Genomic DNA, 57671 nt, shown 5'->3' with positions numbered 1-57671 from the left:
GGAGAATGAGATGAATGCGACTTGGGTGGCGTGGGGATTTCTGCTGGCGGCGGCGGTGAACAATTGCATTGGGAGTTTACTGCTGAAACGTTCGCGCTTGGAAGCCCCCGATCCCGGCTTAATTTCCTTGCTGTTCTCGCCCTGGTTCATCGGGGCGGTACTCGTGTATGGAATTAACTTGGTGCTGTTTGCGAAAGCGCTGGAGAAATTGCCGGTTTCAGCGGCATATCCCGTGTTTGCCGGCATCGGATTTGGCTTGATTGCCATGGGCGGAAGCTGGTTTTTTGGAGAGCGTCTGGGGGTGACTCAATGGGTGGGATTAGGAACGATTCTAGCCGGCATGATTATTATGTCACGAGCGTGACTCCGCATATCATAAAATTGCTGCGCCCGCACCAGTGGACGAAAAATCTATTCTGTCTGGCGGGGGTGATTTTTGGTGGGCGGCTATTCCAACCGGCTGCCACTGTCACAGCCTTCGCGGTGGTGGCAATTTTTTCCGCTGCTGCCTCAGCCATGTATATTTTCAACGACATTCAGGATATAGAGCGAGATCGCCAGCACCCAAAAAAGCGGTTTCGCCCCCTCGCCAGTGGAAAAGTCAGCGTCAGCGCTGCAGGTTCTATCGCCCTCTTTCTCGCCCTAGTCGCTTTGACTGGGGCTTATTATTTTGGGATGGCAACACTGGCGTGTCTCGCCCTCTATGTTGCCGTCAATTTCGCCTACTCGCTGAAGCTGAAACACTTGCCCCTGCTGGATGTCAGCTGCATTGCTGTTGGGTTTGTGCTGCGACTGCTAGCCGGTGTTTACGCGCTGGGCGACACACCGACGGCGTGGATTGCGCTTTGCACTTCTTTCCTGGCGCTATTTTTGGGGTTTGCTAAAAGGAGGTGCGAACTGTTCGATTTGGGGGATAAAGAAAACAGCCAAAGGCCGGTTTTGTCCCACTACACTGTACCCTATTTGGATTCTTTGGTGAACAGCACCGCCACTATGACGGTGATGTGCTATGCGCTGTTTACCGCCACTTCTGGGAAGAATCCCTCTCTGGTTGTGACGGTGCCGGTTGTGCACTACGCCATCATGCACTACAAACATCTGGTGATGGTGCGAGCCGGTGCTGAGGAACCGGATCGGATTCTGCTGCAAGACAGTCGCATCAAATTGAGCATTGTCATCTGGCTGATCAGCTACTTAGTGATTTTCTACGGAAATCTCCATTTCTTCCGCTAGGAAAGTAGGGTGCGTTAGCGAAGCGTAACGCACCCCATAACCTCGGTTCACCTGCTTATAAGCTGTTAAGCTTTTAATCGGCATGTGGTCGAAAGGAGGCAGAGCCTCCAAACGGGCGTTCCCAGGCGGAGCCTGGGAACGAGGGGATTCACCGGCTTAACGAATCTCAACGCGGTACACCCCTGTCAGCGGTACAGCGGAATGGCTTGCCGGCTTGTAAATCCAGGCTTTGAGATTGTGAGTTCCCTTTGGCATAATTTCCGCCTTCAAGTCAATCTTCCAGCCAGCGTTGCTGTAAGCGCTGCTTTGAAGCGCTTGCGCAACATCTGGGCGGGGTAAGTGAATTGTCGTAACGCCGACCGGCTTGTTATCCTTTCCATAGGTTAGCAAAACAAAATTCGTCTGTCCTTTGACTGATTTCCGAGTCGCCCATCCAGACAGCGAAATGGTGTCGCCTTTTCTAAAAGGCTTATCCTTCTTTGTGTTTCGGGTGTCCAGAAATCCCTTTAAGTCCGCAGTCGGCTTGGGGAGGAACTTGAGCGCACTCAGCCGAGATGAAATTTGTTCTAGTGAGATAGGTGGGGGCTGGACGCTGGCCAGATTGTAGGAGACAAAGCTTATCTGGATATTGGATTTAAAGAGAAAAGGATTTCTTGTCGAAAAGCTAAAGCTTTTCACCGGACTAGGTAATTCTCCTTGAAACAGCGAGAAGGCTTCAAGAGCGTCTTGAGGCAGGTGACTGATGAGGACGCCGTTTTCTGAATTCCCTGGAAGAAGTCTGGCAATCCAGCTAACATTATTCATGTCAGTGACCTCCACCGTAACCGGCGGCACTCGGAAGAGGGTTTTATAGAGTTTGCCAAACGTGGAATACTCGAACTTAATTGCGGCGCGAACTATCGAGCCCTCGCTCTTTTCCAAAGGCTGGGGCGTGTTCCAAGGAATTGAGATTGTTTTGCTTCCGGGAAGGGCGGAACAGATACTGGACTTGCGCCTTGACAGGATCGTCAGATTGGACAGACCTGGCATATTGATAAACTCAGGCAGTTTCGGGGAGACTTCATAGTTGCACAAAATGTAGAAAAATGTTTCAGGCTCGTCAAAGAAAGGGTGCCGGCCATCAATCGAGGTGAAGTTATAAAAGATGTAGTCTCTCGGCGCGGAGGACAGACTCTTATAGTTGGCGCTGTCCAGAAAGCGCGTGTAAGCTGAGTAAGACTGGAAAACAGGTCTGGGTTTCCAATTCAGTTGATTGGCCTCTGCTAGCAAGACTTCCCAGGGAACAATGTCTATTGCTTTGTTTCCCACCAGACGGATCGCCTTTTCGGGCAGCTTGATTTGAGCTAAATCTGCGGCACTAATTTCATTCAAACTGGACTGAAACGCCTTGAGATTGAGGAGGGATGACAGCTGCGCCCCCACTCTCGCCGGCGTTAACGCCTGAACGTAAGGGATGAATACCCCCAGATTCACAGTCAGGTAGGCGAGAGCCAGGATTAGGACGTAACCGTGCGCCAAATTTGAGAGCTTTTGAAAGCGCACTGTTTTAAGTTTTTCCCAACACAGCCAAACGATGATGGGGGTGAAGCGGATAAAACTAGCAGCGTGAAGCCCGCTGCGGACAAACCCATGTTTAAAGGCTAGCGCCAAAACAAACCCAAGAACCAGAGCCCAGCCCAGATTTCCTTCTCTGGCTATTAAGATGAGAAGGATTGATACCAAAATTAATTCAGAAACCGCCAATCCAAGCTCCCAGCTAGATCCTACTATACTCATGGCGCTGGAATACCCCTCTGAAATTTCCAGACAGCCTCTTATATAAGCTGCCAGTGAGGGCGAGGAATACAAAACTGTTACGCTCAGGAACAAACAGTAGGAGACATAAAATCCTCCCTTCCAGCCTAGCCGGCGCACTGCTGAGACTAATCCCGGCGCTCTCTTCTTAGCTTTTTTTGCTACATCCGCGATAAAGGGAAGAAGGATTCGTTTCTGCACCAGCCAAGTGACTGCCCCAATCATGCCGGCAAAAAACAGACACAGGAGTACCTCTTTCAGGCTTATTTTGGGGTTGGGGTTTAAAAATATGAAGGCAACAGAGATGGCTGCCAGTAAGGCATCGGTGACAGCCAAAAAGCTAATCAGCCTGTCGGATTTGGATTTGAGAGCGCTGTAGCAATTAGCCCCTAACAGCAAAATCAGCGAGCCAAGGGTGTAAATTCCGATAGTAAACTTGGTCAGCAAACAAAAGCCGGCAATGCCTCCCAGTCCCACAGCCGCCCATCTGACTGACTTTCGCTCCCACAGGCTGTCGAAAGACAGGACAATTAAAAAGGTGTAGATCAGTTCGTATTCAAAAATTGAGATTCCCAGCAGAAAGGGTACGGTCAGGCTGAGCGCTACTAACACCTTTTGTAATGGCTGTTTCAGCTTCCTTAGCTTCGCAACAGCCAGCCCGCAAAATATTAAGTGGACGGCCACATGAAACCCGACTACCGAAAAAAAGTGCTGCTTTAAGGCCAGTCCAAAAACAGCCAGGTATCCAAAAGGCCCGCAAGTGAATATAATGTCTTTGCCAAAGATAAGTTTTTCGGCGGCAGCGCGACCGATCGCATAAGTCCAAGAGGGGTCTAAACCTTTGGCCATTCCCACCGGCATTTGCAAGAAGGCCAGGAAAAAGTACGCGGCTGGAATCCCCCACGCCATAAAGGGCATCCAGCCTTTCATTCTTGATGTCACACTCATGTCAGTAAGTAGAAAGACAGCGTTTAAATAGCCATAAAAAAGACTACCACACTGCCGGCGTGTTTTATCCTAGACTGAGGGGTGCCAACCGGCACGCCCGGCGGCTGCCAGGACAATCGCTTGCAGCAAAATCTTGTGTTCCTGGACTTGAATGCGGGCGTGCAGGGTTTCTGGCGTGTCCTCGGGCAGCACCGGCACCGCTGCCTGTATAATAATCGGGCCACAGTCCACTTCCGCACGGGCGATGTGAACCGTACATCCTGTTATTTTCACCCCAGCTTTCAGCGCATCCTCAACACCATTCGCGCCCGGAAAACTCGGTAACAAGCTGGGGTGGATGTTGAGAATTCGGTCCGGGAAAGCGTCAAGGAGAACGTCGGTGATGATTCGCATCCAGCCGGCCATAATTACCCACTCCACATTATACTCCCGCAGGGTCTTGACAATTTCGCCATCTAAATCTTTGCGGCGCTTGTAGTCGCGGTGGTTGAGCAGCACAGCCGGCACGCCCCAGCTGTCGGCGCGTGCGGCGACTTTCGCAGCGGGGTTGTTGTAAATCACCACTTGTATTTTGGCGTTCAGCTGCCGGTCTGCAATCGCCTGGGCGATCGCTTCAAAGTTGGTGCCGCTACCGGAAGCCATCACTCCCAGTTTCAGCGGGGAGCCGGCGGGGGGATATTCCGCCATCAGGTTAGGGGGAATGGCGGGAGAGATGAAGCTGGGAGTGGGTTCAGCCGGTGCGCGATCGGAAGTCATGGGCAGAGGAATGAAATCTGCGGTTGATGCAATGCGTGCATCTTAGCAGGAAAATGCGCCGGCGATCTTAAAATAAAATAAAGCCGTAGTAGTAGGGTGGGTAAGCGTTGCGTAACCCACCCTACTGAGCTACTGACCTGTAGGCTTTGGCATAGCTAATCGCGCACATGGCCCCATACTTGACGTGATGGCCGAAAGCAACTCCCGTGACTAAGTAGTCGGGGTTAAACATGTTTTTCCTGTGCCCGCGAGAGCGAACTCCGTCATCTATAATTAAAGACATGACAATATCTTCTGCTGTCCGGTCGCCATAACTGATATTTTCTCCTGCCGCCCGCTGCCACTGACCGTAACGATTCATGCGGGAAAAAGGATCGCTGCCATCACTGCCACTGTGGCCGGTTAGACCTTTTGGCCCTTGGTCTTTTACGTGATCTTTCGCGGCTAGCGACAGACCTCTCGACACTTTGAGGGGCGGTAAAGAACGAGCCGACCGCAAAAAGAGGATTGCCTCCTCAACTGCCCTCACCCCTTCATTCGTGAGGACGGGTATTTCTCCTGGAACTTGCAGCATTTTCCCATTATAATACCCGATTCTGCTTTCCAAGGTGTCCGCACAGGCGGCTGGATTTGTCCGCGCAAGATTCATCTGCGCGATAACTTTTTTCTCTAGCTGCGAGAGGTAATCTTTCATAGAATTTTTCTCCGGGTTTAAAAGTGATAAACCCCGTTGGTTGGCGGGAGAGACTCGTGTGCCGGTTCAGGACAGGATAAATCCCGTCTCTACAAGAGATTTGCAATCCCTGTGCCGGTGCCTGTAGCTATCATATCATAGAATTTCAGTTGGCGTCATTTTATATGAGAAAGGCGGGGGCGTGACTGTGGGAGCGGGTTTTGGGGGCGAGGGCGGATTTGTTTCAGTCCTTCGCTGTGGGGCAAAGTTTCGGGTGAGTCTCGCCCCTACAGCATTCCGGCAGGGGCGGGCGCTTGTCAATATCTCGGAGGAACCGGGGTGAGGGGGCGGGTTTATTACAATCCTTCGCTGTGCGCCAAAGAGTTCGGGTTCGCCCCGCCCCCACAGCATCTTTATATAGCGTTTCTCAGATTAGTGAGGTACCCAGAAACCCGGTTTCTTAAAGAAACCGGGTTTCTGGACCCTACTAAACGCGATATCTATCCGCGGATTTTATTTGTATGGCTTTAATATTTATTCTTCAGGTATAAAAAAAAGGATACAGGCGGATTTGCTCTAACTGCCCACTCGGGGAGAGGCGCGGGGCGGGAAAGGCAATCCGTCTTTGCGGATTTCAAGGTGGGAGCGGGGAAAGATAAAGGCGACTGCTGCGCAGGCGGTGCGGAGTGTGCCGGTTGAGCTTGTCTCAGTCTCACAGACAGTTCATCCCCCAGATCCCCGCACGGCAGACACAAGAGCCCCACTTTGGGAATATTCCCACCGGCATATCCCGCAGCGCTCCGCCTGGAACGCACCCGACTTTCACAAAGTAAACACCCGGATTTAAGATGCGCTTCCCAGAAACTGACCGGCTTGGTATGATGGGGGGCATTGCTGATTAGGGGTAAAACATCAAGTCCTTGCAAATAAGATGAATTTAACTGCCCTGATTTTCCGAATTTACAGCCAATTACGGTTTTTTGGCCGCAATATGGCTGCATCCCTGGGGAAACGCCGGTCGCATCTGCCCGAAGCCGGAGCCGCTTCCCCGACCCCCGATTATCATACAAACCGGAAAAAAGGCAAAATCCTGGCATTCGGTCTTTCTCTGCTCTTCGGACTAGCCGTGACTCAGATTTACGCCGCTTTTCCACCGGCAGGACTAGCCCAACAGACAGAGCCGGCCTCTCAACTCGCCAGTGTTGGCCACACGCGGGAGTTCCGGGGCGTGTGGGTGGCAACCGTGGCCAACATAGACTGGCCCTCTAAGCGGGGAGTGCCGGTGGCGCAGCAAAAAGCCGAGCTGATCCGCATCCTCGACCAGATGCAAGCCCTGAACCTGAACGCACTGGTGTTGCAAGTGCGTCCGGCTGGAGACGCCTTCTATAACTCGCAACTGGAACCCTGGAGTGCGTGGCTGACCGGCACCCAAGGCAAGCCGCCAGAACCCTTCTACGATCCGCTGCAATTTGCCATCGAAGAAAGCCACAAGCGCAACATCGAATTGCACGCTTGGTTCAACCCCTACCGCGCCCAAGCAAAACAGCAATTCCGTCTCGCCGGCAATCACATGGCGGAGCAATATCCAGAATACGCCTACGAATACGGCGATTTGCTGTGGATGGACCCCGGTGCCAAAGTCGTTCAGGACAAAACCTATGAAGTCATTATGGATGTGGTGCGCCGCTATGATGTTGACGGCATCCACCTCGATGACTACTTCTATCCCTACCCCGAAGCCGGCATCGAATTCCCCGACTCCAGAACCTATTCCGCTTATCGGGCTGCCGGTGGCTCCCTCTCCCGAGGCGACTGGCGGCGCGATAACGTCAACAGGTTGATGAAGCGCCTCTCAGACGGCATTCGAGCGGCCAAACCTTACGTCAAATTTGGGATCAGTCCCTTTGGCATATACCGCCCCGGACAGCCGGCAGGAATTGTGGGACTCGACCAGTACAATGAACTTTATGCCGACGCCAAAAAATGGCTGGTAGAAGGTTGGGTTGACTATATGGCTCCTCAACTCTACTGGCGCATCGATCCGCCCCAGCAAAGCTACCCCGCACTGCTGAATTGGTGGACGCAAAATAACCCCCAAGGCCGGCACATATACGCCGGCAACTACCTGAGCCAACTCAACGGGGAAAGCTGGCCGATTTCCGAATTCAAGAGACAGGTTGAGATTTCTCGCCGCAAAGCAGACGATTTCTCTTTGGGAAATATCTTTTTCAGCATGAAGGTTTTCAAAGAAAATCGCCTTGGCGTTAATGATGCCTTCAAAGCCTCAATTTATCCCCGACCGGCACTCCCACCGGCGATGCCTTGGCTAGACGCCCAACCCCCCGCTCCCCCCACAGGCGTCACCGCCAGTGCCGGTACGATCGCTTGGGACCCGGCAGTTTCTGACGACATTCGCTCCTGGACTGTTTACAAGCGCACCGGCAACAGCTGGGCACTCCTGGGAATTGTCCCCGCCGACACTGCCGGTGCCAGAGTTGGGCCAGGAACCTACGCCGTCTCCGCCGTGGATCGCATCGCTAATGAAAGTCAGGGAGTTGTTGTCTCCGTGCAGTAAATAGGTCAGCAAAACTCCGCTCGTAAAACTCAGAAACCCGGTTTCTTCAAGAAACCGGGTTTCTTGATTTCGCCCTCAGTACAGGCGTGAGGGCGTTTCCTGCTTAAATCCTTGACATACAGTTAGTGATGTGCTATATAAAAAAATAATGTCCATTCCCTAGCAGTGTTAGGGAACGGTAAGGAGGGTCAGATGCGATTTATCGCGTCTCTACAAGACAGGCGCGATTTATTGCGTCTCTACCAACAGGAAAGTAAAATCTATGAAATTGAATTTTCTTATCGACGCAGAGTTTCGGCTGCTTAAAGCAGTGGCTCCCTCTTTGACTCCTAAAAGCTTCCTCGACGCGCTGCGCGAGTATTTCGATCCGAATTTATCGGATGCTGAAAACAAGGAACGAATCATGGGAGCTATCCGGAAAGGAATATTTGGGGAGCGACTTGCAGAAGCTGCTGACCCCAATGTTCAAGCCGATCCAACGATTGAAGCTCAATTGCTATCCCAACAGCCAGCCAATGAGAGCAGTTCCGGGACAACCAATACCACCGGGCAAACCGATATCACCCAGGAACGCGAGCGGGGCGGGCATTAAGATGCCAGTTTTTCCGGGAAGTTACAGCATTATTATCGCATAAGGAGAGAGAACATGACCACTGAAAATTTGTGGATACAATTAGGCATTACTCTCACTAAAGAGGGGTTGAGATGGGCATTAAACAAAGCAGTTGACTGGGCCATAGAGGAGTTGCGCAAGGGGTATTGACCTGGCGGTATTGAAAAACACCGGCATCCCGACGGGTGTGTTCGCCTTCTGTAGGGGTGGGTTCACCCTCGTTCCCAGGCTCCGCCTGGGAACGCTGTCCAGGAGGCTCTGCCTCCTTTGGGCAGATAAGAAGATTAAAAGCCTAAAAGCTTATCATAACCGCTTGCCTCTAAAGCTGCATTCCGGCAAGCTTCTGTCAGTTTCTCTGCTCTCCAAATTGCCGCACCTAATGAACTATCACCTCAAATTCCAGATTGCCGAGTTTCACCTTACTCCCCACTTCAAGTGTAACAGGTGCGGAGGGCTGTTTGGCGGCTTGGCAGATGAGAAACTCCCCATTGACAAAAGTGCCGTTGGTGCTGCACAAATCCACCACTTGCAGTTTCCCTTCAACCCACTGGAATTCAGCATGCCGGCGAGATACAGAAGGCGGAGTGCCCAGTTCGCATCCTGTCAGGTCAATATCAACTTTTACTGCCGGCGGATCGTGACGCCCGACAGCCATTTGCAGCCGGTTGAGGGGAAAACATCGCCCCGATGCCGGTCCGTTGAGCAACCGCAATTGGGCGGTATCGGGGGTGAGAAATACATCGGGATGGGGGGCGGTGCCAAAATCACTGCTCATATTTTATCTCGCTGGTATTCGGTATGGGGCATGGGGCATGGGGCATGGGGCATTTTCTCTCGTTCCCAGGGTATATTTGCTTTGAAACCCGCGCAGGCGGGTTTCGTCTGTGTAGCCGCGATTTCCAATCGCCGGCTGCTTTTCTGGGAACGATAATATGCTTCACTTCACATCACGCATCCCCTCCTAATTTCCGCGAATCCCTCAGCATTTTGGTAACGCCGTCGGGGTTCAATTGGCCAGTCTTTTTAAGCTCGTCAAGCTGCAGCTTCGCTTGACCGGCAATCTGCATCTCCCCCGCTCTCAGCGCTGCTGCCTGCATATTTTCCAGCAATTCCCCCGTGCGTTTGGGATCGTCGGTGCCAGTCAGATCGTCATTGCAAACATTTATATCCCAGCACAGCCGGTCGCGGTTGACTTCTGGGTTAATCTTTTGCGACTCCCCATAGCCATTGGTTTGATAAATCCCCGCTGTTGCCGCCACCGGCTTTGCTAGAATATCCGCCTCTAACTGCACGGAAATCACATCCCGATTGCCGGTTGACTCCCCTATTTGCCCTGGGGGGATGCTGACTTCAACTAGCAAGTCTGTTGGGGTATCGGCGCGAATCGCCCCCAGGCTCAATTCGTTTGGGGCGCTCTCCTCTAAGGGCATGTATTCCGGACGAAACCGGCAAAATCCCTCCACCCTCACACCGGCACTGGGAGCAAGCAATATTTTCCCTCCCACGGTGACAAACGCTTGGCAAGACGCCAGTTTCTTCCCCAGCTCCGGTTCTAGCGCTTCTGGGGTGTTCGCGTACACAAACCCCCCCTTGCCGCTATCGCTCAATTTTACCAGAAAATCCCTGTTAAAATTGGCGGCATTCCCCAAACCCACCGCACACACCATAATCCCCTCACTGCTGAATTGCTCTACTTTCTCAATCAGCAGCTTCCTGTCATTTTCATCCAGCACACTTCCTTTGAGATTGGTGGCGTGCCCGTCGGTTATCAAAATCCCCGCGCGGGCGACTCCTCGTTCCGCCGGCAAAGCTTCTTTCATCCATTCTAGCGCTAAATCCGTGCGGGTGCAACCGGCGGCTCGCAATTGGGAGAGGGCTGTTTTTGCTCTCTTTGCAGCGCCTTCCCCACCGGCAAGATTCTCCAGCAGCGGGCTCACCTTGGTGGCAAAACCCGCCAGGGATAACTTATCTTCCCGGCGCAGTTGGGAGACAACTGCTTGACAAGCTTCTTTGGCGCGTTCCAATTTTTCCCCCGCCATCGATATGCTGGTATCGAGGGCTACCGCCACGCGCACCGGCAGCCCACTCGCCCCTCCTGTCTGGGGGCGGATGCGCACTCGCAGGACGTGTTTTGTCTGGTGTCCGAGCAGTTTTGCCGGTCTGTCCCACTCTAATTCTAACTCAAACACGCTTTACCTCCAAATTTCCTTCTTTTATCCCCACTTCCAGGGCTTTTCCTGTCAGGGAAGCCGGTTCGGGAAACTCGTGGAAAATCCAGCGATTCAGCGGGCGCTCGACTAGAGTTTCCAGCAGGGTTTTTATCCGCCGCCCCCCCAGCAGCAAGTTGTTCCCTTTTGCCATCTCCTCACTGAGGGCTTCCAGAATTGAGGGCTGGAATTTCAGCGTTAGCTGGTACTTCTCCTCAGCCACCTCCGCCAGTTTGCCCAGGAATTTGCGGCCAATGTCCCTCACGAACTGCGGGCGCAAGATGTCAAACACTACTATACTATCACCCAACCGGCTCAAAAGTTCGGCTCGCCCTATCCAGTTGGTGAAATACCACTTGACTTCTGTCTCGAAGTGATCTCTGACTTTCTCGTAATCGAACTCGCCGGCATCGCTTTGCTCCACTTGCGCCACGATCCCGCGCCGGATTGTTACGCCAGTGTGCGGATCGGTTAAGTCGGAGGCTCCAATATTGCTGGTGAAAATAATTGCCGTCTGGTTGAAGTAGGCGGTTTGCCCTTTGCTATCCGTCAGCCGCCCATCCTCCAGAATTTGCAAAAATTTATCTAGAACTCGGGGATGAGCCTTCTCAATTTCATCAAAAAGCAGTATACTGTAAGGGTGTTGCAAAACCCGATTGGTCAGCTGCCCCCCTTCTTGATAGCCCACATATCCCGGTGCTGCCCCTGTCAGTTTCTCGGCGGCTTGCTCTTGTTTATACTCGCTCATGTCAAAGCGGGCAAAGGCTCGCTCGTCTCCGAATACCAGTTTGGTGACGGCTTTGGCGAGTTCGGTTTTGCCAACGCCTGTGGGACCGACAAAGAAGAAAATTCCTTTCGGTTTGCCGGCGCTGCTGCCGGTGAGGCTCAGTCCTATTCTAGCACTGGTGAGCATCGCTGTCACCGCTGCCACCGCGCGGGGTTGCCCAATCACGGCGCGAGAGAGTTCTGCTTGCGAGCGGGAGATTTTTTCGCGGTTCATTTGCTCCCAAGGAGCTTGCCGCCGGCCAAATTTAAATAAGTCCACCAGCTTCCAGACTTCTTTGAGTCGCAGGGGAATCTTTTGCTGCAAAGAGGTGTGGCGCAGCGCCTCCAAATCCCACGCTCGAAAGCCTTCCGTGAGGTCGGCAAATTCCTCTGCTAATAATTCTAGTTCAGAAGGGGTTTCCGGGGAAGGGCGCTGGGAATTAATTTGCTCGCCCTGATAAAACCCACCCGCCCCGCCAACCGGACAAATGAAGCGCAGGGCGAACTGCCGGCGCTCCTCCCGTTCGGGATGCGACACTTGCACCAGTCCGACAAAAGGGTTATTCTGGTAAAGCCACTCTGGCAGATGTTTTAAATCGCTGAGCAGGATAACTAAAGTGTTGCGATATCCTTTCAACTTGCCATCGCTGATAGTAGAAGCTTCCAGGGTGCATTTTTTCAGCAGCAGCAAAGGGTGGCCATTGCTTCCGCGCAGGACGCTTTCCGATACCAGCATATCTCCCAAGTCTAGCACACCGGCCACTGGGATTGCCGGTTGGGAGAGCGCACCGAGGAAGTGGCAAAATTTTTCTTCTAAATCGGAAGTGGTTTTCAGGTAATCGCGGCGCAGCGCCAGCTTGTCAAACTGCAGTCTCATTTCGCGGTTCGGGAAGTCGTACTCCCCCTCTACCGCATCGTAGCGGAAAATTACCTGGAATTGCCTGTCGGCGAAATAGGTTTTCAGGAACTCGCGGGTGTTCAGATAGTTTTCCCGCCACAGCAGCAAATCGTGGATATTGCCATAGAGGATAGCGTGCTGCCGGCGCAGGAGCAATTTCTCGAATTCCTGAATCCAGCGGGAGGATGCCGGTGGGTTCATCAAATACCTCCTTTATCTTGTGTTGGGTTTGTTGCCGGTGACAGACGAACGTGGGGTGCGTTCCGCCTCAATCCATTATCGCACAGGGGGGCACTTAGAGCTACCGGGCGATTGAAACTCATATCATGTCCGGTAGCACCGTTATTGTTGGCGAGGTAGGGGCGGGTTTATTCATATTCTGCTCTGTGCCATAAATATCTTGGCAGAACCCTCCCCTACAAGGCTATGTATGCTGCTGTCAACCCCCCGTAGGGGCGGGTTCGCCCGAAATCCCGATCTCACAGGGAAAAATATGACTAAACCCGCCCCGGCACTACCCGAAAACCCCGCCGGCAATCCTGGGGGGTGTTCGCACGCGGAACGCACCGCGCAGAAAATAGAATGCGTTCCGCGTCATCAATTCTCGCAGACAAATGGGAGGCAGAAAATAGGGGCGTTCCGCCTTATCAATTCCCCCGCAAAAATGGGGGGTATTCCCACGCGGACCCCTACAGCGAACCCACCTCCCACAACCGCACCGTACCATCCTCACTCGCCGACATCAGAATTTTGCCATCTGGGGAGAAGGCGACGCCGCACACCAAATTCCCATGTCCAGAAAGCTGTCGCAGTTTACTCCCTGTTGCCACATCCCACAGTCGCACGGTATTATCCCTACTCCCCGACGCCAAAATTTTGCCATCTGGGGAGAAGGCGACGCTCCACACCCAATTCCTATGTCCAGACAGTGTTTGCAGTTGTTCCCCAAAAATAACATTCGACAAAAATTGCCACACTGAATTCCTAGAAGCAACTTTATTCCCAGAAGCCACATCCCACAGTCGCACGGTTTTATCCAAACTCCCCGATGCCAGAATTTTACCATCTGGGGAGAAGGCGACGCTGCACACCGAATTCCCATGTCCAAAAATCTGTCGCAGTTCACTCCCTGTTGCCACATCCCACAGTCGCACGGTATTATCCTCACTCCCCGACGCCAGAATTTTGCCATCTGGGGAGAAGGCGACGCTATTCACTGAATTCTCATATCCAGAAAGCTGTCGCAGTTGACTCCCTGTTGCCACATCCCACAGTCGCACGGTTTTATCCCAACTCCCCGACATCAGAATTTTGCCATCTGGGGAGAAGGCAACGCTGAACACCGAATCCTCATGTCCAGAAAGCAGTCGCAGTTGACTCCCTGTTGCCACATCCCACAGTCGCACGGTTTTATCCCAACTCCCCGACGCCAGAATTTTGCCATCTGGGGAGAAGGCGACGCTGTACACCTCATTCTCATGTCCAGAAAGCTGTCGCAGTTCACTCCCTGTTGCCACATCCCACAGTCGCACGGTTTTATCATTACTCCCCGACGCCAGAATTTTGCCATCTGGGGAGAAGGCGACGCTGTACACCTCATTCTCATGTCCAGAAAGCTGTCGCAGTTCACTCCCTGTTGCCACATCCCACAGTCGCACGGTTTTATCATTACTCCCCGACGCCAGAATTTTGCCATCTGGGGAGGAGGCGACGCTGTACACCAAATCCCCCTGTCCAGAAAGCAGTCGCAGTTCGCTCCCTGTTGCCACATCCCACAGTCGCACGGTTTTATCCCAACTCCCCGACGCCAGAATTTTGCCATCTGGGGAGAAGGCAACGCTGTACACCGAATTCTCATGTCCAGAAAGCTGTCGCAGTTCACTCCCTGTTGCCACATCCCACAGTCGCACGGTATTATCCGAGTTCCCTGACATCAGAATTTTGCCATCTGGGGTGAAGGCAACGCTGAGCACCAAATCCCCATGTCCAGAAAGCTGCCGCAGTTCACTCCCTGTTGCCACATCCCACAATCGCACGGTTTTATCCGAGCTCCCCGACGCCAGAATTTTGCCATCTGGGGTGAAGGCGACGCTGATCACCAAATCCCCATGTCCAGAAAGCTGTCGCAGTTCACTCCCTGTTGCCACATCCCACAGTCGCACGGTTTTATCCCAGCTCCCCGACGCCAGAATTTTGCCATCTGGGGAGAAGGCAACGCTCCACACCCAATTCTCATGTCCAGAAAGCTGTCGCAGTTCACTCCCTGAAGCGACATGCCACAGTCGCACGGTTTTATCCCCACTCCCCGACGCCAGAATTTTGCCATCTGGGGAAAAGGCGACGCTGCTCACCGAATCCCCATGTCCAGAAAGCTGTCGCAGGAATTGCCCGCTGCGCAAATCCCACAAATAGATATCTCGCGCCCCACCCAATGCTAGCAGAGTGCCATCAGGACTCAAAGCGCCGCAATTCGCTGGACAATCTATTTCCCACAGCGCCTCACCACTGTTCATATTAAACAGTGCCGCGCCGCCACCGGCACACACCAGCACCAACTCCTGATTCAGGGGAATCACATTTCTAATCCATCCCCGTCCCAGTCGCCGCACCATTCCCTCCAGCGCCAGTTGTGGCAATATAAAATAGCCACGCAGACTTTCCACTGGTTGCGTCTTGGGCGATGGCGGTGATGATAGTGCACTCAGGACTTGCTGTGCTGTCCAGCGGGCTTTATAATCTTTTATCAAACCCCCTCGCACAATTTCGTCAAAAGGTGCCGGCACTTTCGACCAGTCTATCAATAGTTCACAGTCTAGCACAGCTTTTATCAACTCTTCTTCCGTCTCCCCAGAAAAGGGTAACTGACCGGTGAGCATTTCCACAATCATCACTGTCAAAGACCACAAATCCCAGCTGGGTGTAATGACTCTTTGATAAGCTTCAGGAGGAGCGTACTGGACTGTCGCTCTCACATTAGTGGTGCGAGTGCCACTTTTGGCACCGACACGACGCACTAAGCCAAAATCTGACAGTTTCCACTGTTTCCCCACTCTCAGCACGTTGGCTAATTTCAAGTCCCGATGCACTAATTTATCCGGTTGACTGTGGAGATATACTAAGGCAGATGCTAAACCTCGCACTATGTCCCGGACTTCATCAGCCGAAAAAACGCCCTGACCTCGACGCTTCTCTAGGGTTTCTTCTGCGAGTTCCATCACCAAGAACAAATAAGGATCTTCCTCGATATGGCACTCGCCAGGGGCAAAGCAGCGCAACAGATGAGGGTGATTTAGATTAACGGCGGCGATGAGTTCCTGGAGCTGGGCTTCGCGGTTTTTCTCCTCCTCATCCGCTGGAATCAGCTTGAGGGCCACTTGGCGCATAAAGCGATTGCCCACCACTTCATCGGCTTGGAAAACTGCCCCATATCCCCCTACCCCCAGCAACTCTTTCAGGTAATATTGGCCATTGACTGTTTGGTCTTTAAACATTTTCCAGAATAGCTTAGAATTCATACTCTATCTCCTATTTAAGTTCATAGCCGGCTTCCCATGTGACTTGCTCCCTATTGTGCTAGAATACACTGTAGGCGTCACTCTGTCAATCGCCTTGTAGGAAGTAGGGTGCGTTCCGTGTCATCCATTCTCGCACAGGGGTGGACTCGCGCGCGGAACGCACCGCTACCGAGTGGGGGTGTGTTCCGCCTTATCAATTAAAGCACAGGGATTCCCCCTCACCCCCTCCCCGCCCGCACAAGGGGAGAGGGGGAGAAAGAGAAAATAGAACGTCACGCAATCTCCCCAGAATCAAGCCGGCGAATCGCCACAACAGCCGGCTTCGGCGGGTCATTCGCCCCCTTACCGGGCCAATTGGAACCCACCGGCACCTTGCGACTTTGCACGAACTCCTTCCCATCCGCACTCAGCATCGCAAACTCCCGCATGTCCGCCGCCATATCCTTGCGAATTCCCATCGCCTCCCCCGGATGCTGCACCGACAGGAATAGCGTCTTCTGATCGCTGGTAAAAAACGGCCCCGTCGTCTCGCACTCCATTGGCGCACAACCGAAAAGATAAGCATTACCGGCATTTTCCCCCGATGTGGGAATATACCAGATAGAATTGTTGCCAAACGCACCCATCAGCTTCGACAGCTTCACCGGCTTTCCCTCAGCATCAACCCGACTCTCAACCGCTTTGTTATGACCACCGGTGCCCATATCCGTCACCATCCAAAGATTCCCGCTGCGGTCAATCAGCAAATTGTCCGGGTTAGCAAAACCAAGACCCCCAGCTGCTGGTTCCCCGCCCGTCGCCAGTATCTTCCAGCGGAAGCTCATAGCTGCGGGGTCATTTTCCACTTCCTGCAAGCGCACAATCCAGCCATACGGGTAAGGCGTCTCCCCATGTGGCCCTTTGAAAATCCGCTTGTCGGGTCCCCCTTCTTTCCCAGAAAGACCGGCAGTAAAGCTAATAAATAAAGAACCGTCAGGCGCAATTTCGGTGTCTTCCGGACGCGCAGTGCTAGTAGCGCCTGCAGCATTAGCGGCGTAGTGAGCGTCTATCAGAATCGCGCCTTGTTTCTCTTGTGGGGTGCCGGTGTACAAGTCGCCCAGCGTCTTGTACTTCTGCTTAAATTGCTTGATTTGCTCATCTTTCTTAGCTTCGAGATAGGACAGGGGAGCCCCCTGTTCTGCTTTATAGGGCAAGGGAATCATTTGCCCTATAATGTTGCTGGGGCTGTCGGGATTCACCGGCGTGTCGGCTTTCAGCGGAATCCAGGTGCCGGTGCCGTCCGACTTAAATTTTGCAGCATATAGCATGCCATTTGTCAACAGGTTGGAATTGGCTTTATCTTGCGGGTCGCCCACCGATTCGCTGCTGACAAACTTGTAGACGTGCCCGCCCATGCGATCGCACCCGGAATAAAATGCCAGGGGTTTGCCGGCTTCTACGCGCACCCCCACAGCTTCGTGCCGGTAGCGCCCCAACCAAGTGTGTTTGGTGCCGTAATCATCGGAGTTGGCTGGGTCGAGTTCCACAATCCAGCCGTACTTGTTGCCGGCGAGTCCGAACACATTCCCTTGCCCATCAATGCTGGTACTGCTGAAGGTTAATTCCCCCGGATCTGCAGCCGTGCCGTCAGCATACACCGGCTCCGCCACCTGCGCCTGGAAATTTTCCTCCCCACTCAGCACCGTACCCCAAGGAGTAGTGCCACCGGCACAGTTAGCCAAAGTGCCAATAATGCGATCGCCCAGTCCGTCGATATAGCCCTGTCCCTGGGTTTTCTGAAAAATGGCCACAGCCGGGCCGGTAGCTTTCAGATACTTGCCATCTTCCAGCCCAGAGATGCCGGTAATCCGCCGGTCCGCCGGGGAATTTGTCCGCTCCCAAGAGCCATCCGCCTTGCGGCGCAGGGAAATCACCCCCAGCCCCTGATCTGTCAGAGCTTCTTTGCAAATCTCCAGGATTTTAGCCTTAATCGGGTCTTTATCCGGAAGGGCGAAGGCATTCAGCCCTTTTTTGCCGCCGGCTTTTTTCACCGCATCGTCCACCTCCTCAAAAGGCAGGGATTTGCCAATCACCTGCTGGAAAGTTTGCCGCCAAGGGATATCGCTGATATACTCAAAATTGACCGTCAAGTAGCCCTCATCCGGGCCGGTTTCCACAAAAGAGAGGTAGTCGTTGTTGTAGCCAAAGCGAGAATTCCCAACCTTATCCCCCCAGGCGGCTATCACCTGATAGGCAAAGCCTTCTGGAAGTACCAAATCGTCCGCGACTTCATAGGTTTTGTAGGCTTCCAGCTGCTGTGCCGGTGAGATCCCATCCGTTGTCACCGGCATTGGGCCCTTAATAGGACGAAAGCCGAATTTCTGGGCGGCGGGCGAAGGCGCTTGTGTCGGGGTGTTTGGCCCACAGGACTGTAGGGAAGTCAAGGCGACTGCGCCGGCACTACCGCCCAGGAACAGCAAGAAATCTCTGCGCTTGAGAGTCATGTTGATTGTGGATTTTAGATTTTAGAGTTTGGATTGGGGGATTGCCCGGAAAAGATAAACCTCTCAGGACTCGTATTCTATTATTATTCATTCGGGTTTCTTTGCCAGTCTTCTCTTGCCACTCTTCTAGGGAGACGCACTTGCCTTCGGGAGCCTCCCATTTTTGTAATCCCCCGCACCCCCAACCCCTCTCTCACTTTGGGGAAAGGGGAGAATTCTTGATTCTTTCGCCCCTCTCCCGACCTGGGAGAGAGGGGAATGGGGGGTGAGGGTGACAGTCTTTGCAAAAACGGGATGCTCCCCTTGCCTTCCGCCAAAAAACACCACTAATTTTTCCCCCCCTCAGGTTAAGAAAAATTTAAGATTTTCTCATTTTTAGGTTAGCTCAAATCCCGCTTTGCCAGGAATTAATTTCTCCCCCCTCTCTCCCCCTCTTTCTTGGCGTCCCTTCACGGGGGCGGTTCAAAAAACTAACCCCGCTGTCCAGTAACAATATAAGCCACACGCTGACCGATATTAGTAGCGTGGTCAGCCATACGCTCCAAGTGGCGGATCACCAGCGCCAGCAACAGGATAGGCTCCACCACCCCCTTGACATCCCGCTGGTGGGCCAAAGTTTGGTACAGGCTGTCGTAGGCGCGATCGACGGTAGAATCCTGATCTTTCAACCTGCGCCCCGCCTCCGCATCCAAATTGGCCAGAGCCAGAAGGCTCATCCCCAGCATCGCTTGGGCGTCTTGGGACATCACCTCAACTTCAGGCATGCAGGGGTGGACTGGGTATGGGAACAGTTTAATGGCAATCTCTGCCAGGTCTTTAGCGTAGTCGCCGATGCGCTCGATGTCGCGCACCAGCTGCATAAAAGCGCCCAAGAGTCGGGAGTCTTGCGCCGCCGGCGCTCGCAGCGTCATCAGCAGCACGCAGTCGGACTCGATTTGCCGGTAAAATTGATCGATCTGCTTGTCCAGCGAGGGAATGGCCTGAGCCGCAGCTAAGTCCCGCTGGAACAGCGCCTGGTGGCTGAGGCGAAAGGAGTTTTCCACCAAAGCGCCCATGCGCAAAACATCCCGCTCTAAGCGCTTAATCTGGCGCTCGAAATTAGTTCGCTCACTATTTGGATTGGAAGACGCAGGATTCACCCCAGTTGTTTAAAATAGTAACGACGGTAACATTAGCTAGCACAGGGCTGCCAGTCTCAAGAGTGCTTTTCACTACATTTCACGCCCGAGTTCTGGCGTCGGGGCCAAATCGGACCGGCGGCTGGCACCGGCGATCGGGAAGATGGCTCAATCCTGTCCCTTTGAAAAGCAAACTTTTTATCATAACTTATTTTGAAGGAAAAATTTCAGGGTTGCCGTTAACGATACATAATTTAACATATTAAACCGGCGTGCGAGGGAAGCCAGACGTCCTGGTGAGTGCGACCCTCAGAAACCCGGTTTCTTTGAGAAACCGGGTTTCTTGATACTAGGCAATCCGGGAAATGGGAGCGAATAAATGGATTTGCAGCCACGCACCGCCAGTTTGGGGGTGGTTGCGGGCGGTGACGGTTCCGCCGTGGGCGAGGACGATCTGCTGGACTATGGCCAAGCCCAGACCGCTGCCGGTGCTGGAGGAGGAGAGGATTTCGGAATGGCCCGATGCCGCCTGTGGGGGAAGGCCGTTTGTGGCCCACACGCCTCGGGCTCGCGAGGGATCGCCCCGATAGAGCCGGTCAAACACATAGGGGAGGTCGGCTTCTGGAAAGCCCGGACCGGCATCAATGATATCGATTTGAACCTGCTCTCGCCCCGCCGCGTCTGTGGGGGCATCCTGTGCCGGCGAGAGGCAGGCGCTGACTTGAATCGTTCCCTGGTGGGGGCTGTAGCGAATGCTGTTATCGAATAAATTGAGGAAGACTCGGTAAAGACCGGACTCGTCGGCGTCTACCAGCAGCTTTTCGGGTTCGGAATAGGCCACGGAAAGCTGTTTCTGTTTGGCCAGCGGCTCCAGGCTTTGCCAGACAGACTCAATCAAAGCTTGCAGTTCCAGGGGTTTGCGCTTCAGATTTTTGCTGGGGTCGGCTTCCATCTGGATCAGGTCAAGCCAGTCCTGCACCAGCTTGATCAGCCGGTTGGTTTCCACAAGCATGCGCTGCACCCAAGTGCTCAAGGGAGGTTCCAGACGCCCCTGCAAGGTTTCCGCCACTAAGCGAATCGAGGTCAGCGGGGTTCTCAGTTCGTGGGCTAAATCCGAAACCCAGCGGTTGCGCGCTTGAGAGAGCGCTACAAAGTCCTGCCGGTTTTCCAGAAACACGCCCACTTGACCGGCTGGCAGTGGCCAGCTGTAGCCCCGCAGCGTTAGCGCGCCCCGGCGCTGCGCCTCCCCATCCGCAATGGCTGGGTGGAACACCCACTGGCACTCACACGGCTGCTGGCGCTGTCTGGTTTGCTCGATCAGCTGGTCGAGTTCGTAGGAGCGCACCACCTTGAGCAGCAAGCGCAACTGTTCAGGCTCCCAGTTGTGAATGCTCAACAGCTGTCGCGCCTGCTCGTTGCACCAGAGCAGCTGATTTTCTTCATCCACCTGCAGGTAGCCGGTTGGCGCGACTTGGAGAATCTGCTTCCAGGTTTGCACTTGCACCTCCAGCTGCTGCAGTTGCTGGTTCACCCGGGCAATTGAGCGCCGCAAGCGAGCTATCTCGGGCAGGGAATTCCCCACATCATCTTCCGGAAGCATCCCCAGAAGCCGCAGCAGCTGCTGGTTTCGCCACAGCTGCTGCATCAGGCAAAACCCGAGCCCTAGAGCTAAACCCAGAAAAAATGCGGCTAGAGCCATCTGGTGTCCCCTCGCAAAGAAAGTTTTGAGTTGTGAGGAGTGAGTTTTGCATTCACTTTGGCGCTGGGCACTCATCACTCACCACCTTCTTCAGCCTAACCGATAGCCAAATCCCCGTACTGTAATGATGTATTCCGGCTGGCTGGGATCGCGCTCCAGTTTCTCCCGCAACCAGCGGATATGAACGTCTACTGTTTTGCTGTCGCCAATGAAATCCTGTCCCCACACCTGATCGAGCAGCAGGTCCCGCGACCACACCCGGCGGGGGTAGCTCATAAACAGCTCCAGCAGCTTGTATTCCTTGGGCGACAGGCTCAATTCCTCCCCCCGGACAATCACCCGGCACTCTTGGGGGTAGAGGGCGATATCCCCAAACTGCAGCACCGGCGACTGCGGCGAAAAGTTCAAGCGCTGCCGGCGCAACAGGGCTCTGCAGCGGGCAACGAGCTCCCGCATGCTGAAAGGTTTTGTCAAGTAGTCATCAGCTCCCACTTCCAGCCCCAAGACGCGATCGGTTTCGCTGCCCTTGGCGCTGAGAATCAAAATCGGTACATGGTTGCCTTGATGCCGCAACAAGCGGCACAGATCCAGACCGTTGACCTGTGGCAGCATTAAGTCCAGAACAATTAGGTCAAACGGGAGCTCACTGTGCTTCGGAGTGGAGTCACACAGCAAAGTCAAAGCGGCACGCCCATCCGGGGCGGTGGCGACCTGAAAACCTTCCCCTTCTAGGGCCAAAACCAGCATGTCCCGGATCAGAGCTTCATCTTCCACTACTAAAATCCGGCCCGTTTGCCCTATGTCTGGCATGGCAGGGCTTTTCACTGACTCAGTAGAAAACATAGTTGCGGAGCCTGTTGTCTAAGTCCACTCCCATACATACAATAAAAATTGGCTCCTGATGGCTTTTGTTACAATAATCATAATATTCTCTTAACCCACCAGGGCGTTGAACAGGTAGCCAACCGCTATAATGCCGGCAGCCACCAACCCGACAAACACCGCCAGCAGTCTCGGTTGCAGGACTTTCCGGAGAATCACGATCTCTGGGAGGGAGAGGGCTGTCACTGCCATTGTGAATGAGAGTGCGGTGCCCAGAGGCATGCCCTTATTAACCAAAGCCTCGGTAATCGGCAGCACACCGGCGATGTTGGCATAGAGGGGGACGCCGATCGCAGTGGCAATCGGGACGGCTAGCGGATTTCCGGCACCCGCCCACCGGACAATCAGGTCTGCCGGTGCGTAACCGTGAATGCCGGCACCTAGGGCAATCCCACCTACAATATAGCACCAAACTGACTTAAAAATCTCGGCAGCTGAATATTGACCTTGCTCGATCCGCTGTTTCCAGGTCATTGCTATCTCGTCTGAATCGCCGGCATCTGCCTCGCCACTCCCGCGGGCTTTTTGCAATTCCCAGACGAAGGGCTCAACCCATTTTTCCAGTTTCAGCAAACCGATAATATAACCGGCAGCAATCGCCAGTCCCACCCCAAACCCGATATACAGCAGCACCACTTTCAGCCCAAACAGCCCCCACAGCAACACCACCGCCACCTCATTCACCATCGGGGCTGCTATCAGGTAAGAAAATGTCACCCCCAGCGGCACACCGGCTTCTAAAAACCCAATAAACAGCGGCACAGCTGAACAGGAGCAAAACGGCGTCACAATCCCCACCCCCGCTGCCATGATATTCCCGAGAAGGGTGCGCTTTCCGCCCAGCCAGTCCCGCACTTTTTCTGGCTCCAAGAAAGTTTGCAGCGTCCCCACCGCAAAGCTAATCGCCAGCAAAAGTGTCAGAACCTTGGGAACATCGTAGAAAAAGAAATGCAAGCTAGACCCCAGATGGGAGTCGGGGGATAAACCCAGCACTCGGGTGACAATCTGGGTGGCTAGCCAGTCAAAGGGATAGAAAGGGTCAAACATGATACAATATGCTGATAGGTCACAGGCAAAATTAAGAAGCTGGGAGTCAGGGAGGGAGGCACACATCAGGATTTCGCCGGTTCCTCTACCCCCAGCTATATTAGAGAAGCGTTTCCTCTCTCGGAGATTTTTAAGGGCAGCGGTTATAGTTGAGCTGGAATTGGTTTTAAGGAACCGCCAAGACGCGCCTGTTCGCCAAGAAAGAGAAGAGAGAGGTGAGCGCAAATGATTGACAGCTGCTAGAATAGAGGTTAAGGATGCAATAGGGGTTCGATTTGCTGCGGGGAAAGGACTTTGCCTTTGCTCACGACTTTGCCATTCACTGCGAGGGCAGGGGTGGATAAGACGCCCCGTTTAGCAATTTCAACGGGATCGGTGATGTGCAGCACTTGCACTTCCAACCCTGTCGCCGCAACCGCCCGCCGCGCATTCTCTTCTAGCTCGTAACACTTTTTGCAGCCCGAACCAAGAATTTCAATTTTTAGATGGCTCATAACAGCACTCCGTTTTTTTAGTTAATGTCACAGTTATGTTTGCCGTGTGGGGCGGGTTTATCAATGTTATCTGTTTGTGGCAGACATTTCGGGCGAACCCGCCCCTACAGGGTGGGGGTGCCGGGGCGGGTTTATCAATGTTATCTGTTTGTGGCAGATATTTCGGGCGAACCCGCCCCTACAGATTCAATTAATGTTGCCACCCGCTGCTTAATTTCATCCCGCACGCGGCGAAAGGTTTCCACCGGCTGTCCGTCGGGATCGTCCAGCTGCCAATCTTCAAACACTTCCCGAAGCACCCAAGCTTCTGGCAAATTCACCCCGCACCCGCACAGGGAAATCACAGCATCCCAGTCTTCCGGATTGAAATCGCTCAGCCGCTTAGAGGTCTGACTGCTGATATCAATCCCAATTTCAGACATCACCTGAACTGCGGTGGGATGCACCCGGCTCGCGTCCAAGCCGGAGCTGGTTGCCGAAATTTTCCCCTCTCCTAGTATTCTAGCAAATCCTTCTGCCATTTGGGAGCGGCAGGAGTTTTTCTTGCAAACAAACATGACTCGTTTCATCTTTTACCTCAAGACAGATTAGTAGGGGGCGTTACCTTTACCCTGGCACTTCACCGGCAGGTTCGAGAGGGGGGAACGCATCCCACACGCTGGAAGCTCTTCTCTCAGGTCCGCGCAGGCGGACTTGGTTTGTATAGCAGCGAATTCCATTCGCCAAGAGAATCTAAATCTCCCCCAAGAAAACGCTAGCCCTGCTGATAGCATCGTGGGTCGCGCAAAGTGGCCTTTTCTGGCTCGCGCCGGAACCAAAAGGCGGTGCGCTTGCAAAATTCTACTAACATCAGCATCACCGGCACTTCGATTAAGACTCCCACCACTGTCGCCAGCGCCGCGCCTGAATTCAAGCCAAACAGCATGACTGCTGTGGCAATCGCGACTTCAAAGTGATTGCTCGCCCCAATTAGGGCTGCCGGTGCGGCATCTTCATAGGACAACTTCAGCTTCTGCGCTGCTACATAAGAAATCAGAAAGATAAAGTTGGTTTGGATGAACAAAGGAACCGCAATCAGCAAGATATGCAGCGGATTGTTAACAATTAGCTCGCCTTTGAAGGCAAACAGCAGCACTAAGGTAATCAGGAGAGCGCTAATGGCAATCGGACTGAGATACTGCAAAAACCGGCGCTCAAACCATTCTTTGCCTTTATTTTTGAGAATCCAGTGCCGGCTGTACATCCCAGCTGCTAATGGCAGCCCAACATAAATTATCACCGACAGCACAATAGTTTGCCAAGGCACGACTAAATCATTCGCCGCCAGCAACCACCTCCCCAGCGGCGCGTACAGAAATAGCATCGTCAGCGAGTTCACCGCCACCATCACCAGGGTGTGTCCCTGATTGCCATAGGAGAGATACCCCCACATTAGCACCATTGCGGTACAGGGGGCAATCCCTAAGAGAATTGCACCGGCAATATAAGAATTGTACAGCGGAACTTCGCTGCCCCGGAGCAGTTCCGTCCCGGCGAGGAGGGGGCGAAACAGCCACGCCAAGAAAAACTGGGCGAAGGCTACCATCGTGAAGGGCTTAATTATCCAGTTTACCACTAAGGTGAGGATGACTGGTTTGGGGGCGCGGATGGCATTTTCTGCCTGGGTGAAGTCAATCTTCACCATGATGGGATACATCATGAAAAACAGGCAGATGGCGATGGGGATTGAGACTTGATAGACGCTCATGGCATCGAGCGCTACCGCCACGCCGGGAAACAGCCGGCCTAGGGCAATGCCGGCTATTATACAGAGAAACACCCAGAGGGTGAGATATCTTTCAAAAAAGCTAAGCTGGCTGCCGGCTTTAACGGCTGAGGCACCGGCTTCTGGATTCTTCGCACTCATTGGCATTACTCATCGAGGGTTTGCCTCGCTCTCCTTTATTTCAATAAATTTTGATACATTAAGCCGCAAAATTCCGCCAGAAGTGGGTTGCTCCTAGAGGGAACGCACCCTGCTCCTGTGTGCTTTTGAGATATAGCAGTAGCCATTTAGGTTAGGACGTAGGACAGGCGTCTCGCCTGTCCCTGTCCCTACTAACAAGTCAGATGCCTTGTCCTAAACTGACTGTCTATTGCTCTAACTTTGGGGTATGAGGCTATCGTATCAAAAAAACTTGATTCGTCAAGGGCAGTGAAACAAAACTTAATATTGCGGGGGGTTAGTCGCAGGAGCGAGCCGGCAGGACGGGACTGAAGCGCCGGCAGTCGGCGAGGTACTGTTCGAGGGCGGCAAACTGGGGGGGATTGAGGCTGTAGTGCATCCAGCGACCGTCCTGACGGGCGCGGACGAGGCCGGCGTCCTTGAGCGTTTTCAGGTGGAAAGAGAGCTTGGACTGAGCGACCTGCAGCACTTCGCAGAGTTCGCACACGCAGAGCTCCCGCTGCTGCAGCAGTTGCACGATTTGCAGCCGCAGGGGGTCAGAGAGGGCGTGGAAGCCGGAGACAATCTCAGCCGGTGCTGTCGTGGAGGTCTGAAACATCAGCTTTTTTCAAACGTTAACTAGATTTTAACCTGACCTGGCGCGTCACCCGCCGGCCTCGCTAGGATCGAACCTGTAGGATTACTGTAACAACCTAGCAATGCTGCTGCACTTAAGTACCTGGCCAGAAGTTGAAGCCTATCTCCAGAAGTCCACCGGCATCATTTTCCCCATCGGTTCCACGGAGCAACACGGGCCAACCGGCTTAATCGGCACGGATGCGATTTGCGCCGAAGCGATTGCGCGGGGGGTGGGAGAGGCCACCGGCGCACTGGTTGGGCCGGCCATTAACGTGGGCATGGCCCTGCACCACACGGCATTTCCCGGCAGCATCAGCTTGCGCCCCAGCACGATGATACTGCTGGTTCGGGACTGTCTGGTGAGTTTGGCCCGGGCGGGATTCACCAAGTTTTTCTTTATTAATGGGCACGGCGGCAATATTGCGACGCTCAAGGCGGCGTTTTCCGAGACTTATGCGGTGCTGGCGGAGTTAAATGTTGCCGGTGCGGAGCGGGTGCAGTGTGAGATCGGCAACTGGTTTATGTGCGGCTCGGTTTATAAGTTGGCAAAAGAGTTATATGGGGAGCAAGAAGGCTCGCACGCGACGCCGAGCGAGGTGGCTTTAACGCAGTATATCTATCCGGAGGCGATATGCCAAGCGCCTCTGGAGGCGGAGGTTTCTCGCGACCACAAGATTTACGGGGCGGCGGATTTTCGCCGGCGCTATCCGGACGGTCGCATGGGGTCGAATCCGGCGCTGGCGACCCCGGAACACGGGAAGCAGTTTTATGAGTTAGCGGTGAATGAGTTGAGCGGTTCTTATTTGAAGTTTTTGAGTGAGGGGTGAGGGATTGAGGGAGTGAGATGTGCCGGTTGTGGGGGAGGGCTGCCGATTGGCGTGGCATGAATTTGGGCGTTGCGTATTCCGGGGGTGAACTCGGCACCCCAGCCCCCTCCCCGTGCGGGGAGGGGGAGTTTGAGGGGGCGTGCTATTCTAAAGAATAGAAACTTGTGTGGGAGAAATGGTATGCGCCTGAAAAAGATTCTCTTTGGAGACCTCATACGTCGCTATAGGGCAGGGAAAAGAAACTTTAGGAAGGTTAGTGTGGAGATTCCTTTTCCCGAATCCATGTCTTGGGAGCAAGGACAATTCAAAGGGTTAGATTTGAGCGGTATTATTCTGCGCAAGAGCAGCATCAGGTGGGTCAGAATCTTCATGGACGGGGTGATTCTGCGAGGAGCCGACTTAACCGATGTTGACTTGGGTGAGAGCAACTTCGAGGGGGCGGATCTGAGCCATGCCATTTTGCGGGTAACCAGATTTTTTCAATCGGTTTTCGACAGAGCCAATCTCAGCGGGGCCGATTTGACGGGAGCTGCATTGGTTGAGAGTGGCTTTTTTGGCGCTAATCTGAGTGGAGCCAACTTAAACAATGCGAGAATCAGCAGTATGGGATTTGTCTGCACTGATTTGACGGAGGCGACCTTCAAGGAAGCCCGGTTGGCAAGCGTTTGGTTTGAAGAAGCCAAGTTGCTCCGGACGGACTTCCTTGGTGCTGAATTCAGCCCGGAAACCTTTAGGGGCTCCGGAGTAAGATTTCGAGATTGCCATTTCGAGGGAACGCTCATGCCTGATGGCAGCGTGCGCAGTTGCCAAGTAGGGGGTTCGGGGATATAATTATAGAAAGTGGGACGGGTAAAAAAATAAGTGAGAGAAGAGTAAAATTATGAAAGCTGAAGAGTTGCTTGTCAGGTATGCAGCAGGAGAGAGAAACTTTATTGGAGTAGATTTGAGAGGAGCTAATCTCAAAGGTGCTTACTTGTCGCTGGTTAACTTGAAAGGAGCCAATCTGAGCGGCGCTAATTTGAGTGGTGCCTTCTTGGGAGATGCCAATCTGGAAGGTGCTAATCTCAGTTGGGCTGATTTCAGAAAAGCTATGGTAACAACAGCTAGATTAAAACTTGCCAATCTCAGTGGAGCAAACCTACGCGATAGCAACCTGAGTAAATCCAATTTTGAAAATGCGCTCCTGATGGGAGCTGCTTTTTGTGGTGCTGAGCTAATCCAAACTAGGATCTATAATGCTGATTTAACTGCTGCCAATTTGCAACGCAGCCGTCTTGACATGGCTCGTTTCCAAGGAGCGAATCTCAGCCACGCCAACTTGAGACGGGCTACCTGTGCCTACGTTGAAGATGCTATTCTCTGCAACACGACTATGCCTGATGGGAGTATAAGGAATGATGGTTGCTGCTTTGAGGGATAGATATTTCTGAAATCAGCTGTAACTTTCTCTATTCTATTGGCCATTTATTCAGCGCTCTCAGCGCCAAGAAGGGTGACATTTTTAAGTTGACAGCAAAACCTTCTACAGATTAGAATTTTGGGTAGCGCCAATTACTTAAAGAGCTTGAACGGAGAAGTTATGGACATCCAAGAATTGCTCAGAAGGTACAGAGCTGGAGAAAGAAACTTCGCAGGAGTCGAGCTGACCGACTCCGACGAAACAAGGATATATAAAGACACTGCATATAGTGGAGTCGATTTCCAGGGTGCAGATTTGAGTGGTATCAACTTAAGTGGAGTCAACTTGAGAAAAGCGGTCTTGAGCTTCTGTACGCTGAATGGGGCTGACTTTAGCGGTGGTGACTTGTCAGGTGCGCTTTTTGAAGCCGCTGAAATGATTAACACCAATTTCAGCGGTGCTAATCTGAAAGAGACGTGGTTGCTGTCGGTCGAGCTAAGTGACTCCAACCTCACTGTCGCAGATATAAGTGGCGCTCAGATAACTGAATCTAGTTTGCATAATTCTCTCTTGATGGGTGCCTCCCTAGTGGGTGCCGAGCTTCACCAATCTGGATTTTATGGTGCCGATCTCAGCGATGCCAATCTTAGTGAAGCTATCCTAACTGAAGCTAGTTTTAAAAATGCTAATCTCAGGAATGCGAATCTGCTGAATGCCAGCGGTGCTGCTTTTTTAGACGAAGCCATCTTCTGCAATACTATCATGCCAGATGGAAGTATCAGGAATGATGACTGTGGCTAGATGCGAGAGGTAGAGCCTGTCCTGCTGGAGGCTCTGGGGTCGGCTTTCTCCCTCAATGAGAACTCTCGGTGGATAAGCTATATGGATTTGTCCTCTGGAACATTTGCCGCAACCAAATAGAACCATAAGCTTGCCGTTCCGGCAAACTTATGGTTAAACTAACACTACTTACATAGCTAAAAAAGAGGAAGTATGGACATCCAAGAATTGTTCAGAAGGTACAGAGCTGGAGAAAGAAACTTCGCAGGAGTCGAGCTGACGGACTCGGACGAAACAAGGGAGTATAAAGACACTGTATTTAATGGAGTCGATTTCCAGAGTGCAGATTTGAGTGGGATCAACTTAAGTGGAGTCAGCTTGAAAAGAGCTAATTTGAGTTGGGCTACACTGAATGGGGCTGACCTTAGCGGGGCTGACTTGTCAGGCTCAATCCTTGAAGCCGCTGAAATGATTAACACCAATTTCAGCGGTGCTAATCTGAAAGAGACGTGGCTGCTGTCGGTCGAGCTGAGTGACTCCAATCTCACTGGCGCAGATCTGAGTGGCGCTCACATAACTGAATCTAGTTTGCACAATGCTCTCTTGATAGGTGCCTCCCTAGTGGGTGCCGAGCTTCACCAATCTGGATTTTATGGAGCCGATCTCAGCGGTGCCAATCTCAGTGAAGCTATCCTAACTGAAGCTAGTTTTAAAAATGCTAATCTCAGGAATGCGAATTTACTGAATGCCAGCGGTGCTGCTTTTTTAGGCGAAGCCATCTTCTGCAATACTATCATGCCAGATGGAAGTATCAGGAATGATGGCTGTAGCTAGATGCGTTACTGTAGAGCTTGTCAGGCGGGAATAGCTACAGCCTACTTTCTTGCGTTACTGCTTGAAAAGCCGGCGGACAGGAAATGGTTCGCTATCAGCCTTCATATTGACTCCCTCTATTTTTAAATGTCGTCGCTCCTAATACTCCCATCCGGCATAGTGGTGTTCCGGTATATGGCATTACCGTATCCGAATTTCTTGGCATCCGTCAGGTTAGCATTGGTGAGGTCAGCACCATCAAATACAGCAGCTTCAAGATCGGCATTAGTAAGGTTAGCGCCAATCAGGAGAGCGTTCTCCAGGTTGGATGCATACAAAGTCACATTAGTGAGGTCGGCAGCACTGAAGTTTGCACCCTCGAAACTAGCCGGACTCAAACAGGCATTTTTCAAATTAGCGCCACTGAGGTTAGTGCCAATCATCTCAACACCTTCCAAGTCAGCCCATTCTAAATTAGCACCCACTAGGTAGGCACCGCTGAAGTCAGTACCTTGTAACCAAGCATTACTCAGGTTAATTCCTCTCAAGTCGGCACCTGTCAGGTTAGCATCTCTCAGGTCAACTTCAGGAAAATCTCTCTCGCCTGCAGCATACCGAGTGAGCAACTCTTCCGCTGAAATCGCTTGCATTTCTGGCATATTACTATCCTGTCCTACGCTCGAACTTTCTTGGTTGAAAATCTCTCCGGACAGTCCCGGAGTAAAGTCATTTAATATTCTAGCCATCCAGGACATATTTGTGTTAGGTTGGCTTCGCTGTATTGCCACGCTCAGCCATAGCCGTCTTGATGGAACTCGCTTCCGCGAATCTCAGCCACGCCAACAGGAGACGCGCTACTTCTGCGTTGAAGATGCCACTCTCTGCAATACGAGCGTGCCAGATGGAAGTATAAGGAATGATGGCTGCCGGTCGGAGGAACAGACATTGTTGAAATCTGGCCGGCAGCCACGGCTAGCCGAAAAATCGCTCCGCCTTATACAGAACACTGTGCCGGCAAGTCATATAATATTTTTCCATGCCGGTGTTATAATCGCGGCTTTTTAGATATAATTGTGGGAGAGAAAGCGGTTTGATATCCTTAAGGGATTAAGGAGTAAAGTTATGGACGCTGAAGAACTGCTCAGACGGTATGCCGGTGGGGAGAGGGATTTTGCTGGGGTTGATTTGAGATTGGCTAGTTTGAGTGGGGCTAACTTGAGTGGGGCTGACCTGAGCGGGGCTGACCTGAGCGGGGCACACTTGAGTGGGGCTATCCTTGATAGTGCAAATTTGAGCAACGCCAATTTCAGTCGGGCCGATCTCTGTGGAGCGGGACTGGGGAACGAAATTGTATTGAATGGGACTGATTTTAGTGAAGCAAAATTGCGAGGTGCTGACTTCAGTGGTGCGAGATTGAGTGGAGTCAACTTTAGGCATGCTGAACTGTGCGGTGCATTCTTCCAGCATACTATTTGGGAAAACGGAAATTTTGAACACGCACTTATGATAGGTGTTCAAATTTTACAATCTAGGCTAGAAAGGACTTATTTAGCTAGGAGCAATCTCAGAGGCTCTAGTTTTTATGGTGTCGAGATGACTGATGTTGACCTCAGTGATTCCGAAATGATGGGTGTCTGGCTGTTCGAGACTATCATGGTCAATGTGAATCTGAGTAATACCTGCCTGAAAGGTGCTGAGACAGAAGATGTCTTCTTTGGGCGATGCAAGAATGTTACTTTTGATAACACTACGATGCCGGACGGAAGCCTTTTTAAGGGTTGCATTTCGAGATTTTAAATAGAATCAGGATTTTGATTCAGTTAGCTATACGCTATTGTTTTTCGAGCGCTGCCGCAGCAGTCTGAATAGAGTTTGGCATCAAGAGCGCTAATAGGATTCTGGAAATTCAGAAGAGTGCCCTCGCCAATAACTTCAAAAGTCCAGTCTGGCGAAAATTGCAACAAAACAGCGATTGCCACTTAAATATCACATCGTTGTAATCCCTATCCGCACCGGCATTCACCTGCATATCTTCAAAAGCAAACGCATACCCCTTGCCGGTGACATCAGCTATCTGCCCTGAATTGAAAGCATCCCTGGGGTCAGCTGTCGCTACGGAAAACAGGGGGCGGCGCGTGCCGGTGAGTGCCGGATTGTTAAAGACATCCTGTATCCTATTCCGGGACGCTGTGCCCTATCCCTCGCTATACCCTCCTGGGCTGCCTTGGGGGACACGCTCGGGGGACTGCAGTTGCCGGCGGAGCACTGGTGTCTGGTCGAGACGCGACACCGGCGTTCCTGCAGCTGGCCGGCTGAAACTGGCCCCAACGCCGAAAACCCGCCCCCAACATATAGGGGCGGGCCGGTCCGCAACAAAAGTCCCACACAGCCCCAACGCCGAAAAACCCCGCCCAAAACCCCTCACGGATTCGCCAACAGTTTCATAACGGGAGCCAGGGAGCTATAGGGGTGGCCCCCAATAGCATTGGTGTCAGCTTTAGCGCCATATTCCATAAGATTGATCTTATAGCGGTTTTCAGTTGGATGAAGTACATGCCAGAAACCCGGTTTCTTTAAGCAACCGGGTTTCTCAGTACCTCACCTCGAATGAAAACCGCTATAAGTTGAGACCGATGCCCCCCGTGGCCGCCCCTACGCCGCCGGCCACCGGCCACGGGAGGGCACCGGCTGCCAGCCGGCAGTGCCGGAAGGGCTGAGTGCGGTGATGGGACTCATGCCGGTGCGCGAGTTAGAACACCGGCTCTGACTCGACAAACCCATTCCCCCCCTCATCCCCCTCATCCTCATCCTCGTCATACTCCTCGTCATACTCTTCGTCATACTCATCTTCGGAGTCTGCCGGCTCAAAGTTTTGGTTGGGCTGACCGGGAATGGCCTCAATAATGGCATCGAGCACCTTGGCTACCGGCACAATTTCCAAGCCCAAGTCGGGAGGGATTTGCCCTTTGGGGATGATCGCTCGCTTGAAGCCGAGTTTGCCTGCTTCCCGCAGGCGCAGCTCCAGCTGGGAAACGGCGCGCACTTGACCGCCCAAACCGACTTCTCCGAGAATTACGGTGTGCGGATCGACAACCCGGTCCCGGAAACTGGACACCACGGCTATCGCTATGCCCAAGTCAGCCGCCGGTTCCGAGACGACAAGCCCGCCAACGGAAGCGACATAAGTGTCTAATTTAGATAGGGGGATTCCCACCCGCTTTTCCAGAACGGCGAGAATTTGCAGGAGCCGGTTGGACTCGACGCCGGTGGTGGAGCGGCGGGGGCTGCCGGTGGAACTGGGGCTGACGAGCGCCTGCAATTCCACGACAATGGGGCGGGTGCCCTCACAGGCTACAACAGTGGCGCTTCCCGAGACGATTTCTTCTCGATTGCCCAAAAACAGTTCGGAGGGGTTATCGACTTCCCGCAGACCGTTGGCCACCATTTCAAACACGCCGATTTCATGGGTAGCACCAAAGCGGTTTTTTATCGAGCGCAGCAGCCGGTGGCTGGCGAAACGGTCACCTTCAAAGAACAGCACCGTATCTACAAGGTGTTCCAGAACTCTCGGGCCGGCAATCGCACCTTCTTTGGTGACGTGCCCTACAATAAAAAGGGTGATATTCTCTCGCTTGGCCACCTGCATGAGCGCCGAGGTGCACTCCCGCACCTGCGCCACCGAGCCGGGAGCCGATGTCAGGGAGGGAAAGTAGATGGTCTGGATACTGTCAATCACCGCCAGATGCGGTTTGAGCGATTCCAGCTCCCGGAGGATTTCTTCGAGGTCTGTTTCCGGCAGCAGGTAGAAATGGGGTTCAGAGTTAAGAGTTTTGAGTTTAGAATTGGGGGTTTGGGAGCTGGAGGAATCATGTTTGGCTGTGAGTTGCCCGATTGGAGATTGAGTGTTTTCCTCTGGGTTGCTTTCCGGCAGCCGGCAATTGCCCGGCCCATCTGGGCCATCGCCGGGTGCCGGGTCAGCTCGCAAGCGCCCGGCTCGCATTTTCACCTGCTGTCCCGACTCTTCCCCACTAACATAGAGGATGCGGGAGTGGTAAGACAGCTGATTGGCCACCTGGAGCAGCAGGGTCGATTTGCCAATTCCCGGCTCCCCGCCTATCAGCACTAGGGAGCCTGGAACGATCCCGCCGCCGAGCACCCGGTCGAGCTCCCCAAAGCCGGAGGAGCAGCGAGACACTGCAGCGTCGGCAATCTGGGATAATTTCAGTGACGAGCGCGGCTGGCCCTTGGCTTTGTCTGGCGTTCGCCCGTGTTCCTTGATCCAGGAACTGCCGTTCAAACTTGGCCTGGGCGAACTGCCGGCGGGCGCAATCACTTGCTCTTGCAAGGTGTTCCACTGGTTGCAGGCGGAACATTTGCCAAAGTATTGCGGGAACTCCGCCCCGCATTCGCTGCAAATATAGTGTGTTCGAGGCTTAGGCATTCGTTTAGATGTTAAAGACCCTGAATTGAACAGAGAAATATTAAAAAATCATGAAGTCTGGCCTGGGGTGAGTATTTATGCGCTCTCAAGGCTGGGGAATGTGAGATAATTCCAATGATAGAGTAGAAAAAATTAATACTGAGAAATCAAACTTAAGGAGCGCTGGGAGTGCGATGGAAAACCACAAAGAGAAGATACTGGTAGTCGATGACGAAGCTTCTATCCGTCGGATTCTGGAAACGCGCCTGTCCATGATTGGCTATGATGTTGTGACGGCGGCTGACGGCGAAGAAGCTTTAGAAACCTTTCGCAGCGCCACCCCTGACTTAGTGGTTCTGGATGTGATGATGCCGAAGCTGGATGGCTACGGCGTCTGTCAGGAGTTGCGGAAAGAATCTGATGTCCCCATCATTATGCTAACAGCCCTCGGAGATGTGGCAGACCGGATCACCGGCTTGGAGTTGGGAGCGGATGACTATGTGGTCAAGCCCTTCTCTCCCAAGGAACTGGAAGCTCGCATCCGCTCTGTGCTGCGCCGCGTCGAGAAAACGGGCGCAACAGGCATTCCCAGCTCTGGGGTGATTCATGTGGCCAATCTGCGGATTGACACCAACAAGCGGCAAGTCTACAAGGGCGATGAGCGGATTCGCCTGACCGGCATGGAGTTCAGTCTCCTGGAGCTTTTGGTCAGCCGCTCTGGCGAGCCCTTCTCCCGTTCGGAAATTTTGCAGGAGGTGTGGGGGTACACGCCAGAACGCCATGTGGACACGCGGGTGGTGGATGTCCACATCTCGCGCTTGAGAGCGAAGTTAGAAGACGATCCTAGCAATCCGGAGCTGATCCTGACCGCTCGCGGTACCGGCTATCTGTTCCAAAGAATTATTGAGCCCGGAGACGAGTTGAAAGGGTAAACGATTTTAAGTGAGCGGTGAGGGGTGAAGGCTTAGGCTGAATATGGCTAAACCAGACCAAAATCAAGTGCTGCGCCGGCTGCCGATTTTTGCCGGCTCTCTGGCGGGGGTGCTGCTGCTGGTCAATCGCTTTCTGGCACCCGAGCTGACTGATTTCCAAGCTCGCTCGGATGCCCTGGGCGTGATTTTATCCGCCCTGCTGATTTTGACGGGTTTGCTGTGGCAGCAAGTGCAGCCGCGCTCGCCATTAGCCGTTGAACTGAAGGGCGAGCAGGGGTTTGAACTGGCTCCCGATTTGCCGGAGCCGGTGAAAACTGAACTGGCTTGGGCTAGCTTGCTGTTGCTGACGAATACGGTGACTCGCTCGCTTGTGGTTTGGTATGGGGGGCGAGTGCTTTTGCGGCGGGGAATTTTCGGCGTCAGCCAGGAGGTGAGACCGGGCGCGATTTTGCAGCGGGTCTTGCAAAAACAAAAGCCGGTTTATTTGGTAGATTTAAAGGTTTATCCCGGACGCATCGAGTTTGACTATTTGCCAGAAAATACCCAGGGCATCATCTGCCAGCCGATTGGCAGTCGCGGTGTCCTGATTTTGGGCGCAAATGCCCCGCGCAGCTATACCAAACAAGATGAAAACTGGGTGGAGGGGATTGCGGAAAAACTCGACCACACTCTCAGCCAGTATTTGCCCTCAGAAGTGACCGGTCAGGGGTGAGGCGCTGGTCGCTCTCGCTATCAGGGCGATCCGCTCGGTTCGCCCCGGAGCCTCTGGGCGCAGTAGAGCGGAAATTACGCCGGCGTCAGCTCAAGTGTGGCGCTGACTGCTGGCTGTGATTTAAGTTATAATTTATGTTAAATTGCATAATTGTGTAAATTGAAACGCCTAGACATCGAGGACGCCAAGAGGAAAAAAGAAAGAGTCATAGATATTGCGTTTCTCATATTAGTGAGGGACTGAGAAACCCGGTTTATTAAAGAAACTGGGTTTCTGGGCCATAGCTCATCCAACTGAGAAACGCTATATATAAATTAGAGAGGGAGTCATACGAAGTGGAAATAAATAGCAGTTTGTCCGCACGACAAAACCCCCTTGATTCCCAGATTTTAAATCCCCAATCCAAAATCCAAAATCCAAAATTGGTATTAGTGATATTCACCGGCTTGCAGGGCTCTGGAAAAAGTACGTTTTTTCGCAACTATTTCGCGGCAACACACGAGCTGGTCAGCAAGGATTTGTTTCGCAACAACAAGAACCCATCCAGAAGGCAGGATCAGCTGATTGAAGCCGCTCTTCAGGCGGGGCGATCAGTTGTGGTGGACAATACGAACCCTACGGTTGAGGAGCGCCGGTCTGCTATACAAATAGGCCGAGAGTACGGGGCTGAGATTGCCGGGTATTATTTTGAATCGCCGGTGAAATGCTGTCTGGAGCGCAACCGGCAGCGGTTGGGAAAAGCCTGCGTGCCAGATGTGGCGATTTACGCAACGGTTAAGAAGTTAGTGCGCCCTTCTTTCGCAGAAGGCTTCGACAAGCTTTTTTGCGTCAGGATTGCGGGAAATTGGGCTTTTGAGGTAACGGCGCTCGCTGAAAATGAGGTGGCGAATGGATAGCAATGTCTTTGAACAGCAAATGCGCTCGCTGGAATATTTCCACAATCTGAGTCTGCTTCCCGGATGCTGGCCGGTGATTAGAGTGGATGGGCGCGGGTTCTCGCGGTTCACTCAGGTGTCAGGTTTCGAGAAGCCGTTTGACCGGCGCTTTCACGACCTGATGGTGCGAACTGCTCAGGCGCTTATGGAAGAAATGCAAGCGATTTACGCTTATACGGAAAGCGATGAAATTTCTCTGCTGTTCCGTCCGGACTGGGATTTTTTTGACCGCCGGTGGGAAAAGATTGTGTCTGTTTCGGCTAGCATTGCCACTGCAACCTTCACGCACGCCTGCCAAACTCCTGTCAATTTCGACAGCCGTGTCTGGCTGGGTGCGAATCAGTCTCAAGTTGTGGATTACTTTCGCTGGCGTCAGGCGGATGCCACCCGCTGCGCGCTAAATGGCTTGTGTTACTGGACACTGCGCAAAAGCGGTAAAAAAGTTGAGGAGGCGGTTGCTCTGCTTGAGGGGCAGTCGGTGGGATTTAAAAATGAGTTGCTGTTCCAGCACGGGATTAATTTCAATGATTTGCCGGCTTGGCAGCGCCGAGGAGCAGGCTTGTACTGGGAGGTGTGCGAGAAACAGGGCTACAACCCGATTGAAAATAAAGCGGTTGTGACTGAACGACGCCGGATTAAGGTGGATGAGGATCTGCCGGTGAAAGACGCTTATGGGGAGTTTATCCTTCGCTTGCTGGATGCTGAGCGAATTGGACGGTAAAATAAGGGCAGTTGAGTTTGAAGTCAGGCTCACAGATCATTTGAAAACTCAGCGAAGAAACCCGGTTTCTTAAAGAAACCGGGTTTCTCCGTACCTCACCAATAGGAGAAAGGCTATATAATAATAATGTCCCCGGAATTGAGGTGAAAGTTTATGGCGGTTCTCTACTGGGTTCTGGTTGCTATGATGCTCGTCGGGGTGGTGGGGGCTGTGGTTCCTGGCATTCCGGGTGCGAGCTTGATTCTGGGGGCGATTGCCATCTGGGGAGTGGCTAGCGGTTTCAGCGGTTTGGGGTGGCCACTGGGAGTGGCAATTGCGGTTTTGCTGTTGAGTGTGGGGATTGATTTTCTGGCCACCTACTGGGGGGCAAAACAGGCCGGTGCTAGCAAGTGGGGGCAGATTGGTGCCATCGCCGGCTTGGTGGTGGGATTTTTGGGCCTGCTGCCGGCGCTGCCCTTTGGTGGCCCGCTGCTGGGGATTCTGCTGGGCCCGCTGCTGGGAGCGATTGTCGGAGAGTATCTCTACCGGCGCGACTGGAAGGTGGCGCTGAAAGCCGGTGTGGGGATTGTGCTGGGAACAGTTGTGGGCAATTTGATTCAGGGGGTGCTGGCGATTGCGGTTGTGGCTGTTTTCCTGTGGGCGACGCTGCCGGCGGTGCTGGGGGGGTAGGGTGCTCTACGAAGGCGCTCGGCAGGCCAAACCCAAGCGCACCGGCACGCTTGTTGATATCATGGCTAATTCTAGCCACTTGAGAGTTCATTTATAAAGAAAAAAATTAATTCACAAGAAACCGGGTTTCTTAAAGAAAGCCGGTTTCTGGACAGGTTTCGGGCCCCACTCAGGCTTAAGAATTACTTTATAAACACCCTCTGAGCAAACTCGCTACAATGGTCTGTGATGGGTTCAAGCCGGCAGTCGGGGCGTCTAGCCTGCGAACGAAGGGCAAACAGGTGAGAGTGGGCCGGAATGGCAAAATGGGGGCCACTATGAATCAGAAGGAAATTGCAGCGCTAGGAGCTTCACTCTACCGGATCGATCCGAAGCTATTACGAGCCGAAAAAGATAGCCGGCAAATCCGAATATGGTATCAAGGAGACGAGCCTTATTTTGATGTGTTTTTTGAATTGAAAGATGGCGAGATTGTCTGGTTTCAGCTGACTTTTCGAGGGAAGTGCGTTTCATGGAATCAGGAGCAATCGCGCCTGCAAACAGGGAAAACGAATGAATTAATGGTTGGGGATGTCAGCTACTATTCCGCAAGCAAACTCATCCAGAACGACAGCACCCCGGATTGGGAACTGGTTGAATTTGCTCGCTCAATTCTGCAAAGTCGCGCCGGGGAACCTGTGTTCGCTCGGGCACTGGCGCTTTTGGAGAGCGCCAACTAGAGAATTTAGGGCGAAGGCCACAGGATTCCTGCAGGGCACCGGCAGAGCCGGCGTTGCAGGTGGCCCGCAGCGCCCATGGCCGCACCGGCTTGGTTTCAGAAAGTTTCGCTCTCGGCACGCCGGTGTGATATACTGCCAGGGCTGAGATTTCGCCGGCCTCCAGTCCAGCGGGCTGCAGGTTGGGTGGACAGGCGGGCACCCTTCTTTGTGCCGCGCTGCGCGCTGTGGTATTCTAGAAAGTTGAATCGATTTAGCGGGAAACTCACTAACGGCCAAGATGCAAAGGGCTGGCTAAGATTTGGGTATCCCTGTGCGGGGCAAGTGGGAAAGGCGGTTTTTAACAAAAAAATTAGATTTCCCCGATCGAAAGCGTGAAAATCCTGATATTCTTAAGAGCGATACTCAGCCGGCACTCCGTTCGGTGCCGGTGGGGGCAAAATATCCTGGCAGCCGACAAGGGTCCTATTTTTCCTATTTTTTAGGGCGAGCGGGCTTGATTTGACGCGCAATCTGCTGCCAAAGGGTATAATGCTAAATCGGTTCGTACATATGAGGTAAAATGACACAGGCCAAAGTTACGTTTTCCAAAAAGCTCGGTTTCCGAAAAGAGCTCAACCGGCGAGTGGAGGCTTATTTTGAGAAGGAGGGCCTATCTCAGCGAGACAATCCTCAGATGTACCTGAAGACCGCAATAATTTGCGCGTGGGTGATTTCATCTTGGATGTTTGTTCTGTTCGTACCGGCGGCTGTGCCGGTGAAGCTGCTTGGCTGTGTGATTCTAGCCCTGGGAATAGCTGCTTTTTCCTTTAATGTGGGGCATGATGCCAATCACGGCGGTTATTCTTCTAACCCGCAGGTAAATCGTGTGTTGGGGTTAACTTACGACTTCATAGGACTTTCAAGTTATTTGTGGAGATATCGCCATAACTTCCTTCACCACACTTACACAAATATCTTGGGCCATGATGTGGAAATACATGGGGACGGTCTGGTGCGGATGTCTCCCACTCAAGAACACCAGTGGTTTCAACGCTTCCAGCACATTTACACCTGGTTTATCTACTTGTTTATACCTTTCTATTGGTCTGTATATGATGTTTATTTGATTTTAATCAAAGGCAAATATCACGAGCATGTCATCCCCAAACCGAAAACCTCAGAGTTGATAACCCTGCTGGGATTCAAGGTTCTTTGGCTGGGCTACGTCATAGGTCTGCCTTTAGCAATTGGCTACACTCCGCTGGAGGTGCTGCTGGGGGTTTCGCTAACGTACATGACCTATGGTTTTACGATATGTGTCGTTTTTATGCTGGCTCATGTGATGGAAACAGCCGAGTTTTTAACTCCCGATCCTGTGACGCAGGAAATTGATGACGAGTGGGCGATTTGCCAAGTGCGGACAACGGTTGATTTTGCTACTGACAGCCCATTTTTCAACTGGTACATGGGGGGGCTTAACCATCAAGTCACCCACCACCTTTTCCCGCATATCTGTCACATTCACTACCCGCAGATATCGAAAATTGTCCGAGAAGTTTGCGAAGAATTCGGTGTGGAGTATAAGGTGTATCCTACCTTTACAGGGGCGGTCGCTTCTAATTATCGCTTGCTGAAAGCAATGGGATCTTCTCCTGAAACACAACTCGCTGAAGCTAAATAAACCGCAGGATGCCGGTGGCAAACCTTGCTCTGCCTGGGGTCTAATAATCAAATAAGATTTGGCCCCAGCTGCAGGGGAGGGTTTCGGGGTGAAGAAACCCGGTTTCTTTAAGAAACCGGGTTTCTCATCACCTCAAGATTCCCTGGAGCGACTAGGGTTTGGATTGCGGCTGCTGCTTGGAGAGCGCCAGCATTAAATTCGACTGACCGAGTTCAAACTGGTAGCCAATACCAAAATCCAGGGGCTTAATGCTCTTATCGCTTTGATAAATCTTCCTCAGATCGGGCTGCTCCCTGACACTGAACAGAGGGATCGGGCGCGTGTAGTTGCCGTAAAACTTCAAGTCCCACTTGGAGGAGTCAAAATAGCTGACCGGCATTCCGGAATCATCCTGCAGCAGGCTGTTGCTCTGTTCGAGAATCAGATTGCGGATGCTGGAAAAACTGTCGCGGTACATCAGGTAAGATGCCGCCTTCAGGTATGTTACCGGTTTTTGTAACTGTTTGACAAAGGTATTGAATTCCGCAGTTTGATCTAGCGCATCATTGGATAAATCGGCAGAGAAATAATACAGTGTGCGCGGCTGGGTTTCTCCTGCAGGGAGGAATGAAATCTTCACCCCCGGAATCAACTTTTGATCCGCACCGTCTTTTTGAGCCCCATCGACCGCCTGGATCTTGCCGGTCTTGTCCAGGCTGATGTGCTGGGCGTCGAGTATCTGATTGTTGGTGCGGGCCAGAAAGACGAACAAAATGGGAATAACGCCTTTTTCCGCCAAATCTTCCTTCATATCATTGGTGCGGAAAAAGCTCAATTGCAGGATAGCGTAGAGAGCTGTGTCGATTGACCGCAACTTTTTATCCAGTTGCGACTCTGGGATGTTCTCCAGCTCGGGGATGTCTCCCACCGGCTCCAAACCGGCCATAATATACTCGCTGCCTTTCGGGAAAAACGAATAGGCGTACAAAAAGTCTGGCCCGCTAAAGGGATAGAATATTGTAGGAGAAGATGCATTGAGTGACGCCAGTTCCGCCTGCGACCATTGTCGGATTTTCGACAGCTGTTGAGCGTCCAGTTTCCCCCACGCACTGTCAAGGTAAGACGCATGATCGCTCCAGGCTCTAGTGTTTTGCAGGGAAGCGATCGGACTGGAGGCATCCACCTTCATGCCGGCGATAAACTTAGCCGCATCCGTCAATTTTGCCGACTTCTTCTCATCGAATTGGGGAGCTGATTTTTGCAAATCTTGAGCCGCGCCGGCAGGCTGTGCGGACTGTCCCTGATTGCCAGTTGGGCTGTTGCCTGGGACAGAACTTTCTGTCCCTACCTTAGTGTTATTCGTGCAGGACTGGAAAAAAAACAGAGCCGGAATCGCAGCCAGCAGTAAATACGGGAGTTTTGTTCTGTTCATGGATTTGAACTAATTATTGCTGGAAATTTTAGGGTTCTAAGAAACAAGTCGCTGCTTGTCAGCAAAGAAGTAAACCGGCAGACCGAGAAGAATCGTCCCCAACCCCGCCAGTGATTCCGTTGGTTTGCCGGTGAAAATAAATACCAGCATCCAGAGACTGATAGCCAGAAAAACGATCGGCGTCACCGGATAGCCCCATGTTTTATAGGGTCTGGGAACGTCAGGATACTTGAACCTGTGGGCAAATACCCCGAAAACCGTGAGGAAAGAAGACAGGGTGAGGGTGAAGCCCAGATAGGTGATAACCGACTCAAAACTGGAGGTAATCACCAGGACTAATACGATAGCGAGCTGGGCGAGTATAGCGTAATAAGGAATGCCCTTTGCATTGGTGGTTGCCAGCAGTTTAAAGAAGGGGATATCCTCGCCGATCGTCTGCGTCACTCTCGGGCCGGCCCAAACCATAGAGCTGATGGAAGAGACAAGTCCGAGCGAGATCAGCAGGCTCATGATATTCCCGCCCAACTCCCCGAAAATCTGTTTGGCGGCTACAGCCCCTACCTTTTCTTTCGCCTCGGCCAGGGCTTCTATGGGCGTGGTGTGGAGAAAAATGAAGTTTACTGCCAGGTAGATCGCCATCACGATTAAAGTCCCCGCCAATAAAGAGCGCGGAATATTTTTTTCCGGCTCTCTCACCTCGCTGGCAATGTAGATAGAAGCATTCCAGCCGGAATAGGCATACATCACAAATACCAGGGAAATGGCAAAGGGAGAGCTAAAAATCAGGTTCAGGTCTTCCGAACCGGGCAAAAATCCTATATCCTGGGGTTTGCCCAGCCACAGCCCGCAAACAACTAGGGTGAGGATCAGCAGGATTTTCAGCAGGGTGAAGCCATTTTGAAAGTAAGTTCCCAGTTTGACATCCCGCGTGTGAATCAGCGAAACCCCCACCGCCACCGCCACGGCGATTGCTGTCGGGTGGAAGACTGGAAAGACTTGGGAGAAATACTGCCCCAGCGCCATCGCTGCAGCGGCAATCGGTGCGGCAAAGCCTACTGTAGCGGAAAGCCATCCTGAAAGGAAGCCGACTGCCGGATGGTAAATCTTGGACAGATAGTGATACTCACCCCCCGATCGGGGCATCACTGCAGCGAGTTCGCCGTAGCAGAGGGCACCGCAAAGCGCCAAGATGCCGCCGACTAGCCACAAACACAGCAAGGCAAAGCCCGATTTGATATCCCCCGCCTGGAAGCCGAGACTGGTGAAGACGCCCGTTCCGATCATGTTGGCGACTACCATGCAGCAAGCTGTGAACAGGCTGATGAGACGTTGGTCTTGATTCTGGTTTGAATTCACGCGCTTTAAGGGATTTAGTTTCCGTTCTACTGCTCTCCCCTGCGGGCGGGGACTGTATTCAATTCAACCTCGCTTTTGCTCACCCGGATGGTTTGATTGAGCTGGGCAACCCAGCGCTCCGGCTGGTTTCAATTATTTAAACTCATATCGGCTTCGCTGTCGAGCCGTTGGGGTGGGTGCGCTTGCCCGGGCACACCTCTGTCAAACCGCCACATTGGCTCAAAGAGGGCAAAACACGGGAGTCAGGGGGAATCTGCATAGGGCCAGAGATAGGGGCTAGGGACCGGCTTCGGTAGCAGTGAGGGTACATGAAAAAGTAGGTTAGCACAGGTGTGCTAACCTATATCCCCAAAAAATATGAGAATTCGCTGATACATTTACGCGACATTATTCCAGGCATTCCCGGACAGTGCAGCCATAGCACGCTTCACCGATAAAAGTGATAGAGGCGGTATCCCGCAAAGCTTTCAGGAAGATCCCGAAAGCACCATTCCAGTCTGGCGATATCGTAAACCCGCAACTGGGACAGTGGAAAACTTTAGATCCACCCAAGCGGGTGTGGACATTTGCCCCCTGCGGATCTGACCGTTGGGCTATGTCAATTTTTCACAGGTCTGTATGTATTGTATCACGTTTTGTAGGATTGCGCAAGAAATCCAGGATTAAATTTTACCTCTCCCGGCGTCACACCGGCAAAGGGGGTGCCGGTGCCCGAGCGCCCGAGCGCCCGGGCGGGGCCGGTGTGGCCACACCGGCGCAATGCCTTCCGGGCTGCTGGAAACGCCGGCTCAGTAGCCCCGCCGGCGTCTCGTCCAGCCGGTGCTGCGCCAAATGGTAAAAAATAAAGCGCTAGAGATCAGAGCCCCGAGGTTCCACTTGACAGAATTTTTCAGCAGCGCCATACGCAGATTCGACTGCGCGGCTTGAGCTTGGGGTTGGATGTCCTTTTTGGCACCGATAACTTTCTCCAGGATTTGGCTTCTCACTTCCTCAGGTTTTTGGCTGTCCACTTTCAACCCCAAACTGTTCAGCTGGGTCGCCAGATTCTGTATGTCTTGAGCGCTTCCCTGAGTGACTTGAGTTTCAACGTCTTGCAGCTGCTTGAGCTGTCCCGCCGCTTGGGCGGCGATTTGCTGGTTGTTTTGGCTATTGATCTTGAAGGTGTAAGCCAGTCCGGGGGGAATCAGCAGCAGAGACAGCACCGCCAGCAGCAGGGACACCCAGGACAGCAAGCTCAAGAAAGTCCTTTCCAATCCTGTCCGTTCCATGTCCTCCCCAAAAAAGACCAGGGCCAGCCCCAACAGGGGGACGGGCACCCGCTCTACCAGAGCCCCGATCGTCTGCAACACCCATTCAGGGTTGCCAACAGCCGCAGCAGTTGGTGGGATCAAAACCTGAATGGCGTCAATTAACGCTAACACCAATAGCCCGTAGCCTATCCAGCGCAGCCTGTATATAGACTGCCCTTCTTCGCCTTGCGATCCGCTCATAAAATTGGCACTCTGAATGTGAGAGTAATCGTGTCCTATTGTCTTCTAAAGGTGGCGCGAAGCGCAGCCTCGATCGGCTCTTACCAGAAAAACCGCGCAGTTTCTAGGACGCTTGTGGGCATTCCTTGGAGGAAGCCGTCTCTCTAGGGATGAACAGCACAGCTAGCATGCTGAGCCCGTCTCGCAGCTTTTCCCACCGAGGAACCAAAGCATTGCAGTGCGAAACTGCTCAGAGCAGCTCTTCTGGTTTAACAAAAGCTGGGAACGCTTTGACCCTCCTGCGGCCAGGTTTGACACACGCCCTCAACTGCGCTTCCTTTTGGGGAGCGAACAGGCCAGAGAAACCAGCCCTAATGGTCCTGGCTAATGTCAGTTTACCCGTTCGCAAGGTGCCTTCCCTCAAGGCACCGGCAACGGGTTGTGCCGAAGGGCGGCTTTCCTGCGGCCAGCCCCCCTATCTCGGCAGTTCACCCACTTCTTGATATACAGTTTAAATGATTTACCAAGCAATCTCAACTCTCGATATATTTGGTTCGTAGCAATTAAAGCCAGCATTTTATTAACATATATGGCGGTTAGTTAACACAGGAGAGCCCGCCCGATTCGCTCGGCAAAACCCCGAGCGGTTTCCATCACTAGCCGGCGTCCTGATTTTCCGGTTCATTTCGCAGTATCCAGAAATGGCAGAACAGCCCGAAAATCGCTGCTGCAATCATCGAAAAGATTACAGACCCCTGCCCAAAGTGCCAGTATTCAAACGCTCCTTCAGTGGAGTGCGCCACCAGATAAGCCATGAGAGCCACCCGCACCACATTGACCGCAAATCCCACGAATACCGCCACAGCCGGCACTAATATTTTCTGCTTCCTGTTTGTGGGGAACATAAATAAAAACAGAATCGCCAGCATCACCATCTGCATGATGACACTCAAGCCAGAACAGCCCGTACCGACTTCTACACTCTTATTTGCCAAAAATAAAAAGGCACCTTGGCGAGATACTGCAAATCCCAAGTACCAAAGCAGCATTCCTGAAACTTTAGCCGTTAAAGTCGTTAAATCAATCGTCTTTACTAAAATCGCCGGTGCGGGAGAGAGGGCGGGAAAACACAGGATAAGCAGTTCCTGCCAATATTGCTTTAATCCTCTCACGCCAGAGACGGCCAGCCCCAGACTCACAGCTGAAATCAAAGGGGAGAGGCGAATAAACCAGTGATACTCAGACAGGGACAAACTCTTTAACAGTACCAAAGCTATCAGAGTTCCGCCAAAAAATTTGGAGAAAACCCCGCTTTTCAGATTCAGGGTGTCTTGCTTTTCCCACAGCAGGAACGACGATGCCCCCCAAGCCAAGGCACTCGTGCCAAAGAGCTCAACCATCTTAAATCTGTCTGCCAAATAAAGCTGGACAGCTATTAAACTTGCTGCTATGCCCAGCACAAATAATTTCTGCTTTGGCACACTTTTGAGCCAGTCCATTTGAGTCATCGCAGCTCCCTGTTTGCAGTTTCAGCGGCCTCAAGGTTTAGTATTTGCTTCTTTAATCCCTAAAAGAAGGTCAGCTTATGCTGAGTTTTGCCGCCAATTTGGCAGGATTGTAACCCCTGCTAGACCGGCTCCTAGACCATACTATCTTAAGTTGCCCCGATTGCTGCCCCACTTATCTACCGCGCCTTTGAGCCTCACCCCCCTCACGCTGGGATTTCCGTAGAATTGCGCAGAAATCCCTCTCGTTTCTTTATAAAAGCTTCATAAAAGGCAGCCAGCACAGGGAGCAGCCATCATCCCAGAAGATGGGCCCAGCAGGCCGTGGGCTTGCGGACCGGGAGCGTCCCACTTTGATAAAAATCTTCTCAGCGGATCAGAGGGGGTTGGCCGGAGACACGACGGGGTGAGGGGTGGGGGGAGAGGTGGGGGAGAGGGGGACTTCAAAAACCGCACTTGTGCCAAGACATTTCGGTGTACTTACCAAATAAGGACGCACCCTGCGGACTGTAGAGATGTAACGGATGTAAGCCGTTCTGCGGGCACTCTATAGCACTCTAAAGCAGCTAGCCGCCGGGGCCAACTGCTCTGACTGATGACTTGCAATTCTGTTTAAAAATCCCACGACCCTTTTGTTTATGCGCTTTTGCGGTTCATGCGCCGGCGAGCCATTACCATACTGCCGAACCCCAGGGCTAGCCCTCCCATCGTGATTGGTTCGGGGACTGCTTGTGCATTGACGATGAAGTCGTTGTAGTCGCGGTCGCCACCGTCTGCCGCATCCTCGAAGCCAATTGTAATGCCTCCGCCAACAAACGGATTGGAAGACTGGTAGCTGTTAACGCCGGCCAATGCCTGACCGTCAGCGCTCTTAGAGCCTGATGACCCAAACACGGCGTGCTGGAGTCCGTACTTAGTGTTTAAGGCGGTTGTCGAGTAGCGCGTCCAGCTGCTGGTCCAGCCCTGGTTGAACAGGCCCAGGGTGTACACTTTATTGGCCAGGAACGTGAAGGACACCTGAGCCGGCCCCGTCAAGTTGGCCGCCGTTCCCAAATATCCGGTCGCCTTGGCTGCCGTGTTACCAATGCTGTTGAAGTTATCTGACCTCTGGCTTTCCTGGAATAGGTTGGCCACTTTCGCCCCTACCGTATTGCCATTGACCTCGTAGATTCCCAGGTTTGACAGGTTGGCCCCCGTGCTTTGCACAAAAGTAAATTTGACCTGTGTGTCTTGGCCAAAGCTGATGCCGCTCGTTCCAAATCCGAAAGCGTGGGCAGAACCGGAGAAGCCTAGCAGGGCAGTTGCGGCAGCAGCGCCGGCAGTTAGGGCAGTGAGCAGTTTAGTTTTCATCGCAGGCACTCCTTGATTGAGGGTTACATTTGAATACGACGCTCGCTTTCTTTCCAGTATTACCTGTAAAAGTTTATTTGCAACAGCGCGGCGCACGACTTTACAGAATCTTCACATAACTCGCTCATCCGAACAAGTTTTAACGCTGTTATCTTATTTATAAAACACGGCTATGGTTCAGGCAGTGATTTGTCTCACAGCTGAAAGTGATTTTTCTTGCCGCTGACCGTTATTTGTCTGGCCAAGTGTCAGTAAAATTTCGTTCGGGCAGCGCTTTTCCTGTTCAACTCTCAGTAATGTCTCGGAGATATCGCAGGATTTCGCAGCGTTGGTGGCGCACCCCACTTTTTCTTTTGAGGAAGCAAAAGCACCGGCGTGCCGGAGTGCCGGTGGCGCTGCCCCCCTCTCCTTTTCTAGGCGTACACCTTGCGGTAGTAAGCCTGATACTCCTGGGACAGCAGGGGCTGCCACCAATCCCCGTGGGCCAGATACCACTCCACCGTGCGCCGCAATCCCTCTCCCACCGTTACTGAAGGGCTCCATCCCAACTCAGTTTTAATCTTGGTGGCATCAATGGCATAGCGCCGGTCGTGCCCGGGCCGGTCTTTGACAAAGGCAATCAGCTGCTCGCAAGGGCGCACCGGCAGCGAGGGGGCCAATTCATCCATCAGCCGGCACAGCATCCGCACCAGGTCTATATTTTTCACCTCATTATTGCCGCCGATATTATACGTTTCCCCCGGCTGGCCACGGTGAATGGCGGCATCCAGGGCGCTGCAGTGATCCAGCACATACAGCCAGTCCCGAATATTCTGGCCATCCCCATACACCGGCAGCGGTTTGCCCAGCAGCATGTTGACGCACATCAGGGGAATCAGCTTTTCCGGGAAATGGTACGGGCCATAATTATTGGAGCAATTGGTGACAATCGCGGGGACGCCGTAGGTGTGCCAGTAGGCGCGAGCCAAGTGATCGCTGCCGGCTTTAGACGCCGAGTAGGGGCTGTTTGGCGCGTAGGGCGTCTTTTCCGTAAAGGCGGGGTCAGCAGGCCCCAGGCTGCCGTACACTTCATCTGTAGAGACGTGCAGGAACACTCCCGGGGGGGAATCGGGGAGGGTTTGCCAGTGGTGCCGGTAGGCTTCCAGCAGGGTGAACGTTCCCACCACATTCGTTTGAATGAAGGCACCCGGCCCTAAAATCGACCGGTCAACGTGGGATTCTGCCGCAAAGTGGCCCACAGTGTCGATCGCTTCTTCTCGCAGCAGGGTGTCAACCAGAGCCCGGTCGCAAATATCCCCGCAGACAAAGCGAAAATTCTCCCGCCCCTCCAAAGACGCCAAAGAAAGCCGGTTGCCGGCATAGGTGAGGGCGTCAAGCACCACCACTCGGTCATCTGGGTAGCGCTGGCACCAGTAGTGGACAAAATTCGAGCCTATAAATCCCGCACCGCCAGTCACCAGCAACCGGCGGGGATTGTGCTGTTCGCTCTCGCTTGCCTGACCTGTCATAAGAGATAATAGCCTCAACTTCAATCCGCACAAACGCCCTGCAGCGCCCGGGGTCGGGATAAAAATAGCTTGTCTGGATACAGGGCGAGAGCGGGCACCGGCCAGAAGGCGGATGGCCACATTCGACCGCACCAGAAGCTTTTCCAAATTCTAGCCCGTCCTGGCACGCCCCGCCGCCGCGTCGCATTCCCTGCGAACAGCAGTCTGAGTTTCAGCCTCTGTCAAAACCTATTATTAAAACAGCTGTGAGTGGTGAGGAAAGATATTGTGGATCAACAAGACATGGAGGCTTTGGCGAAAGGGGGCGATCCGGATGCGATTGCCTTTGCGCTCAACCTGGGGTTGCGATCGAAGGGCGTCACGGCGACAGCACTCCGCAAGGATCGCTGCTTGCACATCCTGCTAGATAGCGCTTCTGTGCCGGCTCAACAAGCCTGCGTCGATTATATTCGGGATGAGCTGCTCCGCCTCGGCGTGACATCCATCCCCACAGTCAAAGTCTGCGGGCGACAAACAGATCAGCCACTGCCGGCTTGGACTGAAGCGTTTGAGTTAAGGGCTAGCATTTTGGCTAAACTGCGCTCCATCTGGGCGCAGCCCCAGAAAAAGCCTCTGACTGACAGCAACCAGCCCCCGAACCCTGGCAAAACCAATGCTAAGTGGCTTTTTCTGTGCGTGGGAACCGCCAGTTTCGTCCTCGGCACCGGCACAGTCTCTGTCAGGATCTCTCAGCAGTACAGCCGGTTCGCCCCAATCTCAAGCTTAACTCAGAGCCCAGCAGAGCAGCCGGCTGTCTTTGAAACCCCCTCTATCCAGCCGGCACCGCCAGCCCGCCCTCTCTCCGGAGAGGCTCTCGGGGAAATGGTTTCAGCTCACTTCAGTCCGCCATTACCCTTCAGCAAAAACCCAGACGGACAGGCGTCAGAACTCCCGCCAAACAAGGAGAGATCAGCTCATCTTGCCGGCAGCTTCATGAACGCTTCAGCCGCCGTCGCGCCCTCCGCTGCCGCCACTTCCATTACCATAAAAGCCGTTGGCGACATCATCCCCGGCAGCAACTATCCTTACAGCAAACTGCCCAAAAACGAGCGGGTCCTGTTTCAGTCTGTCAAAGCCCACCTGCAAGGCGCTGATCTCCTGTTTGGCAATTTTGAAAGCACCTTGACAAATTATCCGTATTCTGCTAAGAATACCAGCACCGGCAGGTCTTTTGCCTTTCGCACGCCCCCGAAGTACGCCCAGCTGTTGAAGTCAGTTGGGTTTGACGTTTTTAACGTGGCCAACAATCACTCTGGGGACTTCTTCGAGCGGGGGTTTGAAGACACGTTCAACAATATTGAAAAAGCCGGGATGAAAGCCGTCGGCAAAAAAGGGCAAATCCTTTACATGACGGTTAAAGGCGTGCCGGTGGCTTTTATCGGGTTCAGCAACTATGACTTCCACAACTCCATCCTCGACCTGCCGGCTGCGAAAAAGTTGGTGGCAGAAGCCAGAAAAAATGCTAAGATTGTCGTGATATCCGTGCATGCCGGGGCGGAGGGTACTGGCGCGATGCGGGTGCGAAATCAGCAGGAAAGCTTCTATGGCGAGAACCGGGGAAACATGGTCCTGTTTTCCCGCACTGTGATTGATGCTGGAGCGGATTTGATTCTGGGACATGGCCCGCACGTCCCCAGAGCGGTAGAATTGTACAAGGGAAAGCTGATTGCCTATTCCCTGGGCAATTTTTTGGGATACCGCTCTTTATCTACTGTAGCAGAACTCGGCTACTCGCTGATTTTGCAGGTTGAGCTGAACGCTGAGGGGGATTTTGTTTCTGGAAAGATTGTGCCGGTACACCTGGATGGGGAAGGGATACCCTACATCGACCAATCTTTTCGCAGCGTCAAGCTGATTCGCAATCTCACCCAAAGTGATTTTCCTAAGACTGCGCTGAGGATTGAAAGAAATGGTAAGATAGTGAAAAAAACGGAAGCTCGTTAATAGGGAATAGGGAATGGCACAGGCGAGACGCCTGTGCTACAGGAGGCACATCTGAGACAGATGCGCTACATTTCCTCCAGCCTAGTTTGCAATGCAGCTTTTATTTCATCGGTCGTGGTTGTTGCTGTGCAGAACTGGCGCACGACTATGCTCGCAGCTAAATTGCCTAAAACAGCGGACTGCAACGGGGAAGCTCCTGCTGTTAAAGCCAGGGTGAGCGCCGCCACCACTGTATCTCCCATACCTGTAACGTCGAAAACTTCGGTGCGGTTGAAGGCGGGGATGTGGTGATCTGTGCCGGTGCTATCAAATAAACTCCGTTGCCATAGTCGGAACACACCATCGCATCGACTGAGGGGACTTCTTGGCGGATGTATTCGGCTAGCTGTTGCTGCAACTCTAGGGAAGGCAACTCATCGGATTTGCGATCCACGCGGACAATCTGCTGGGTGACAGACTGGCGCGCGTGTCCAGAAATGCGGGTTTTGGTGACAGTGGGCCGGTCAAGGTCAGTCACGGACTGCTTGACAGCTGCCCGGGCTAAATGTTTAATATAAGAAGACAAGGCTGACTATCTCGTAATCGCCATTGAACCCCGACACTAAACAGCTGGTCGCTTACTGCTTTCTTCACGAAGCACACGCAACCGGACATGATAGGATAAGTGACTGCTGTACAGGAGCTTTAATTTAGGAAATTGACTCAGGACAGAAAAATGAAAAGTAAAAGTTTCAAAATATTTGTAATATTCTTGCTTTTCTTTGCCGCCTTTACGAAAACAGATATAAGTGGCTGGAATATTTCTTCTAGAATGGCCACAATTCAGTCTCTGGTAGAGTATCATTCTCTGGCAATAGACCATTCTAGTTTGGCTGCCAAGACGGGCGACAAATACTTATATAACAATCAGTTTTATTCGGACAAGCCGCCAATGCTAGCTCTGTATGGGTCGATATTTTATTTTTTTCTAAACAAAGGGTTTCACTTGTCTTTGACAGCAGGCACCTGTCTGGCCTATTATTTAATAACTTTACTGACCGTAGGGGTGCTGTCAGCTCTGGGACTGGTTTACTTTCATAAAATATTAGTCGAGATATTCCGGATTGAGCAGGAGTGGTCTGACGTTCTTGTAATGATAGCCGGCACAGGAACTTCTTTCTTCACCTATTCAATATTATTTAACAACCATACGGTAAGCGGGGCTTTACTCATCTTAGGATTTTACCACTTGTTAAAAATCGAAGCCGGCGCAAAAAATATTGCCCTATCAGGTGTTTTCATGTCGCTTGCCGGCAGCATTGATATAACCTGTTTCCTATTTATCCCTTTCGCGTTGATTGTTTTTATTGGCAAATCCCTGAAGTCTCTAATTATTTTCCTTTTGTCCTGCCTGCCGGCAATTATAAGCTATTTAGCACTAAATTGGTATGTCTCTGGCAGTTTAATTCCCCCTGCCATGAATAAGGCATTGTGGGATTATCCTGGCTCGGCTTTTGTTAACGGTGAAGAGAATCTGTCTGGACTAGCCAGTCATGAGAGCCTCTCAGACCTGCTTATGTACGCATTCCATATGATTCTAGGAAATCGCGGAATCCTCTCACACACTCCTCTATTACTGTTTTCTATTTGGGGGTTTATAAAGATTTTTGCTAACCGTAAATTTCCTTACAAGACAGAGTATTTATACCTGAGCATTTCTTGCGTCACCTATATATTAATTTACATTTTTCGCACGGATAATTACAGCGGCAGCGCTTATGGAGTCAGGTGGTTCGCTACTCTCATGCTACTCTTATGTTTGCCCTTGGCTCATATCGGCGACTCTCTGAGAAATTCAAAACCGCTCAAATTTATATTTCTAACAATTGCCTCAGCTTCGATAGCGATATCTTTTGTGGGTACATATAAACCTTTCCTCCATTTTCAGAAACCCGGCTCGCACTACACCTTCCTCGTCAGCCTCAGTCAGATAGGCAGCAAGTGTTCAATCCTAAGTAAGATCCTCTTATTTATAAGCGCATCTCTCATCTTTTTGTGTTTCTATAAAGTCTTCAAAAAATTCCAATTAAAGCCTCCAGGTTAAGTTTAACAGGATTTAGGCAAATTCAATCGCGGGAGCGCCGGCTTTCTTTACATATAAGGTTAATGTAAGGAGTCGGTACTGCTCCCCTAGATTTGCCTGTGGCTTACCGCAATCAATTTTATGTTCTCTATAAAAAGCCTGGGTAGGCACCAGGCGAGACGCCTGTGCTACAGGAGGCACACAAGAAGCACAGGCGAGACGCCTGGGCTACATTTCCTCCAGCAAAGTTTGCAATGCAGCTTTCATTTCATCGGTCTTGGTGGTTGCTGTGCCGAACTGGCGCACCACTATGCTTGCAGATAAATTGCCTAATACTGCTGCTTCCCACGGGGAAGATCCGGCTGTTAAAGCCAGGGTGAGCGCCGCCACTACTGTATCGCCGGCACCTGTAACGTCGAAGACGTCGGTGCGGTTGAAGGCGGGGATGTGGTGTTCTGTGCCGGTGCTATCAAACAAACTCATCCCCTCTTCCCCCCGGGTGATTAAGATTTGAGAAGCGCCGGTGAGGGCGAGGAGGTCTTTGCCTGCGCGGGTGAGGGTTTCGGGGCTATTAATAGCATATCCGACGGCTTGCTCAGCTTCGGGCAGGTTGGGGGTGAATAGGGTAGCGCCGGCATAGCGCGCCAGCTGCTTCTGGGTGTCCACAACCGTCAGGCGGTGAGACAGCGCCGCCTCAATCACTGCCGGTGTTAACACCCCGTCGCCATAGTCGGAACACACCATCGCATCGACTGAGGGGACTTCTTGGCGGATGTATTCTGCCAGCTGTTGCTGCAACTGTGGGGAAGGCAACTCATCCGATTTGCGATCCACGCGGACAATCTGCTGGGTGACAGACTGGCGCGCGTGTCCAGAAATCCGGGTTTTGGTGACAGTGGGCCGGTCAAAGTCAGTCAAAATGCCTTTAGTGTCGATACCGGCAGCCTCAAAGATACCGCACAGCGCTCGCCCTTGGTCATCCTTACCCACCAAACCGGCAACCTTGACGTGCGCCCCCAGCTTGGCGAGATTGTACACCGCATTGGCACCGCCCCCGGGCACCTGACGGGTGTTTTCGTGGCGGATAATCAGCACCGGCGCTTCCCGGGAAATGCGCTCAACTTGGCCGGTGAGGAACTCATCGAGGGTCAAATCGCCGGCGACTAGCACCCGGGTTTGGGAAAATTTATCCAGCAGCCCGAATAGCCGGTCTGTTGAGGCGCGCAGTTGGTCGCAAAAGGTAGAATCTAGTGACATAAAGGGTTGTAAGGTTTTTTCGGGTCAAGTGGTGCCGGTGGGATGAGGACCCCCACCCCCCAACCCCCGATTGCCGGTTGCGGGGAGGGGGAGCAAGAGAGGGTTTTCCATGAGTGGAAAAAGTTTCAATCATCCTTTTACTGTGAGACGCCGGCGATTATAGCGCCGCAGGAAAGAACGGCGGAAAGCCCCACACCCCGCACTGCACCAGAATCCCATCCCGGAATCCCCCTATTCCAGCCCCACTCCCGGAAGATTCACCGCTCCGGTTTTTGCAGATCTATTTTCTGCGAAGGGCTGCCGGTTTTCTACTGGGCTATCGCCACTTTTCCACTCGGCCACTCATTATAAGGGACGGACAGGCTTTTCGGCTTGTCCTACGGGATCGCGGTGCCGCACTTCCTGGACATTAGGTGTCTGGTGCCTTTGAGCTGTAGCGCATTTAATTTGCCATGTTTATCTCTATTGCCCCGTTCCGGGACGGTCGGGGAGGGCTAAAGCCCAACTACAAACCAGGAGGGCTAAAGCCCAACTACAAACTTTTGGGAACGCCGTTCTGGAGTGCCCGCCTCCTGTAAACTCAGATTATATATGCTGATTAAAAGCAGAACGCCTCTCCGGCACCGATCGCACCTGTGCCACACCGGCGTCACCCCTACAAAATCACCAACGCCACTAACCCATTGCTAACCAAATTGCTAACCAAATTCCTAACCTAATTCCTAACGCGCGTTAGTGGTTTTTTAGCTGCCGCACCAGTTAGTCTGTTTTCAGACTCACTGAGAGCAGCTACCGGCAGTTGATGGCGCTGGGGCGAGCCCGGGAACCTGCCCCGATAAGCGGCAGTGCCCCCGGTTTGCACAGTTTTTAGTTACGAGTAGGGTGTATATGTCTAGTTTAGATGTGGGGCTATTGACTGGGAACCAAAGCTATAAAGTTTTTGTGGGTAGTTCTGAGCCACAGGATTTATATAATTTTAGCATCAGCAATACTGGAAGTTTAAGTGTGTCTCTGGGTGGGCTCAGTGACAGTGCCGGCTTGCAACTCCTCAACAGCAGTGGAACTGTGCTGGAAAGTAAGGTATTTAATGGGATAAGTGCGGAAGCTATTATTTTAAACGAGTTGGCGGCGGGGGACTATTCGCTACAAGTCTCCCATGCGGGTGGGGACACGAATTATAATTTAAGTTTAAGGTTAAATGGGGCTGGAAATACTCAAGGGGCGGCAGATCCGCTGACGGGTATGGCGACAGAGGAGTTGAGGGCACCGGCGGCTGATTTAGAATCGATGGCACCGGCATCCCTTGAAAATCCGGTGTATAATGTTGGTGATGGAACTGCTGTAGAGGCGACTCAAACTCAGGAGGTGATTGCGGGGGGTGATGCAGTTAGCCCGGATGCGGGCAAGAGTGAGAATTTGCCTGCAGATTCAGCTGTCGCGACAGCCAATCCGGCGGTTACGCCGGCAGCTGTAAATCTATTTACATCCGGGACGTTCACTGTGGACGAAACGGGAGAAATTGGGATTGATTACCTGTATAATGGTGGCATGTATCAGGGGGAACTGGCGATATTCAGCCTGAAGGGGATGGAAGGGCTGTCACCGGGTTCCGAGGAGTTTATTAAAGAGGCAGCCAATCGGGCGCTAAGCAATTCACTGCAGGGTTATGTGGTGATTGCGAAATCAGTGGAAGGGGCGAAATTCACCGGCCTTTTGGGGAGCGACAATTATAAGAATGGCGCATACTCTGGGGTTAAGACCTTTGCGATGACGCCGGGGGATGAGTTTGGGGTTATGCTAGTTCCCAATGGGAAGGTGCGAGAGGTATTTGAAAAACCGGCAATTGGCGGATCGAAACGCCCTCTGTTCTCGCTGGCAACTGCTAATCCCATTCAGGGTTTTCATGTCGGTCAGATTTCTGATGTCACCGGCGAGGGAAATACCTTCGTGATGGAAGATATGCGGGTTGATGGCTGGACAGATCGCGATTATAATGATATAATATTTCAGGTGCGGGGTGCGATAGGGAAAGCGGCGCTGATGGATGATGTGGTTGCGCCTGGGAAGGATTGGCGCACGTCAGATTTAGGTCAGGCGCTGATTGATTATGCTTTGGCTTATGTCACTCCTATAGAGGAGCCGGTTGAGGAATCTGTGGTAGAGGAAATTCCGACAATTGAGACAATTGAGACAATTGAGACAAGCTCGCCGGTTGCGCCACCGGCGGTAGGGGAAATTCCGACAATTCCGACAATTGAGACAAACTTGCCGGTTGAGTCACCTGTAGTAGGGGAGATTCCGACAATTCCGACAATTCCCACAGGCGAGCCGGTTGAGCCACCGGCGGTAGGGGAAATTCCGACAATTGAGACAATTGAGACAATTGAGACAAGCTCGCCGGTTGAGTCACCCGCTGTAGGGGAAATTCCGACAATTCCCACAACCTCGGCGGTTGAGCCACCGGCAATAGGGGAAATTCCGACAACCTCGGCGGTTGAGCCACCGGCAATAGGGGAAATTCCGATAATTCCCACAGACGAGCCGGTTGAGTCACCCGCTGTCGCGGAGATTCCGACAGTCGAGCCGGTTGAGCCACCGGCAATAGGGGAAATTCCGATAATTCCCACAGACGAGCCGGTTGAGTCACCCGCTGCAGTGGAAATTCCGACACTTGAGACAAACTTGCCGGTTGCGCCAATCGCGCCGGTTGAGCCACCGGCAATAGGGGAAATTCCGATAATTCCCACAGACGAGCCGGTTGAGTCACCCGCTGTCGCGGAGATTCCGACAGTCGAGCCGGTTGAGCCACCGGCAATAGGGGAAATTCCGACAAGCTCGGCGGTTGAGCCACCGGCGGTAGGGGAGATTCCGACAATTGAGACAAGCGAGCCGGTTTCACCACCGGCTTTAGGGGAAATTC

Annotated in this window: 49 protein-coding genes and 2 pseudogenes; 21 read left to right on the top strand and 30 right to left on the bottom strand. The window is 52.7% G+C overall.

The annotated features are described in order from the left end of the window. Positions 1 to 10: 10 nt before the first annotated feature. Positions 11 to 364 carry a DMT family transporter gene (locus OSC10802_RS0131325; RefSeq protein ID WP_017720718.1) on the top strand — a complete coding sequence of 118 codons (354 nt, stop codon included), beginning with the start codon at positions 11 to 13 and terminating at the stop codon, positions 362 to 364. Beyond that, positions 361 to 1233 carry a decaprenyl-phosphate phosphoribosyltransferase gene (locus OSC10802_RS0131320; RefSeq protein WP_026098979.1) on the top strand — a complete coding sequence of 291 codons (873 nt, stop codon included), beginning with the start codon at positions 361 to 363 and terminating at the stop codon, positions 1231 to 1233. Before OSC10802_RS0131325 ends, OSC10802_RS0131320 begins: the two co-directional genes overlap by 4 nt. A gap of 156 nt (positions 1234 to 1389) precedes the next feature. On the opposite strand, the gene OSC10802_RS0131315 is transcribed toward OSC10802_RS0131320, so the two are convergent. The 4 genes from OSC10802_RS0131315 to OSC10802_RS55070 form a co-directional block, all read right to left on the bottom strand. Next, positions 1390 to 3975, bottom strand: coding sequence for a hypothetical protein (locus OSC10802_RS0131315; protein ID WP_155968935.1), 2586 nt, complete (start codon positions 3973 to 3975; stop codon positions 1390 to 1392). 69 nt (positions 3976 to 4044) lie between these two features. After that, the gene (purN, locus tag OSC10802_RS0131310; RefSeq protein ID WP_017720715.1) at positions 4045 to 4731 is read right to left on the bottom strand and encodes a phosphoribosylglycinamide formyltransferase; all 687 of its coding nucleotides are present in this window, start codon (positions 4729 to 4731) and stop codon (positions 4045 to 4047) included. Positions 4732 to 4852: 121 nt separating this feature from the next. Then, the gene (locus OSC10802_RS42735) at positions 4853 to 5425 is read right to left on the bottom strand and encodes a CAP domain-containing protein (RefSeq protein WP_017720714.1); all 573 of its coding nucleotides are present in this window, start codon (positions 5423 to 5425) and stop codon (positions 4853 to 4855) included. 691 nt (positions 5426 to 6116) lie between these two features. Beyond that, entirely contained in the window at positions 6117 to 6296 is a 180-nt protein-coding gene (locus OSC10802_RS55070) for a hypothetical protein (protein ID WP_155968933.1), read from the bottom strand. A gap of 39 nt (positions 6297 to 6335) precedes the next feature. Between OSC10802_RS55070 and OSC10802_RS0131300 the strand changes: the two genes are divergently transcribed. Beyond that, positions 6336 to 7979, top strand: coding sequence for a glycoside hydrolase family 10-like protein (locus OSC10802_RS0131300; RefSeq protein ID WP_017720713.1), 1644 nt, complete (start codon positions 6336 to 6338; stop codon positions 7977 to 7979). Positions 7980 to 8241: 262 nt separating this feature from the next. Further along, positions 8242 to 8571, top strand: coding sequence for a hypothetical protein (locus OSC10802_RS0131295; RefSeq protein ID WP_017720712.1), 330 nt, complete (start codon positions 8242 to 8244; stop codon positions 8569 to 8571). 397 nt (positions 8572 to 8968) lie between these two features. On the opposite strand, the gene OSC10802_RS0131290 is transcribed toward OSC10802_RS0131295, so the two are convergent. The 13 genes from OSC10802_RS0131290 to OSC10802_RS0131230 all read right to left on the bottom strand — a co-directional run bounded on the left by OSC10802_RS0131290 (position 8969) and on the right by OSC10802_RS0131230 (position 26243). Then, entirely contained in the window at positions 8969 to 9367 is a 399-nt protein-coding gene (locus OSC10802_RS0131290) for an FHA domain-containing protein (RefSeq protein ID WP_017720711.1), read from the bottom strand. Positions 9368 to 9539: 172 nt separating this feature from the next. After that, positions 9540 to 10781: a vWA domain-containing protein gene (locus tag OSC10802_RS0131285; protein WP_017720710.1), complete on the bottom strand. Its 1242-nt coding sequence runs from the start codon at positions 10779 to 10781 to the stop codon at positions 9540 to 9542. After that, on the bottom strand, positions 10774 to 12663 hold the full coding sequence (locus OSC10802_RS0131280; RefSeq protein WP_017720709.1) for an AAA family ATPase: 1890 nt from the start codon (positions 12661 to 12663) through the stop codon (positions 10774 to 10776). The genes OSC10802_RS0131285 and OSC10802_RS0131280 overlap by 8 nt, the downstream gene beginning before the upstream one ends. A 488-nt stretch (positions 12664 to 13151) precedes the next feature. After that, positions 13152 to 15977, bottom strand: a complete 2826-nt coding sequence (locus tag OSC10802_RS0131275; protein WP_155968931.1) for a serine/threonine-protein kinase — start codon at positions 15975 to 15977, stop codon at positions 13152 to 13154. A gap of 272 nt (positions 15978 to 16249) precedes the next feature. Beyond that, positions 16250 to 18460, bottom strand: coding sequence for a PhoX family protein (locus OSC10802_RS0131270; RefSeq protein ID WP_017720707.1), 2211 nt, complete (start codon positions 18458 to 18460; stop codon positions 16250 to 16252). Between the two features lie 470 nt (positions 18461 to 18930). Then, positions 18931 to 19599, bottom strand: a complete 669-nt coding sequence (phoU, locus tag OSC10802_RS0131265; RefSeq protein ID WP_017720706.1) for a phosphate signaling complex protein PhoU — start codon at positions 19597 to 19599, stop codon at positions 18931 to 18933. Positions 19600 to 19927: 328 nt separating this feature from the next. Further along, positions 19928 to 21352, bottom strand: a complete 1425-nt coding sequence (locus OSC10802_RS0131260; protein ID WP_369797137.1) for a sensor histidine kinase — start codon at positions 21350 to 21352, stop codon at positions 19928 to 19930. A 15-nt stretch (positions 21353 to 21367) separates the two neighbouring features. Next, positions 21368 to 22120 (bottom strand): response regulator transcription factor, encoded by a 753-nt coding sequence (locus OSC10802_RS0131255; RefSeq protein WP_026098978.1) that lies wholly within the window; start codon positions 22118 to 22120, stop codon positions 21368 to 21370. A gap of 90 nt (positions 22121 to 22210) precedes the next feature. Beyond that, a complete protein-coding gene (locus OSC10802_RS0131250; RefSeq protein ID WP_017720703.1) occupies positions 22211 to 23206 on the bottom strand; it encodes a permease in 996 nt (331 codons plus the stop codon). 251 nt (positions 23207 to 23457) lie between these two features. Then, a complete protein-coding gene (locus OSC10802_RS0131245) occupies positions 23458 to 23700 on the bottom strand; it encodes a thioredoxin family protein (protein WP_017720702.1) in 243 nt (80 codons plus the stop codon). A 140-nt stretch (positions 23701 to 23840) separates the two neighbouring features. Continuing rightward, on the bottom strand, positions 23841 to 24269 hold the full coding sequence (gene arsC, locus OSC10802_RS0131240) for an arsenate reductase, glutathione/glutaredoxin type (protein WP_026098977.1): 429 nt from the start codon (positions 24267 to 24269) through the stop codon (positions 23841 to 23843). Between the two features lie 185 nt (positions 24270 to 24454). Beyond that, on the bottom strand, positions 24455 to 25612 hold the full coding sequence (gene arsB, locus OSC10802_RS0131235) for an ACR3 family arsenite efflux transporter (RefSeq protein WP_017720700.1): 1158 nt from the start codon (positions 25610 to 25612) through the stop codon (positions 24455 to 24457). A 310-nt stretch (positions 25613 to 25922) separates the two neighbouring features. Then, positions 25923 to 26243 carry an ArsR/SmtB family transcription factor gene (locus tag OSC10802_RS0131230; RefSeq protein WP_017720699.1) on the bottom strand — a complete coding sequence of 107 codons (321 nt, stop codon included), beginning with the start codon at positions 26241 to 26243 and terminating at the stop codon, positions 25923 to 25925. A gap of 100 nt (positions 26244 to 26343) precedes the next feature. Between OSC10802_RS0131230 and OSC10802_RS0131225 the strand changes: the two genes are divergently transcribed. From OSC10802_RS0131225 to OSC10802_RS0131200, 5 genes are all read left to right on the top strand, one after another. Next, complete coding sequence (locus tag OSC10802_RS0131225) at positions 26344 to 27090, top strand: creatininase family protein (protein WP_017720698.1); 747 nt, start codon at positions 26344 to 26346, stop codon at positions 27088 to 27090. 258 nt (positions 27091 to 27348) lie between these two features. Further along, positions 27349 to 27921 (top strand): pentapeptide repeat-containing protein, encoded by a 573-nt coding sequence (locus OSC10802_RS45030; protein WP_017720697.1) that lies wholly within the window; start codon positions 27349 to 27351, stop codon positions 27919 to 27921. A 49-nt stretch (positions 27922 to 27970) separates the two neighbouring features. Then, positions 27971 to 28510: a pentapeptide repeat-containing protein gene (locus tag OSC10802_RS0131215; protein WP_017720696.1), complete on the top strand. Its 540-nt coding sequence runs from the start codon at positions 27971 to 27973 to the stop codon at positions 28508 to 28510. Positions 28511 to 28669: 159 nt separating this feature from the next. After that, positions 28670 to 29290 (top strand): pentapeptide repeat-containing protein, encoded by a 621-nt coding sequence (locus OSC10802_RS0131210; RefSeq protein WP_017720695.1) that lies wholly within the window; start codon positions 28670 to 28672, stop codon positions 29288 to 29290. 192 nt (positions 29291 to 29482) lie between these two features. Beyond that, positions 29483 to 30103 carry a pentapeptide repeat-containing protein gene (locus OSC10802_RS0131200; RefSeq protein ID WP_017720693.1) on the top strand — a complete coding sequence of 207 codons (621 nt, stop codon included), beginning with the start codon at positions 29483 to 29485 and terminating at the stop codon, positions 30101 to 30103. A gap of 122 nt (positions 30104 to 30225) precedes the next feature. Here OSC10802_RS0131200 and OSC10802_RS42725 read toward each other — a convergent pair whose 3' ends face one another. Further along, a complete protein-coding gene (locus OSC10802_RS42725) occupies positions 30226 to 30837 on the bottom strand; it encodes a pentapeptide repeat-containing protein (protein WP_017720692.1) in 612 nt (203 codons plus the stop codon). 367 nt (positions 30838 to 31204) lie between these two features. Between OSC10802_RS42725 and OSC10802_RS46885 the strand changes: the two genes are divergently transcribed. Next, complete coding sequence (locus tag OSC10802_RS46885) at positions 31205 to 31879, top strand: pentapeptide repeat-containing protein (RefSeq protein WP_071593393.1); 675 nt, start codon at positions 31205 to 31207, stop codon at positions 31877 to 31879. Positions 31880 to 31988: 109 nt separating this feature from the next. Here the strand turns inward: OSC10802_RS46885 and OSC10802_RS46880 are convergent, their stop codons facing one another. The 3 genes from OSC10802_RS46880 to radA form a co-directional block, all read right to left on the bottom strand. Further along, on the bottom strand, positions 31989 to 32255 hold the full coding sequence (locus tag OSC10802_RS46880) for a DUF4114 domain-containing protein (RefSeq protein WP_082218437.1): 267 nt from the start codon (positions 32253 to 32255) through the stop codon (positions 31989 to 31991). A 479-nt stretch (positions 32256 to 32734) separates the two neighbouring features. Beyond that, entirely contained in the window at positions 32735 to 32863 is a 129-nt protein-coding gene (locus OSC10802_RS55975) for a hypothetical protein (RefSeq protein ID WP_255349211.1), read from the bottom strand. Continuing rightward, positions 32832 to 34523, bottom strand: a complete 1692-nt coding sequence (radA, locus tag OSC10802_RS0131175) for a DNA repair protein RadA (protein WP_017720688.1) — start codon at positions 34521 to 34523, stop codon at positions 32832 to 32834. The genes OSC10802_RS55975 and radA overlap by 32 nt, the downstream gene beginning before the upstream one ends. Before the next feature lie 173 nt (positions 34524 to 34696). Between radA and rpaB the strand changes: the two genes are divergently transcribed. The 7 genes from rpaB (at position 34697) to OSC10802_RS0131135 (ending at position 40850) form a co-directional block, all read left to right on the top strand. Further along, positions 34697 to 35434: a response regulator transcription factor RpaB gene (gene rpaB, locus OSC10802_RS0131170; protein ID WP_017720687.1), complete on the top strand. Its 738-nt coding sequence runs from the start codon at positions 34697 to 34699 to the stop codon at positions 35432 to 35434. Between the two features lie 43 nt (positions 35435 to 35477). Then, positions 35478 to 36146 (top strand): cofactor assembly of complex C subunit B, encoded by a 669-nt coding sequence (locus tag OSC10802_RS0131165; RefSeq protein WP_017720686.1) that lies wholly within the window; start codon positions 35478 to 35480, stop codon positions 36144 to 36146. Positions 36147 to 36577: 431 nt separating this feature from the next. Further along, positions 36578 to 37042: an ATP-binding protein gene (locus OSC10802_RS0131160; RefSeq protein WP_232731877.1), complete on the top strand. Its 465-nt coding sequence runs from the start codon at positions 36578 to 36580 to the stop codon at positions 37040 to 37042. Then, positions 37035 to 37802 carry a tRNA(His) guanylyltransferase Thg1 family protein gene (locus tag OSC10802_RS0131155; protein ID WP_017720684.1) on the top strand — a complete coding sequence of 256 codons (768 nt, stop codon included), beginning with the start codon at positions 37035 to 37037 and terminating at the stop codon, positions 37800 to 37802. Before OSC10802_RS0131160 ends, OSC10802_RS0131155 begins: the two co-directional genes overlap by 8 nt. A gap of 153 nt (positions 37803 to 37955) precedes the next feature. Then, positions 37956 to 38471 (top strand): DUF456 domain-containing protein, encoded by a 516-nt coding sequence (locus OSC10802_RS0131150; protein WP_017720683.1) that lies wholly within the window; start codon positions 37956 to 37958, stop codon positions 38469 to 38471. Between the two features lie 218 nt (positions 38472 to 38689). Continuing rightward, positions 38690 to 39190 (top strand): hypothetical protein, encoded by a 501-nt coding sequence (locus tag OSC10802_RS0131145; protein WP_017720682.1) that lies wholly within the window; start codon positions 38690 to 38692, stop codon positions 39188 to 39190. 559 nt (positions 39191 to 39749) lie between these two features. Further along, on the top strand, positions 39750 to 40850 hold the full coding sequence (locus OSC10802_RS0131135) for a fatty acid desaturase family protein (protein WP_017720680.1): 1101 nt from the start codon (positions 39750 to 39752) through the stop codon (positions 40848 to 40850). 151 nt (positions 40851 to 41001) lie between these two features. Here the strand turns inward: OSC10802_RS0131135 and OSC10802_RS0131130 are convergent, their stop codons facing one another. From OSC10802_RS0131130 to rfbB, 7 genes and pseudogenes are all read right to left on the bottom strand, one after another. After that, complete coding sequence (locus tag OSC10802_RS0131130; protein WP_017720679.1) at positions 41002 to 42261, bottom strand: hypothetical protein; 1260 nt, start codon at positions 42259 to 42261, stop codon at positions 41002 to 41004. A 36-nt stretch (positions 42262 to 42297) separates the two neighbouring features. Beyond that, the gene (locus OSC10802_RS0131125; RefSeq protein ID WP_017720678.1) at positions 42298 to 43617 is read right to left on the bottom strand and encodes an APC family permease; all 1320 of its coding nucleotides are present in this window, start codon (positions 43615 to 43617) and stop codon (positions 42298 to 42300) included. Positions 43618 to 43994: 377 nt separating this feature from the next. Further along, positions 43995 to 44184, bottom strand: a pseudogene (locus tag OSC10802_RS46875) (transposase family protein); the annotation flags it as partial. 221 nt (positions 44185 to 44405) lie between these two features. After that, on the bottom strand, positions 44406 to 45107 hold the full coding sequence (hpsJ-A, locus tag OSC10802_RS0131120) for an HpsJ-like protein, cyanoexosortase A-associated (RefSeq protein ID WP_017720677.1): 702 nt from the start codon (positions 45105 to 45107) through the stop codon (positions 44406 to 44408). A gap of 635 nt (positions 45108 to 45742) precedes the next feature. Beyond that, positions 45743 to 46594, bottom strand: a complete 852-nt coding sequence (gene crtA / locus OSC10802_RS0131110) for a cyanoexosortase A (protein ID WP_017720675.1) — start codon at positions 46592 to 46594, stop codon at positions 45743 to 45745. A 633-nt stretch (positions 46595 to 47227) separates the two neighbouring features. Then, on the bottom strand, positions 47228 to 47941 hold the full coding sequence (locus tag OSC10802_RS0131105; protein WP_017720674.1) for a DUF4114 domain-containing protein: 714 nt from the start codon (positions 47939 to 47941) through the stop codon (positions 47228 to 47230). A gap of 413 nt (positions 47942 to 48354) precedes the next feature. Further along, positions 48355 to 49449, bottom strand: coding sequence for a dTDP-glucose 4,6-dehydratase (rfbB, locus tag OSC10802_RS0131100; protein WP_017720673.1), 1095 nt, complete (start codon positions 49447 to 49449; stop codon positions 48355 to 48357). Between the two features lie 267 nt (positions 49450 to 49716). On the opposite strand from rfbB, the gene OSC10802_RS0131095 reads away from it, so the two are divergent. Further along, entirely contained in the window at positions 49717 to 51432 is a 1716-nt protein-coding gene (locus tag OSC10802_RS0131095; RefSeq protein ID WP_026098974.1) for a CapA family protein, read from the top strand. Positions 51433 to 51497: 65 nt separating this feature from the next. Here OSC10802_RS0131095 and OSC10802_RS48155 read toward each other — a convergent pair. Further along, positions 51498 to 51949: pseudogene (locus OSC10802_RS48155) on the bottom strand (PfkB family carbohydrate kinase); the annotation flags it as partial. A 198-nt stretch (positions 51950 to 52147) separates the two neighbouring features. On the opposite strand from OSC10802_RS48155, the gene OSC10802_RS0131080 reads away from it, so the two are divergent. Next, the gene (locus OSC10802_RS0131080; RefSeq protein WP_017720670.1) at positions 52148 to 53515 is read left to right on the top strand and encodes a hypothetical protein; all 1368 of its coding nucleotides are present in this window, start codon (positions 52148 to 52150) and stop codon (positions 53513 to 53515) included. A 207-nt stretch (positions 53516 to 53722) separates the two neighbouring features. On the opposite strand, the gene rfaE1 is transcribed toward OSC10802_RS0131080, so the two are convergent. Beyond that, entirely contained in the window at positions 53723 to 54751 is a 1029-nt protein-coding gene (gene rfaE1 / locus OSC10802_RS0131075) for a D-glycero-beta-D-manno-heptose-7-phosphate kinase (RefSeq protein WP_017720669.1), read from the bottom strand. 452 nt (positions 54752 to 55203) lie between these two features. On the opposite strand from rfaE1, the gene OSC10802_RS55970 reads away from it, so the two are divergent. Both OSC10802_RS55970 and OSC10802_RS42715 read left to right on the top strand, forming a co-directional pair. Next, positions 55204 to 55329, top strand: a complete 126-nt coding sequence (locus OSC10802_RS55970; RefSeq protein ID WP_255349210.1) for a hypothetical protein — start codon at positions 55204 to 55206, stop codon at positions 55327 to 55329. A 427-nt stretch (positions 55330 to 55756) separates the two neighbouring features. Then, positions 55757 to 57671 (top strand): DUF4114 domain-containing protein (locus OSC10802_RS42715; protein ID WP_232731860.1); only part of this gene is annotated, 1915 nt, incomplete at its 3' end.

It is taken from the genome of Kamptonema formosum PCC 10802, from assembly GCF_000332335.1.
Taxonomy (GTDB): Bacteria; Cyanobacteriota; Cyanobacteriia; order Cyanobacteriales; family Oscillatoriaceae; genus Oscillatoria.
Note: the sequence above shows the minus strand (reverse complement) of the source record. Positions and strands in the feature narration are given on the sequence as shown.

Coding starts and splice junctions, on each gene's coding strand:
- OSC10802_RS0131325 (WP_017720718.1), top strand. CDS start 11: ATGAATGCGACTTGGGTGGCGTGGGGATTTCTGCTGGCGGCGGCGGTG.
- OSC10802_RS0131315 (WP_155968935.1), bottom strand. CDS start 3,975: ATGAGTGTGACATCAAGAATGAAAGGCTGGATGCCCTTTATGGCGTGG.
- purN (WP_017720715.1), bottom strand. CDS start 4,731: ATGACTTCCGATCGCGCACCGGCTGAACCCACTCCCAGCTTCATCTCT.
- OSC10802_RS42735 (WP_017720714.1), bottom strand. CDS start 5,425: ATGAAAGATTACCTCTCGCAGCTAGAGAAAAAAGTTATCGCGCAGATG.
- OSC10802_RS55070 (WP_155968933.1), bottom strand. CDS start 6,296: ATGCCCCCCATCATACCAAGCCGGTCAGTTTCTGGGAAGCGCATCTTA.
- OSC10802_RS0131300 (WP_017720713.1), top strand. CDS start 6,336: ATGAATTTAACTGCCCTGATTTTCCGAATTTACAGCCAATTACGGTTT.
- OSC10802_RS0131295 (WP_017720712.1), top strand. CDS start 8,242: ATGAAATTGAATTTTCTTATCGACGCAGAGTTTCGGCTGCTTAAAGCA.
- OSC10802_RS0131290 (WP_017720711.1), bottom strand. CDS start 9,367: ATGAGCAGTGATTTTGGCACCGCCCCCCATCCCGATGTATTTCTCACC.
- OSC10802_RS0131280 (WP_017720709.1), bottom strand. CDS start 12,663: ATGAACCCACCGGCATCCTCCCGCTGGATTCAGGAATTCGAGAAATTG.
- OSC10802_RS0131275 (WP_155968931.1), bottom strand. CDS start 15,977: ATGAATTCTAAGCTATTCTGGAAAATGTTTAAAGACCAAACAGTCAAT.
- OSC10802_RS0131270 (WP_017720707.1), bottom strand. CDS start 18,460: ATGACTCTCAAGCGCAGAGATTTCTTGCTGTTCCTGGGCGGTAGTGCC.
- OSC10802_RS0131260 (WP_369797137.1), bottom strand. CDS start 21,352: ATGAGTGCCCAGCGCCAAAGTGAATGCAAAACTCACTCCTCACAACTC.
- OSC10802_RS0131255 (WP_026098978.1), bottom strand. CDS start 22,120: ATGTTTTCTACTGAGTCAGTGAAAAGCCCTGCCATGCCAGACATAGGG.
- OSC10802_RS0131250 (WP_017720703.1), bottom strand. CDS start 23,206: ATGTTTGACCCTTTCTATCCCTTTGACTGGCTAGCCACCCAGATTGTC.
- OSC10802_RS0131245 (WP_017720702.1), bottom strand. CDS start 23,700: ATGAGCCATCTAAAAATTGAAATTCTTGGTTCGGGCTGCAAAAAGTGT.
- arsC (WP_026098977.1), bottom strand. CDS start 24,269: ATGAAACGAGTCATGTTTGTTTGCAAGAAAAACTCCTGCCGCTCCCAA.
- arsB (WP_017720700.1), bottom strand. CDS start 25,612: ATGCCAATGAGTGCGAAGAATCCAGAAGCCGGTGCCTCAGCCGTTAAA.
- OSC10802_RS0131230 (WP_017720699.1), bottom strand. CDS start 26,243: ATGTTTCAGACCTCCACGACAGCACCGGCTGAGATTGTCTCCGGCTTC.
- OSC10802_RS0131225 (WP_017720698.1), top strand. CDS start 26,344: ATGCTGCTGCACTTAAGTACCTGGCCAGAAGTTGAAGCCTATCTCCAG.
- OSC10802_RS0131215 (WP_017720696.1), top strand. CDS start 27,971: ATGAAAGCTGAAGAGTTGCTTGTCAGGTATGCAGCAGGAGAGAGAAAC.
- OSC10802_RS0131210 (WP_017720695.1), top strand. CDS start 28,670: ATGGACATCCAAGAATTGCTCAGAAGGTACAGAGCTGGAGAAAGAAAC.
- OSC10802_RS0131200 (WP_017720693.1), top strand. CDS start 29,483: ATGGACATCCAAGAATTGTTCAGAAGGTACAGAGCTGGAGAAAGAAAC.
- OSC10802_RS42725 (WP_017720692.1), bottom strand. CDS start 30,837: ATGTCCTGGATGGCTAGAATATTAAATGACTTTACTCCGGGACTGTCC.
- OSC10802_RS46885 (WP_071593393.1), top strand. CDS start 31,205: ATGGACGCTGAAGAACTGCTCAGACGGTATGCCGGTGGGGAGAGGGAT.
- OSC10802_RS55975 (WP_255349211.1), bottom strand. CDS start 32,863: ATGGGTTTGTCGAGTCAGAGCCGGTGTTCTAACTCGCGCACCGGCATG.
- radA (WP_017720688.1), bottom strand. CDS start 34,523: ATGCCTAAGCCTCGAACACACTATATTTGCAGCGAATGCGGGGCGGAG.
- rpaB (WP_017720687.1), top strand. CDS start 34,697: ATGGAAAACCACAAAGAGAAGATACTGGTAGTCGATGACGAAGCTTCT.
- OSC10802_RS0131165 (WP_017720686.1), top strand. CDS start 35,478: ATGGCTAAACCAGACCAAAATCAAGTGCTGCGCCGGCTGCCGATTTTT.
- OSC10802_RS0131155 (WP_017720684.1), top strand. CDS start 37,035: ATGGATAGCAATGTCTTTGAACAGCAAATGCGCTCGCTGGAATATTTC.
- OSC10802_RS0131150 (WP_017720683.1), top strand. CDS start 37,956: ATGGCGGTTCTCTACTGGGTTCTGGTTGCTATGATGCTCGTCGGGGTG.
- OSC10802_RS0131145 (WP_017720682.1), top strand. CDS start 38,690: ATGGTCTGTGATGGGTTCAAGCCGGCAGTCGGGGCGTCTAGCCTGCGA.
- OSC10802_RS0131135 (WP_017720680.1), top strand. CDS start 39,750: ATGACACAGGCCAAAGTTACGTTTTCCAAAAAGCTCGGTTTCCGAAAA.
- OSC10802_RS0131130 (WP_017720679.1), bottom strand. CDS start 42,261: ATGAACAGAACAAAACTCCCGTATTTACTGCTGGCTGCGATTCCGGCT.
- hpsJ-A (WP_017720677.1), bottom strand. CDS start 45,107: ATGAGCGGATCGCAAGGCGAAGAAGGGCAGTCTATATACAGGCTGCGC.
- crtA (WP_017720675.1), bottom strand. CDS start 46,594: ATGACTCAAATGGACTGGCTCAAAAGTGTGCCAAAGCAGAAATTATTT.
- OSC10802_RS0131105 (WP_017720674.1), bottom strand. CDS start 47,941: ATGAAAACTAAACTGCTCACTGCCCTAACTGCCGGCGCTGCTGCCGCA.
- rfbB (WP_017720673.1), bottom strand. CDS start 49,449: ATGACAGGTCAGGCAAGCGAGAGCGAACAGCACAATCCCCGCCGGTTG.
- OSC10802_RS0131080 (WP_017720670.1), top strand. CDS start 52,148: ATGAAAAGTAAAAGTTTCAAAATATTTGTAATATTCTTGCTTTTCTTT.
- rfaE1 (WP_017720669.1), bottom strand. CDS start 54,751: ATGTCACTAGATTCTACCTTTTGCGACCAACTGCGCGCCTCAACAGAC.
- OSC10802_RS55970 (WP_255349210.1), top strand. CDS start 55,204: ATGTTTATCTCTATTGCCCCGTTCCGGGACGGTCGGGGAGGGCTAAAG.